The sequence below is a fragment of the Roseobacter sp. genome, from assembly GCF_039970775.1.
GTDB lineage: Bacteria > Pseudomonadota > Alphaproteobacteria > Rhodobacterales > Rhodobacteraceae > Roseobacter.
Window position 1 is genome coordinate 1 of sequence record NZ_JBDVLG010000054.1, and the last position, 44,460, is coordinate 44,460.

General features: G+C 56.6%; 48 protein-coding genes and 4 pseudogenes. 21 read left to right on the plus strand and 31 right to left on the minus strand.

Going from position 1 to position 44,460, the window contains the following annotated elements; all coding sequences use genetic code 11:
• Window positions 1-38 precede the first annotated feature (38 nt).
• Window positions 39-194: pseudogene (locus tag ABJH13_RS15120) on the plus strand (IS3 family transposase); the annotation flags it as partial.
• Between the two features lie 647 nt (window positions 195-841).
• Here the strand turns inward: ABJH13_RS15120 and rpsI are convergent.
• The 3 genes from rpsI to ABJH13_RS15135 all read right to left on the minus strand — a co-directional run bounded on the left by rpsI (window position 842) and on the right by ABJH13_RS15135 (window position 3,492).
• Window positions 842-1,330 (minus strand): 30S ribosomal protein S9, encoded by a 489-nt coding sequence (gene rpsI, locus ABJH13_RS15125; protein ID WP_348407056.1) that lies wholly within the window; start codon window positions 1,328-1,330, stop codon window positions 842-844.
• A gap of 2 nt (window positions 1,331-1,332) precedes the next feature.
• The gene (gene rplM / locus ABJH13_RS15130) at window positions 1,333-1,794 is read right to left on the minus strand and encodes a 50S ribosomal protein L13 (RefSeq protein ID WP_348407057.1); all 462 of its coding nucleotides are present in this window, start codon (window positions 1,792-1,794) and stop codon (window positions 1,333-1,335) included.
• 282 nt (window positions 1,795-2,076) lie between these two features.
• Window positions 2,077-3,492: a PLP-dependent aminotransferase family protein gene (locus ABJH13_RS15135; RefSeq protein WP_348407058.1), complete on the minus strand. Its 1,416-nt coding sequence runs from the start codon at window positions 3,490-3,492 to the stop codon at window positions 2,077-2,079.
• Window positions 3,493-3,688: 196 nt separating this feature from the next.
• Here ABJH13_RS15135 and ABJH13_RS15140 point away from each other — a divergent pair, with 196 nt between their 5' ends.
• Window positions 3,689-3,820, plus strand: coding sequence for a DUF1127 domain-containing protein (locus ABJH13_RS15140; protein WP_348407101.1), 132 nt, complete (start codon window positions 3,689-3,691; stop codon window positions 3,818-3,820).
• Window positions 3,821-3,937: 117 nt separating this feature from the next.
• Here ABJH13_RS15140 and ABJH13_RS15145 read toward each other — a convergent pair whose 3' ends face one another.
• Together ABJH13_RS15145 and ABJH13_RS15150 are read right to left on the minus strand one after the other, a co-directional pair.
• Window positions 3,938-4,933: a collagen-binding domain-containing protein gene (locus tag ABJH13_RS15145; RefSeq protein WP_348407059.1), complete on the minus strand. Its 996-nt coding sequence runs from the start codon at window positions 4,931-4,933 to the stop codon at window positions 3,938-3,940.
• A gap of 103 nt (window positions 4,934-5,036) precedes the next feature.
• A complete protein-coding gene (locus ABJH13_RS15150; RefSeq protein WP_348407060.1) occupies window positions 5,037-5,459 on the minus strand; it encodes a PaaI family thioesterase in 423 nt (140 codons plus the stop codon).
• Window positions 5,460-5,579: 120 nt separating this feature from the next.
• Here ABJH13_RS15150 and trmFO point away from each other — a divergent pair, with 120 nt between their 5' ends.
• Genes trmFO through gluQRS form a run of 3 tightly spaced genes read left to right on the plus strand, consistent with a single transcriptional unit; the run spans window position 5,580 to window position 8,425 of the window.
• A complete protein-coding gene (gene trmFO / locus ABJH13_RS15155) occupies window positions 5,580-6,935 on the plus strand; it encodes a methylenetetrahydrofolate--tRNA-(uracil(54)-C(5))-methyltransferase (FADH(2)-oxidizing) TrmFO (protein WP_348407061.1) in 1,356 nt (451 codons plus the stop codon).
• 21 nt (window positions 6,936-6,956) lie between these two features.
• A complete protein-coding gene (locus ABJH13_RS15160; RefSeq protein ID WP_348407062.1) occupies window positions 6,957-7,571 on the plus strand; it encodes a methyltransferase domain-containing protein in 615 nt (204 codons plus the stop codon).
• Entirely contained in the window at window positions 7,568-8,425 is an 858-nt protein-coding gene (gluQRS, locus tag ABJH13_RS15165; RefSeq protein ID WP_348407063.1) for a tRNA glutamyl-Q(34) synthetase GluQRS, read from the plus strand. The genes ABJH13_RS15160 and gluQRS overlap by 4 nt, the downstream gene beginning before the upstream one ends.
• Before the next feature lie 3 nt (window positions 8,426-8,428).
• Here gluQRS and hisI read toward each other — a convergent pair whose 3' ends face one another.
• On the minus strand, window positions 8,429-8,800 hold the full coding sequence (gene hisI, locus ABJH13_RS15170; protein WP_348407064.1) for a phosphoribosyl-AMP cyclohydrolase: 372 nt from the start codon (window positions 8,798-8,800) through the stop codon (window positions 8,429-8,431).
• Between the two features lie 77 nt (window positions 8,801-8,877).
• On the opposite strand from hisI, the gene ABJH13_RS15175 reads away from it, so the two are divergent.
• Window positions 8,878-9,330 (plus strand): iron-sulfur cluster assembly scaffold protein, encoded by a 453-nt coding sequence (locus ABJH13_RS15175; protein ID WP_348407065.1) that lies wholly within the window; start codon window positions 8,878-8,880, stop codon window positions 9,328-9,330.
• Window positions 9,331-9,572: 242 nt separating this feature from the next.
• Here the strand turns inward: ABJH13_RS15175 and ABJH13_RS15180 are convergent, their stop codons facing one another.
• From ABJH13_RS15180 to ABJH13_RS15200, 5 genes are all read right to left on the minus strand, one after another.
• A complete protein-coding gene (locus ABJH13_RS15180) occupies window positions 9,573-9,701 on the minus strand; it encodes a hypothetical protein (RefSeq protein ID WP_348407066.1) in 129 nt (42 codons plus the stop codon).
• Between the two features lie 97 nt (window positions 9,702-9,798).
• Window positions 9,799-11,889 carry an ATP-dependent DNA helicase RecG gene (gene recG / locus ABJH13_RS15185; RefSeq protein ID WP_348407067.1) on the minus strand — a complete coding sequence of 697 codons (2,091 nt, stop codon included), beginning with the start codon at window positions 11,887-11,889 and terminating at the stop codon, window positions 9,799-9,801.
• A complete protein-coding gene (gene ligA, locus ABJH13_RS15190) occupies window positions 11,886-13,997 on the minus strand; it encodes an NAD-dependent DNA ligase LigA (protein WP_348407068.1) in 2,112 nt (703 codons plus the stop codon). The genes recG and ligA overlap by 4 nt, the downstream gene beginning before the upstream one ends.
• 123 nt (window positions 13,998-14,120) lie before the next feature.
• The gene (locus ABJH13_RS15195) at window positions 14,121-14,840 is read right to left on the minus strand and encodes a response regulator transcription factor (RefSeq protein WP_348407069.1); all 720 of its coding nucleotides are present in this window, start codon (window positions 14,838-14,840) and stop codon (window positions 14,121-14,123) included.
• A 97-nt stretch (window positions 14,841-14,937) separates the two neighbouring features.
• Window positions 14,938-15,216: a DUF1153 domain-containing protein gene (locus tag ABJH13_RS15200; RefSeq protein ID WP_348407070.1), complete on the minus strand. Its 279-nt coding sequence runs from the start codon at window positions 15,214-15,216 to the stop codon at window positions 14,938-14,940.
• 124 nt (window positions 15,217-15,340) lie between these two features.
• Here ABJH13_RS15200 and mnmA point away from each other — a divergent pair, with 124 nt between their 5' ends.
• Complete coding sequence (gene mnmA, locus ABJH13_RS15205) at window positions 15,341-16,483, plus strand: tRNA 2-thiouridine(34) synthase MnmA (RefSeq protein ID WP_348407071.1); 1,143 nt, start codon at window positions 15,341-15,343, stop codon at window positions 16,481-16,483.
• Window positions 16,484-16,545: 62 nt separating this feature from the next.
• On the opposite strand, the gene lpxB is transcribed toward mnmA, so the two are convergent.
• From lpxB to pyrH, 13 genes are all read right to left on the minus strand, one after another.
• Window positions 16,546-17,721 carry a lipid-A-disaccharide synthase gene (lpxB, locus tag ABJH13_RS15210; RefSeq protein WP_348407072.1) on the minus strand — a complete coding sequence of 392 codons (1,176 nt, stop codon included), beginning with the start codon at window positions 17,719-17,721 and terminating at the stop codon, window positions 16,546-16,548.
• Entirely contained in the window at window positions 17,721-18,512 is a 792-nt protein-coding gene (gene lpxI, locus ABJH13_RS15215; protein WP_348407073.1) for a UDP-2,3-diacylglucosamine diphosphatase LpxI, read from the minus strand. Before lpxI ends, lpxB begins: the two co-directional genes overlap by 1 nt.
• Complete coding sequence (gene lpxA / locus ABJH13_RS15220) at window positions 18,512-19,294, minus strand: acyl-ACP--UDP-N-acetylglucosamine O-acyltransferase (protein WP_348407074.1); 783 nt, start codon at window positions 19,292-19,294, stop codon at window positions 18,512-18,514. The genes lpxI and lpxA overlap by 1 nt, the downstream gene beginning before the upstream one ends.
• A gap of 6 nt (window positions 19,295-19,300) precedes the next feature.
• Window positions 19,301-19,759 (minus strand): 3-hydroxyacyl-ACP dehydratase FabZ, encoded by a 459-nt coding sequence (gene fabZ, locus ABJH13_RS15225; RefSeq protein ID WP_348407102.1) that lies wholly within the window; start codon window positions 19,757-19,759, stop codon window positions 19,301-19,303.
• Between the two features lie 96 nt (window positions 19,760-19,855).
• Window positions 19,856-20,380 carry an OmpH family outer membrane protein gene (locus ABJH13_RS15230; RefSeq protein WP_348407075.1) on the minus strand — a complete coding sequence of 175 codons (525 nt, stop codon included), beginning with the start codon at window positions 20,378-20,380 and terminating at the stop codon, window positions 19,856-19,858.
• A gap of 27 nt (window positions 20,381-20,407) precedes the next feature.
• Window positions 20,408-22,765 carry an outer membrane protein assembly factor BamA gene (gene bamA, locus ABJH13_RS15235; protein WP_348407076.1) on the minus strand — a complete coding sequence of 786 codons (2,358 nt, stop codon included), beginning with the start codon at window positions 22,763-22,765 and terminating at the stop codon, window positions 20,408-20,410.
• A gap of 164 nt (window positions 22,766-22,929) precedes the next feature.
• Window positions 22,930-23,061 carry a hypothetical protein gene (locus ABJH13_RS15240; protein WP_348407077.1) on the minus strand — a complete coding sequence of 44 codons (132 nt, stop codon included), beginning with the start codon at window positions 23,059-23,061 and terminating at the stop codon, window positions 22,930-22,932.
• 85 nt (window positions 23,062-23,146) lie between these two features.
• Complete coding sequence (gene rseP, locus ABJH13_RS15245) at window positions 23,147-24,496, minus strand: RIP metalloprotease RseP (protein ID WP_348407078.1); 1,350 nt, start codon at window positions 24,494-24,496, stop codon at window positions 23,147-23,149.
• Window positions 24,497-24,499: 3 nt separating this feature from the next.
• The gene (gene dxr, locus ABJH13_RS15250) at window positions 24,500-25,678 is read right to left on the minus strand and encodes a 1-deoxy-D-xylulose-5-phosphate reductoisomerase (protein ID WP_348407079.1); all 1,179 of its coding nucleotides are present in this window, start codon (window positions 25,676-25,678) and stop codon (window positions 24,500-24,502) included.
• Window positions 25,675-26,469, minus strand: a complete 795-nt coding sequence (locus tag ABJH13_RS15255) for a phosphatidate cytidylyltransferase (protein ID WP_348407080.1) — start codon at window positions 26,467-26,469, stop codon at window positions 25,675-25,677. Before ABJH13_RS15255 ends, dxr begins: the two co-directional genes overlap by 4 nt.
• A 7-nt stretch (window positions 26,470-26,476) precedes the next feature.
• The gene (locus ABJH13_RS15260) at window positions 26,477-27,217 is read right to left on the minus strand and encodes an isoprenyl transferase (RefSeq protein WP_348407081.1); all 741 of its coding nucleotides are present in this window, start codon (window positions 27,215-27,217) and stop codon (window positions 26,477-26,479) included.
• 113 nt (window positions 27,218-27,330) lie between these two features.
• Window positions 27,331-27,894 (minus strand): ribosome recycling factor, encoded by a 564-nt coding sequence (frr, locus tag ABJH13_RS15265; RefSeq protein WP_348407082.1) that lies wholly within the window; start codon window positions 27,892-27,894, stop codon window positions 27,331-27,333.
• Between the two features lie 129 nt (window positions 27,895-28,023).
• Window positions 28,024-28,755 carry a UMP kinase gene (gene pyrH / locus ABJH13_RS15270; protein ID WP_348407083.1) on the minus strand — a complete coding sequence of 244 codons (732 nt, stop codon included), beginning with the start codon at window positions 28,753-28,755 and terminating at the stop codon, window positions 28,024-28,026.
• A 93-nt stretch (window positions 28,756-28,848) separates the two neighbouring features.
• Between pyrH and miaA the strand changes: the two genes are divergently transcribed.
• Both miaA and ABJH13_RS15280 read left to right on the plus strand, forming a co-directional pair.
• Window positions 28,849-29,739, plus strand: a complete 891-nt coding sequence (gene miaA / locus ABJH13_RS15275; RefSeq protein ID WP_348407084.1) for a tRNA (adenosine(37)-N6)-dimethylallyltransferase MiaA — start codon at window positions 28,849-28,851, stop codon at window positions 29,737-29,739.
• A gap of 125 nt (window positions 29,740-29,864) precedes the next feature.
• Window positions 29,865-30,647 carry an AraC family transcriptional regulator gene (locus ABJH13_RS15280; RefSeq protein ID WP_348407085.1) on the plus strand — a complete coding sequence of 261 codons (783 nt, stop codon included), beginning with the start codon at window positions 29,865-29,867 and terminating at the stop codon, window positions 30,645-30,647.
• Between the two features lie 277 nt (window positions 30,648-30,924).
• Here the strand turns inward: ABJH13_RS15280 and ABJH13_RS15285 are convergent, their stop codons facing one another.
• Window positions 30,925-31,470 carry a lytic transglycosylase domain-containing protein gene (locus ABJH13_RS15285; protein WP_348407086.1) on the minus strand — a complete coding sequence of 182 codons (546 nt, stop codon included), beginning with the start codon at window positions 31,468-31,470 and terminating at the stop codon, window positions 30,925-30,927.
• Window positions 31,471-31,722: 252 nt separating this feature from the next.
• On the opposite strand from ABJH13_RS15285, the gene ssb reads away from it, so the two are divergent.
• Complete coding sequence (gene ssb, locus ABJH13_RS15290; RefSeq protein ID WP_348407087.1) at window positions 31,723-32,235, plus strand: single-stranded DNA-binding protein; 513 nt, start codon at window positions 31,723-31,725, stop codon at window positions 32,233-32,235.
• Window positions 32,236-32,818: 583 nt separating this feature from the next.
• Window positions 32,819-33,025 (plus strand): annotated as a pseudogene (locus tag ABJH13_RS15295) (IS21 family transposase); the annotation flags it as partial.
• Window positions 33,026-33,413: 388 nt separating this feature from the next.
• Here the strand turns inward: ABJH13_RS15295 and ABJH13_RS15300 are convergent.
• From ABJH13_RS15300 to ABJH13_RS15310, 3 genes are all read right to left on the minus strand, one after another.
• Window positions 33,414-33,986, minus strand: a complete 573-nt coding sequence (locus ABJH13_RS15300) for a hypothetical protein (protein ID WP_348407088.1) — start codon at window positions 33,984-33,986, stop codon at window positions 33,414-33,416.
• 90 nt (window positions 33,987-34,076) lie between these two features.
• Window positions 34,077-34,799 (minus strand): RlmE family RNA methyltransferase, encoded by a 723-nt coding sequence (locus ABJH13_RS15305; RefSeq protein WP_348407089.1) that lies wholly within the window; start codon window positions 34,797-34,799, stop codon window positions 34,077-34,079.
• Window positions 34,799-35,914, minus strand: a complete 1,116-nt coding sequence (locus ABJH13_RS15310) for a Ppx/GppA phosphatase family protein (RefSeq protein WP_348407090.1) — start codon at window positions 35,912-35,914, stop codon at window positions 34,799-34,801. Before ABJH13_RS15310 ends, ABJH13_RS15305 begins: the two co-directional genes overlap by 1 nt.
• A 275-nt stretch (window positions 35,915-36,189) precedes the next feature.
• Here ABJH13_RS15310 and ABJH13_RS15315 point away from each other — a divergent pair, with 275 nt between their 5' ends.
• The 10 genes from ABJH13_RS15315 to ABJH13_RS15360 all read left to right on the plus strand — a co-directional run bounded on the left by ABJH13_RS15315 (window position 36,190) and on the right by ABJH13_RS15360 (window position 43,773).
• The gene (locus tag ABJH13_RS15315; protein ID WP_348407091.1) at window positions 36,190-36,486 is read left to right on the plus strand and encodes a virulence factor; all 297 of its coding nucleotides are present in this window, start codon (window positions 36,190-36,192) and stop codon (window positions 36,484-36,486) included.
• 48 nt (window positions 36,487-36,534) lie between these two features.
• The gene (locus ABJH13_RS15320) at window positions 36,535-37,461 is read left to right on the plus strand and encodes a methylenetetrahydrofolate reductase (protein WP_348407092.1); all 927 of its coding nucleotides are present in this window, start codon (window positions 36,535-36,537) and stop codon (window positions 37,459-37,461) included.
• 15 nt (window positions 37,462-37,476) lie between these two features.
• Complete coding sequence (locus ABJH13_RS15325; RefSeq protein ID WP_348407093.1) at window positions 37,477-38,559, plus strand: dihydropteroate synthase; 1,083 nt, start codon at window positions 37,477-37,479, stop codon at window positions 38,557-38,559.
• Between the two features lie 229 nt (window positions 38,560-38,788).
• Window positions 38,789-39,064: an STAS domain-containing protein gene (locus ABJH13_RS15330; RefSeq protein WP_348407094.1), complete on the plus strand. Its 276-nt coding sequence runs from the start codon at window positions 38,789-38,791 to the stop codon at window positions 39,062-39,064.
• Complete coding sequence (locus ABJH13_RS15335; RefSeq protein WP_348407095.1) at window positions 39,061-39,426, plus strand: response regulator; 366 nt, start codon at window positions 39,061-39,063, stop codon at window positions 39,424-39,426. Before ABJH13_RS15330 ends, ABJH13_RS15335 begins: the two co-directional genes overlap by 4 nt.
• 9 nt (window positions 39,427-39,435) lie before the next feature.
• Window positions 39,436-41,679: a chemotaxis protein CheA gene (locus tag ABJH13_RS15340; protein ID WP_348407096.1), complete on the plus strand. Its 2,244-nt coding sequence runs from the start codon at window positions 39,436-39,438 to the stop codon at window positions 41,677-41,679.
• Window positions 41,676-42,134 (plus strand): chemotaxis protein CheW, encoded by a 459-nt coding sequence (locus tag ABJH13_RS15345; protein WP_348407097.1) that lies wholly within the window; start codon window positions 41,676-41,678, stop codon window positions 42,132-42,134. Before ABJH13_RS15340 ends, ABJH13_RS15345 begins: the two co-directional genes overlap by 4 nt.
• Window positions 42,134-43,009 (plus strand): protein-glutamate O-methyltransferase CheR, encoded by an 876-nt coding sequence (locus ABJH13_RS15350; RefSeq protein ID WP_348407098.1) that lies wholly within the window; start codon window positions 42,134-42,136, stop codon window positions 43,007-43,009. Before ABJH13_RS15345 ends, ABJH13_RS15350 begins: the two co-directional genes overlap by 1 nt.
• Window positions 43,010-43,011: 2 nt before the next feature.
• Complete coding sequence (locus tag ABJH13_RS15355; protein ID WP_348407099.1) at window positions 43,012-43,398, plus strand: response regulator; 387 nt, start codon at window positions 43,012-43,014, stop codon at window positions 43,396-43,398.
• Window positions 43,399-43,773: a hypothetical protein gene (locus ABJH13_RS15360; protein WP_348407100.1), complete on the plus strand. Its 375-nt coding sequence runs from the start codon at window positions 43,399-43,401 to the stop codon at window positions 43,771-43,773. It abuts the gene before it with no gap.
• A 166-nt stretch (window positions 43,774-43,939) separates the two neighbouring features.
• On the opposite strand, the pseudogene ABJH13_RS15365 reads toward ABJH13_RS15360, so the two are convergent.
• From ABJH13_RS15365 to ABJH13_RS15375, 3 genes and pseudogenes are all read right to left on the minus strand, one after another.
• Window positions 43,940-44,068 (minus strand): annotated as a pseudogene (locus ABJH13_RS15365) (IS3 family transposase); the annotation flags it as partial.
• Window positions 44,069-44,099: 31 nt separating this feature from the next.
• A pseudogene (locus tag ABJH13_RS15370) lies at window positions 44,100-44,321 on the minus strand (transposase); the annotation flags it as partial.
• Window positions 44,282-44,460: IS3 family transposase (locus tag ABJH13_RS15375; RefSeq protein ID WP_348407103.1), on the minus strand; the 179-nt coding region annotated here is incomplete at its 5' end. The pseudogene ABJH13_RS15370 and the gene ABJH13_RS15375, both read right to left, overlap by 40 nt.

The following is a 44,460-nucleotide window of genomic DNA, read 5'->3' on the forward strand; positions in this document are numbered from 1 at the left end:
GCAAACCACTGCCCGGCAGTGGATGAGCGATAACGGCAATTAAAGCAGGACTTATCTGGTGGGAGGCCTGAAACACACGCAGATAAGTCGAGATGGCTATCCTCGAATATATGAATGGCTTCTACAACCCACACCGTCGACACTCAACATTGGGTTGGAGAAGCCCTGTCGCTTTTAAACAAAAGGTAGCCTAAACGAGCAATTGGCGCAGCAAGAAGGAACGACAGGTCAACGGGTCAACGGCCAGCGCTGTGCTGCAACACTGGGTGCTTTTTCGCGAGGCGGTGTATTGCCCTAATCCGTTGTTTCAGGTTCTGGTGCAGGAGCGCTGTCATGGTATTTTTGACCGTCTGCGCCCAGTGTGAAACGTTCAACTTTGGTGTTTCGTCATTCAGCAACATCGACGCGCTATCCGTTGCCTAGCTCTCGTTGCGCAGGCTACGCTCATATCTATCGTTCAAATATAACACAAAAGTAAATTCGTCCAAGCAGTGATGCTTGCTGCAAATGCAGATATTCAGACCGCGCCAGCTCTACGTCGCGTGCGATGTGACCTTTAATTCTGCTATCTTCAACCCCAGCTGGCCGTTTCGCGCACGGTGCGTTTAGGCGTTTGGCACCGCAACCGCCAGGTTAGCGTACCGTCTTAGTGTTCCTGCCTATCCTCGTAAAACGCCACACGCGCACCGCTCAAACGATGCTGCAACCGGTATCGTTACGCTAAATTCGCGACCCATAAACGCCAGCATATTCAGCATCCTGCTCAAAAAGTGCCGCCACAAAAAAACGCCCGCTCCGAAAAGCAGGCGTCTGAAATTGTTTTGATTTTTGCCGTTCGGCGTTAGCGTTTGGAGAACTGGAAGCTCTTACGCGCTTTGGCCTTACCGTATTTCTTACGCTCAACCACACGGCTGTCACGTGTCAGGAAGCCAGCGGCTTTCAAGGCACCACGCAGCGCGGGATCATAAAGTTGCAGCGCTTTGGACACGCCGTGCTTGACCGCACCAGCCTGACCAGACAGACCGCCACCCTTAACCGTGGCAATCACGTCAAACTGACCTTCGGTGCCAGAAATGGTGAAAGGTTGCGCCAGGATCATTTGCAGCACCGGGCGTGCAAAATATTCGTTCTGGGGCTTGCCGTTCACGGTGACCTTGCCCGAACCGGGTTTGATCCAGACACGTGCGATCGCATCTTTCCGTTTGCCTGTCGCATAAGACCGGCCCAAGGAATCGCGCACGGGCTCACGTGTGATTTCGATCACTTCGGGCGCAGCCTCGATGCCTGCAGCTTGGCCAAGCTCTTCGAGTGTGTTGATTTCATCAGCCATGCTTATGCGCTCCGGGTGTTTTTGCTGTTCATGGATTTCACATCCAGAACGTCAGGGCTTTGCGCCTCGTGGGGGTGATCACCACCTGCATAAACGCGCAGGTTGGTCATTTGCTGACGGCTCAGACGGTTACCGGGCAGCATGCGCTTGACCGCCATGGTCACGACGCGCTCGGGGTGTGCACCCTCAAGGATCTGCGCCTTGGTGCGCGATTTGATCCCACCTGGGTGGCCTGTGTGCCAATAATGGTGCTCTTCGCGCTTCTTGCCGGTCAACTGGATTTTGTCGGCATTGATGATGATGACATTGTCACCCATATCCATATGCGGCGTGAAGGACGCTTTGTGCTTGCCACGCAAACGCATGGCGACGATCGACGCAAGACGACCCAAAACAACGCCTTCAGCGTCGATTAGGATCCATTTCTTGTCGATATCTGCAGGTGTAGCAGAAAAGGTTTTCATGGACGGTTCCCCGTTTGGTGTGAAGACGCGGCACCCACGGGCACCGGTCCGAATTCGATTGGGCGGTTATAGAGGACTGCGCGCACGCGTCAAGCTATGCAATATTGAAATTCCATATGCAAAACAATGGTTTATAAAATAGGTATTACTATACCCCAAAAATACCCAGCCCCAACTGGACTTGACCATAGCAATAAAACGACCTGCAACACTTACGTTTGACGCAAAGCGTTCATTTTGAACCGTACGCCTACCTATTTCGTGGAAGCCCGCCACACCTGTCTAAACGTTGATCTCGTCCGGCGGATTGTCGAGCAAGTTGCGCAGACACATCATCGCGCCCTCAAACCGGCTCAGCGACACCCCGGCATTGATGGCAAGACGCACCGCATGCGGCGCACGCGCATCCCGGCAAACGAACCCGTCGGACGACCGGATCTGGATACCCTGCGCCTCTGCCGCCTGACAAAACGCGCCCGCGCGCCACCCCAATGGCAACCGCAGCCACAAAAACGGGACGTCCTCGCGCCAGCTCAGATCATGCCCGCCCAAAATATTCACCGCGCTTTGGACATATGTATTGAACGCCTTGCGGGTTTGATGGGACAGCGCGTCAGTCTGCGGGTGCGACAACAACGCCGCCGTCAAGTCGGTCACCGGCGTGGCCAACCCAAAGAAGCTATGTTCGGCCGTGCGGCGCAGCTCGGACCACCTGCCTTCAGGGGCAATGGCAAATCCCACCCGCAGCGCCGGTGTCAGTGTCTTGGCGATAGACGACACATACCACCCCCGTTCCGGCGCAAGCATCCGGTAGGCGGGCGCGCGGTTCACCCCCATCCGGTAGCAATCATCCTCGACGATCTGAACATCGTAACGACGCGCGATTTTGGCGATCTCTTCGCGCCGCGCCACTGGGGTAAAGCCGCCGGTTGGGTTGTGCACTTCGGGCGACGTACACAGCACCTGCGCATCGTGGGCCTTGACCGCGGCCTCGAATGCATCGGGCAGAATTCCGTCTGCATCCATCGCAATCGGCACAACATCTGCCCGCAACATTTCAGCCGCGCGGCGAAACCCCGGATAGGCGATCTCTTCTATCAATACGGCCGGTTTGCGCCCGGTCAGGATGGTTTGCAGACACAATAAGATGCCGTTTTGCCCCCCATGGCACAGGGTCACGTCCTTTTCCCCCAACGGGCCTAACGGCGTCCCCTCAAGCCACCGCACCACCGCAGATCTGGCCGGTCGTGCGTTATCGCGGTTGGGATAATGCATCATACCGGACGGCGGGTCTTGTGCCACGCGTTCCATCAATTTGCGGATCAGCGCGGCCTGCCCGACATTGGGCAAATGCGGTGAAAACAGATTGAGCGTTACTGAAAGGTTGTCTTGCTCTTGGTTGTGCGCGATGACATCGATCTCGATGGGATCGTCTGTGACCCGCGCGGGTTGCGGGGGCGCTACAAATGTACCGCGCCCAACCTCGGCCTTTAACGTGCCATCGTCGGTCAAGATGGTATAGGCCCGCGCCACCGTTCCGGGTGTAATGCTCAACGTCCAGGCCAAATCGCGCACCGGTGGCAACTTGTCACCAACCTTTAGCGCGCCGCTGTCGATACCCTGCCGGATGGTACGCACAACCGCTTTGTATTTGGGGCCCTGCCCTTGTACCAGCTGTGGTTGCCAAATTGTACCCATTACAATGTTTTCCTAGCATATATGCGCGCCATATCGTATCGGTACACTATAGCGATGACGCTATATTGTGTCAATACAATTATAGGAGATCCCCATGACACACGCACACCCCCTCTCGCTTCGCACCTTGGCTTATTTGAACACAGCCAACGACATGCCCGCAGTGGCAATTCTAGCGGTAGAGATTGGTGTTTGTATGTCAAAATGGGCCACACGCCGACAAACCCGACGCGACCTAAAGCAGTTGACAGATTGGGAGTTGCGCGATGTGGGACTGACACCGGATCAGGCTCGACTTGAGGCTGCAAAGGTGTTCTGGCGCGCGTAGCATCCCCGATACGCCCCAGACCTCTTCCTAAGGCCGGGATTCGTCCCGGCCCTTTTTTGTATCAGGGATACAAATAGTTAGACCGCCATCCACAAGGAACGGCGGCCAAAATTTCGTTTATGCAGGTGCGGTGCCACGGCGACGCAGGCCAAAGAAACCCGCGATTGCCGTCAGCAGCAAAAGCCCGCCCGCAGGCAGTGGAACAGGCGTCAGATCATCGCCGCCCGCGGGTGGGATTGTGCCGTCAAAGGCCAGCGGGTGCAGTTCGCCATTGTTGGAAAAAAGCGTGCTCGCGATGACGCTGCCTTCGTTGCTGCTGTTGACATTAACAGTCGCAGACGGGGCCAGAACGTGGCCAAAAAGCGCCGTGTTCAGGTTGATTGTACCGGTTGCTTCAAAGAAGTTCCAAACAACGCTTTGTGCCGCATCGAGCACGCCCGCGCCCAAATAATCCACGAAATTCAGCCCGATGTTACCGCCATTGCCAGCGACATTGATGATCAATGTATCAATACCACTCAGGTCGAACACGCCGGTGCCCGAACCCAGAACCGAAAAGTCGAGATCAAGCACCGAGGCACCACCAAACACCAACTGCCCGCTGGCATTCGTATCGACGGAAAACAAGCCGCCCAGCCCGCCTAGGCGCGCGGCTTCGCTTTGCAGGAAGCTGAAATCGACCTCTGGGATGTTTGTGTTGGTCGCGTTTTGGATCAGGATGTCTTCGTTCTGGTTGAAGTTCCCGCCTGACCGCGTCCCGCCCAAAGTCACGGTTTGCACGCCGCCGTTCAGCTGCAGGTTCGTGTTGCTAAGGTCGCCACCGATGGTGACATTGCCGCTTTGACCCACGGTGATGTTCGCGTTCGTCGCGTCGCCTGTGATGATCAGGTCGTCAAAACCGTCAGCGTTGGCCCCGATTTCGCGGTCGTTGACCGAGATGTTGCCCGTTGCGTCACCCGCAATGATCACGCGACCTTCGGATTCGCTGTTGCCGGAATAGCTCTGGGCGACTGCGCCGAACGATCCGAAAATATCGTTTAATTCAAGAGATGCGGCCGACAGTGGCCCCGCACACAGCACCGCCAAGGATGCGCTTACAATTGTCTTTGTCAAAGTTCTTCTCCGAGTCGCGCTTAAAAGGTTTCAAAACGCGTTACGCGACCAGCGTGGCCGAATCAAGGCGTAACGCCTCAATTCAGGTCAAAGTGATGTAGCGTCACCCAGCCTGTGGGATCGCGTAGGTCAGACTGGCGCGCGCCACCGGGTCAGGCACGCCGTCCGAATAAACCAGCACATCACAGACCGACAGACGTTTGCCCAGTTTCAGCAACCGCACGTGCCCGATCAAATCAACCCCAGCGGCAGGTTTACGCATAAAATCGATGGAACAGTTTGTTGTCACGGCCAACGCCTGCGGCCCGATCTGCGCCAAGGTGGCCAAATAGGCGCCCACATCCGCCAACGCAAACATCGTAGGGCCCGACACCGTGCCCCCCGGACGCAGATGTTTGCCCTGCACGGCCAACCGCACGGTCAGGGTGTCGCGGGTCACCTCTTGGACGGTGAAATCATCTGCGACCTGTTCAAACGCATGATGTAGGAAGGTATTTAACGCGGCGGCATCCATTTTAATATCCATACGGTCCTCGCCCCTTTTGCGGGTTTTACAGGGATGCAACACTGGGCGATTTTTCCCACCAACGCAATGCGCGCACCATCGGTGTTGCGCAGGCAGAACCGCTGGCATACACGACGCCCCATGACAGATGAATTGCATATTATTGGCGGCGGCATGGCCGGATCCGAAGCCGCCTGGCAGGCCGCCCAAATGGGCGTGCAGGTCGTCCTTCACGAAATGCGCCCGCAGGTGGCTACATTTGCGCATCAGACTGGCCTATTGGGGGAAATGGTGTGTTCCAATTCCTTCCGGTCCGATGACGATGAACAAAACGCCGTGGGCCTGTTGCATTGGGAAATGCGCGCAGCTGATGGGGTGATCATGCGCACAGCAGACGCCCACCGCCTGCCGGCCGGGGGCGCGTTGGCCGTGGACCGTGATTTGTTTGCGCAATCCGTCACCGACACCTTGATGGCACATCCGAACGTGCGCGTGGAATACGGCGAAATCACCGCGTTGCCCACCGAAGGGCATTGGATCATCGCGACCGGGCCGTTGACCTCGGGCGCTCTGGGTCAGGCGATTGCCGCCGAAACGGGCGCCGAGGCGTTGGCGTTTTTCGATGCCATCGCGCCGATCGTCTATTTTGACAGCATCGACATGTCCAAGGCGTGGATGCAATCGCGCTATGACAAGGGCGAAACCGAAGAAGAACGCACCGCCTATCTGAACTGCCCGATGGACCGCGACCAATACGAAGGGTTCATCGACGCGCTGATGGCTGCGGATAAAACCGAATTTCACGAAGGCGAAACCGCGGGCTATTTCGACGGGTGCCTACCGCTTGAAGTCATGGCTGAACGCGGCCGCGAGACGCCACGGTTTGGCCCCATGAAGCCCGTCGGGCTGACCAACCCCCATGCCCCCGACGTCAAACCCTATGCGGTGGTGCAGCTGCGGCGCGACAACAAGCTGGGCACGTTGTACAATATCGTGGGCTTCCAGACCAAGATGAAATACGGCGCGCAAGCCGATGTTTTTAAATCCATTCCCGGCCTAGAGAACGCACGGTTTGCACGGTTGGGGGGCATCCACCGCAACACGTTCCTGAATTCTCCGACGGTTCTGGATGGGCAAATGCGCTTGCGCTCGCGCCCCAACATCCGCTTTGCGGGACAGATCACCGGGGTTGAGGGATACGTCGAATCAGCCGCGATGGGCCTGTTGGCTGGGCGTTTGGCGGCGGCTGAAATTTTGGGCACCGCGGCGGATTTGCCGCCAGAGTGCACCGCGACGGGCGCCTTGATCACCCACATCACCGGCGGCGCCGAGGCCAAGACGTTTCAGCCGATGAACGTCAATTTTGGGCTATTTCCGCCTGTTGAGGGCCTCAAAAGCGGGCGGCGTGGCCGCAAAGACCGCTACAAAGCCTACACGGATCGCGCGAAAGCGGCCTGGCAGGCGTGGCTAGAACCCGGCGCACTGGACGGCGCATAGGCAACCCGGTTATCCTTGGGCATGGAACAAGGATATCTGGGCACGGCCTGTGACACCTGCGACGCCGAGGGTACAGGCGCGCATGACGGCGATTGGTTGGCCGACTACGACGCACAAATGCACAAGCACGGCTATGCCACCCCAAGCCGTTGCGCGCAGGCGGCGTGTGAATTTATCACCGACCACACTCAATCTGTGTTGGATTTCGGATGCGGTACCGGCCTGTCGGGGATGGCGCTCAGAAGCGCCGGGTTCACTGCTATCGATGGTGTGGATCTGTCGCCTGACATGCTGGCGCGCGCCGAGACCAAACAGGTTTACCGCAACCTGTCTTCGGTTGGCCCAAAGGGGCCCTTGCCGCGCCAGCTTGCCGGTTATTCCCTGATCACCGCCATTGATGTCATCGGCACGGACACAGCCCCCATATCTGTGTTTGACGCGCTGATGCAGGGCATGACCAAAGGCACGGTTTTAGTGTTATCGCTGAATGATCATGCGCTGGCCGACCCCGCGAACGAGGCGCGCATCAATGAATGGCTCGACTGTGGTGCCGCGCGGCTGTTGTTTCGTGAAAGCGGCCCGCATATGCCCGGCATCGGGTTGAACTCCAACGTATATGTGTTTGAAAAAAATTGACATTTCGAACGCGGTTTGCCCCGTCACCCACCGGGCCGTTGCACCTTGGACATGCGTATTCCGCGCTGATCGCCTCTGATCAGGCGCGGGCTGCGAGGGGGACATTTCTGTTGCGCATGGATGATATAGATCAGGTGCGCTCCAAGTCCGAATTTGAAACCCAAGCCAAAGATGATCTGCGTTGGTTGGGCCTTGATTGGCCGGACCCCGTGATGCGGCAATCCCAATCCCACACCCGATTGCACGCCGCATTAGACCAACTGGCAGCCCAAGGGCTGATCTATCCTTGCGCCTGTAGCCGCCGCGATATCGAAACCGCCGCCGGTGCCCCCCAAGAAGGCGTGCCCACCCACGGGCCGGACGGGCGGATTTATCCGGGCACCTGTCGCGGGCGCCTTATGTCAGACCGCACCCCCGATGATGCGGTGCGGCTGGACCTGCGTAAAGCCTTGGCCGTCGCAGGCCCTCTGCCACAGTTTACCGAAACGGGGCCGCAATTTGCCGGAACGCACCGGCTTGATGCCGATGATCTGATCGCCACCATCGGCGACCTGGCTGTCGCGCGGCGGCATATGGCGGCGGCCTATCATCTGGGCGTGGTGGTGGACGATCACGCGCAAAACATCACCCACGTGATCCGAGGCCAAGACCTGTTTGACGCCACCCGTATTCATGTATTGTTGGCGCATCTGCTGGGCTTGCCGGTGCCCGTCTATCATCATCATGCGTTGATCCGCGACGACACCGGCAAACGGCTGGCCAAACGCGATGATGCACGCGCGTTGGCCAAATACCGTGCGGAGGGCGCGCGCGCCGCCGACATTCGCGCCCTGCTGGGCCTGCCGGCGGTTTAAAGGTTACAGGGGTTTCATCAATTCCACTTCGCCGTCCGTCGACACGCCCGTATAAAAACAACTGCGCCGCCCCGTGTGGCAGGCCGCGCCCACTTGTTGCACCTGCAACAACAGGCAATCGCGGTCGCAATCCACCCGCATATCCACCAACGTCTGGTGGTGGCCACTGGTCGCGCCTTTGATCCAAAACGCCTGCCGCGAGCGGCTCCAATAGGTGACCTTGCCGGTTTCCAGAGTCCGCATCACCGCGTCGCGGTTCATCCATGCCATCATCAACACATCGCCGGTGTCTGCGTCTTGTGCGATCGCCGGGACAAGCCCCGCATCGGTGTATTTTAACGTATCAGGGTCAAAAGACCGAATATCATCTGCCATATCGAAAAACCTTTTTGCATCCGCCGCGCGAAGACTTATGTAAGAATTCTACAACGAACGGAAGGCCGTGGCGCGTCATGTCTGGTGAAAATGATCTGATAAAACTCTACTCGGGCCGCATCTTGGCATTGGCGGCGGATATCCCCCATCTGGGGCGGTTGGAAACGCCTATGGCGTCGGTCAAAAAACGCTCGCCGCTGTGCGGATCTGCGGTGACGATAGATTTAACCGCGCGCGACGGTGTGGTCAGCGCGTTTGCGCAAGACGTCAAGGCCTGCGCGCTTGGCCAAGCGGCGGCGGCGGTCACCGGGGGAGCGGCGATTGGCCGAAGCCTGGATGAGCTCGAAGCCGCCCGCGATGCGCTGCGCGCGATGCTTAAAGACGGCGGCCCGGTGCCGTCTGCGCCTTTCGACGGCTTCGATGTTCTGGAACCCGCGCGGGACTATAAAAACCGGCATGCGTCAATTTTGCTCAGCATAGAGGCCACCTGCGAAGCCATGAGCGCGGCACTGCAATCGGATTGCGCCTAATCTTCGGGCGCGCCGTGGCCGTATAAACCGCCCCTGTCGGCACTGCTTGCTATACCCACAAAAAAAGACGCCGCACGTCCGGGACAGGACGGCGGCGTCAGGTCATGCGTTTCTCGCGGGGGATCAGCGACATGTTGATCAGGGGGGCAGCCCTGACAAGACTAAGAACAGGCAGTGTTCGTCTTTAGAACCAGATCGGGGACGTTACTGGCACATGTGCAACGCGAGAGCGCAGGCAGAAATCAGATAAAAGACGGTAGGTGCAACCCCACCACCAACATAACAACAAGCGCCATCGCCCCAGCCGTATCCTGCAACAATGTCCGTTGGGACCGTGACGCGATAGATTTGAGTTTAATGAGCGTGGTCATAGCAGTCTCCGTTTTGTTGCTGCTTTGTTCTCATTATTTTAAGCCCCTGTAAAGAACTTTTTAGGAACATTTTAACGATCGCACTGTCAAAATATGGCTAACCGACTGAAATCAAACGAATAGCTTCGTCCTGTCGCATCAGCCATAATAACAGGCGCGCGGCCTCCCCCTGTGGGCTGCGCAGCTGTGGATCACCGGCCAGCAACCGCCGCGCATCACTTTGCGCAATGGCCATCAAGTCCGATTGGCGTTCCAAATCCGCGACCTGAAACCGTGGCATCCCTGACTGCGCGGTCCCTATCAGATCGCCCGCACCGCGCATGCGCAGATCGGTTTCGGCGATGGCAAACCCGTCTTCGGTTTCGCGCAAAACCTCCAAACGTTTGCGCCCGTTTTCGGACAATGGCGCCTGATACATCAACAAACACGTCGACGCATGTGTACCCCGGCCGACGCGCCCGCGCATCTGGTGAAGCTGCGCCAAACCAAAGCTCTCGGCGCGTTCGATCACCATAATCGTCGCGTTGGGCACGTTCACGCCCACCTCGATCACCGTGGTGGCTACCAACACCTTGGTCTGCCCGTCCACAAACCGTGCCATCGCGGCGTCTTTGTCGGCGGCGGGCATCTGGCCGTGCACCAACCCCACCACGTCTTCGCCCAACGCCGCCCGCAGGTATTTAAACCGTTCTTCTGCGGCGATCAGATCCGAGACCTCGCTTTCGTCCACCAACGGGCATACCCAGTAGCATTGCCGCCCACTGTCGATGACCGCGCGCAGACGTTGCACCACCTCTTCCATCCGGCCCGTGCTGATCAACGCGGTTTTAATCGGCAACCGTCCGGGCGGTTTTTCGTCCAGAATCGACACATCCATATCGCCGTATTGCGCCAGCGAAAGCGACCGTGGGATCGGCGTGGCCGTCATGACCAAAACATCCGCGTTGTCGCCCTTTTCGCCAAGCGCGAGCCGTTGGCGCACGCCAAACCGGTGCTGTTCATCCACCACCGCCAACCTGAGATCGCTAAACGTGACATCGGGCTGAAACACCGCATGGGTGCCGACCAACACCTGTATGTCACCACGCGCCAGCGCCTCGAGTTTCGCACGCCGTTCGGCGCCTTTGTCGCGCCCCGTGAGGACCTCCAGCACAACGCCTGCGTCTTCGGCCAGCGGCAGCAGCGATTCCATATGTTGTCGGGCCAAAATTTCGGTGGGCGCCATCAAAACGCCCTGCCCACCAGCCTCGACCGCACGCAACAACGCCATGAACGCCACCAACGTTTTGCCCGCGCCCACGTCCCCCTGCAGCAGGCGGTTCATACGCGTTGGGGTCGCCATGTCGCCGTTGATCTCGTCAATCGCGCGGGCCTGCGCGCCCGTGGGTTTATACGGCAAGCCCGCCATCACCTGCGCCTGCAGCCGCCCCTCGCCGAGGCTTGCGCGGCCCACTTTGCGCCGTTCGGTGGCGCGCGCCAACGCCAACGTCAATTGATGGGCCAAGAGCTCATCATAGGCCAGACGTTCACGGGCGGGGGCCGTCGCCATCAAATCTTCGAGGCAAGTCGGTTGATGTGCCACGCTCACCGCCTGTGCAAAATCAGGCCAGCCAGCGCGCGTTTTTTGTGGCCCATCAATCCATTCTGGCATGTCGTGCAGCAGTGCGACCGTCCCCCGCGTCGCCTTAAACATCAGTTTTTGCGTGATGCCCGCCGTCAGCGGATAGACCGGTTCAAAACTGGGGATATCATCGGCGTCATCCTCGTCGACGATGTGATCGGGGTGCACCATCTGCGCCATGGCATCAAAGTTTTCGACCTTGCCAGACACCACACGACGACTGCCTTCTGGCAGGGTTTTTTGCCAATAATCCCCACGTGCGTGAAAAAACACCAACTGAAACGACGTCTCGGCGTCTTCGACGTGAATGCGGTACGCCCCACCTTTGGTCCGCGCGGGCGCATGCAGCCCGATCTGCACCGCCACGGTCAGCGTGCAGGGCAAATCAGCGCCCTTGATCGTCGCGCGCCGGGCCCTGTCCACCCCCGACTGCGGCAACGTCAACAGCAGATCACGCGGGGCACGCACGCCCAACCCCTCAAACAGCACCGCGGTTTTTGGGCCCACCCCCGTCAAGGTTTGCAGTTCTGCGAACAATGGAAAAAGACGTTCCGGGCGGCCGCTCATGTGTCCGAAATCAACGCAAGCCAGCCATCTTCGTCAAGCACCTGAAGGCCCAATTCGGCGGCTTTTTTCGCTTTGGACCCCGCTCCGGGACCGGCCACAACAATGTCGGTTTTTGCCGAAACAGACCCCGACACCTTGGCGCCCAACCGTTCTGCGCGAGCTTTGGCCTCGGCGCGGGTCATCTTTTCCAGCGTGCCGGTGAAGACGACGGTTTTATCTGCAACAGGGCTGCCGGCCGTCTTTGGGCGCGCGACGGGCTGAACGTCGAGCTGCTGCACCAAACGTTCAATAGACGCTTCCTCGGCAGGTTGCGCCAAGGTCTGCACCAACGATCCCGCCATAACCGCGCCCACACCATCGATATCGTTCAGATCACGCCACGCATCACCCTCAGGATCGCGCGCGTTTTGCATCGCTGTTTCAAAGGCTTGCCAGTTTCCGTAGTGCAATCCGATCATATTCGACGCGGCTTCCCCCACGTGGCGAATGCCCAAAGAAAAGAGCAGACGGGACAGCGGTATTTTACGTTTTAAATCAATCGCATCAAACAAGTTTTGCGCTGACTTAGGCCCCCACCCTTCGCGGTTTTTCAATTGCTGCACGCCCGACCCAAACCGTGCCCGTAAGGTGAAGATGTCGGCAGGTTCTTTGATCCAACCGTCTGTGTAGAATTGTTCGACCTGCTTGGCCCCCAAACCTTCGATGTCAAAGGCACCCCGAGACACAAAATGCTTTATTTTTTCAACAGCTTGCGCAGGGCAAATCAGGCCACCGCTGCACCGCCTCACCGCATCACCGGGGTCGCGTTGCGCCGCGCTGCCGCATTCGGGGCAAGTGTCGGGAAATGCAAAGGGTGTCGCGCCGTCAGGGCGTTTCGACAAATCGACATCTGCAATTTTTGGGATCACGTCACCTGCCCGGTAAACCTGCACCCAATCGCCGAGCCGAATGTCTTTGCCGTCCCGGATGGTCGCGCCTTTGTTGTCTGTTCCCGCGATATAGTCTTCGTTGTGCAAGGTCGCATTGGACACCACAACGCCGCCGACCGTCACCGGATGCAACCGCGCCACAGGCGACAACGCACCCGTGCGCCCCACCTGAATGTCTATCGATTCGAGCCGGGTCCACGCCAATTCAGCGGCAAATTTATGCGCGATGGCCCACCGCGGGGTCGTTGACCGAAACCCGAGCCGGTCTTGCAAATCCATCTGATTGACTTTGTAAACGACCCCATCGATGTCATAGCCCAACGTCGCGCGCTGCGCTTCGATCAGGTCATACTGCGCAATCAGGCCGCGCGGGTTCTCGCACACACGGGTCAGCGGATTAGTGTTAAATCCCATGGACTGCAACCGATCGATGGCCTGCATTTGCGTCGGCGCAAGAGGTTCCGACACAGCCCCCCACGCATAGGCAAAGAAGCGCAATGGCCGTTCCCGCGTGATCTGTGGATCCAACTGGCGCAAAGATCCGGCGGCGGCATTGCGTGGGTTGGCGAACGGTTTTGCACCACGCGTCGCTTGCCGCGCGTTCAAGGCTGCGAAATCTTGATGCGACATGTAGACCTCACCGCGCACCTCTAATAGATCGGGTGCGCCGCTGATCCTTTCAGGAATATCCTCAATAGTACGTGCGTTTGCCGTGACATTTTCACCCACCGCACCGTCACCGCGTGTCGCACCGCGGACCAATTTGCCTGCTTCATAGCGCAGTGACAAAGACAGGCCGTCAATCTTTGGCTCTGCCGTGTAGTGCAGCGGCGTGGGGTCTGTGAGGCCGAGATATCGGCGAATGCTGGTATCGAAATCTTCGATGTCTTCGGAGTTAAATCCATTCGATAACGACAGCATCGCAACATCATGGGTCACTTTTGCAAACCCATCCGCAGGCGCCGCTCCGACCTGATCTGACGGGCTATCGGTGCGTTTTAACGCAGGGAAGCGTGCCTCAATGGATGCATTGCGCCGCTTTAATACATCATATTCGGCGTCCGTCAGCGTCGGATCATCCGCCCCGTGATAGGCCGTATTCGCGGCAGCGAGCCTGCGAGCCAGCTGTTCAAGTTCCGCCTTTGCGGCCGTTTCATCCAAATCAATGATATCCGTCATAAACGAAAAACCCGCCTGGTTACCACGCATTCCGCCGATGGATATGCGCAGCTTCCAGCCAGGTCCAGTTGAAATAGAGATCATCCCGAAGATCAGGGCGTGTACCCTGATCTGTGTTCGCCGTTAGGCCCCGATGGCAAGTCGCTGGGGGTCATCAACCTGGTTCGGCTCTGGGTCGCGCAGCACGTACCCACGGCCCCATACCGTCTCGATATAGTTCTCACCGCCAGTCGCCGTGCTTAGTTTTTTGCGCAGTTTGCAAATAAACACGTCGATGATTTTGAGTTCTGGCTCGTCCATCCCACCATATAGGTGATTAAGGAACATCTCTTTGGTCAGCGTTGTCCCCTTGCGCAGCGACAACAGTTCCAACATCTGATATTCTTTGCCGGTCAAATGTACTGGTTTATTGTCAGCGCTAACCGTTTTCGCATCCAAGTTGACCGAAATCAGCCCTGTGTCGATAACAGACTGCGAGTGCCCTTTGGACCGCCGGATGATCGCATGGATCCGTGCCACCAGTTCTTCGCGGTGAAACGGCTTGGTCAAGTAATCATCAGCGCCAAACCCGAACCCTTTGATCTTGTTCTCGGTGTCATCAGCGCCGGACAAAATCAAAATAGGCGTTTCAATACGCGACAATCGCAACTGTCGCAGCACCTCGTGGCCATTCATGTCGGGCAAATCCAGATCGAGAAGGATCAAATCGTAATCATAAAGCTTAGCCAGATCGATCCCTTCCTCCCCCAGATCTGTCGCATAGACATTCAGGTTGGCATGAGTCAGCATCAATTCGATGCTTTTCGAGGTGGTGGGATCATCTTCCACTAGCAGTACGCGCATGATTTTCTCCGCATCGGATGAACGTTTTCTTCGCATTAACCCTGAACAAAAAAGGTTAATCACACGTTACCGTTTGGAATATTATTACCTTATCAACTTAAGGTTGTCTATATCTTTGTAGCGCTGTGGCTTTCAGGGCATCCTCACCGTGTTCAGAAACCGCTTTTACCCACTCATGAAACTCATCTTCGCTGATCATGTACCGCTTGAGCGCATCACTTTGGGTGATGAGACCATAGGCCACACCACGTACCACCGCCGCCTTGCGCGAGGCCACCCACCGCCGCGTGTTGCCCGGCGGCAGATCGGCATGCGTCATGACACTGCCATCTGCCAGCGTCACTGATCGCGGCCCATCCACTTTCTTCAGATACATTACTCAGACCCATTACTACTCATTTGTAGCCATCTTGACCCGAGGGCCTTAAAGACCCATGAAGCGCCCTCTTGAGAGTAATTAGGATTTTCCTATATTTTCGTGAAAGCTACGGAGATTTTTGATGCCGCTTGATGACAGTGCCCCTCTGAATTCGCTTGGAATCGCCAAAGCGCCCGCTGATACGCGTGTCGTTGTGGCGATGTCGGGTGGCGTTGACAGCTCTGTGGTGGCTGCGATGTTGGCTGAAGAAGGGTACGATGTCATAGGCGTCACGCTGCAACTTTACGATCACGGCGCCGCACTCGAGAAAAAAGGCGCGTGTTGCGCAGGGATCGACATCCATGACGCACGGCGTGTGGCCGAAAAAATGGGCTTCCCCCATTACGTCCTAGACTACGAAAATATCTTCAAGGATGCGGTCATCGACGAATTCGCCGATAGCTACCTTGGGGGGGCCACGCCGGTCCCCTGCATCCGGTGCAACGAACGGGTCAAATTCAAGGACCTGCTGGAAACGGCCAAAGACCTTGACGCCGACTGCATGGCAACAGGCCACTACATCCAACGCAAGGTGGGTCCCACCGGTGCCGAACTCCACTCCGCCGCAGATGCGGCGCGTGACCAAAGCTATTTCTTGTTCTCGACCACACCGCAACAACTTGATTTTCTTAGGTTTCCATTGGGTCACCTGACCTCCAAGGCCGAAACCCGCGCGCTGGCTGCACAATACGATCTTAGCGTGGCAGACAAACCCGACAGCCAAGATATTTGCTTTGTCCCCAACGGCGACTATGCCTCAGTCATCCGCAAACTGCGCCCCGAAGCCGCGGATCCGGGGCAAATCGTGCACGCAGACGGGCACGTTTTAGGGCAACACAATGGCGTCATAAACTATACTATCGGACAGCGCCGGGGCTTGGGCATCGGCGGGCTTGCCGACCCGCTTTACGTGATCAAACTCGACCCCGACGCCAAACACGTCGTCGTCGGCCCCAAAGACCTGCTCGCAACCCGAACAGTGCCTGTGCGCGAAATCAACTGGTTGGGCGATACCCCCTTTGCATCACGCGATGCGTGGCACGTGGCCGTCAAAGTACGCTCGAGCCGGCCGCCGACTGACGCCATCATCCGCCCCATCAACGCCACCGAAGCCACGGTGGAATTGGTCACCCCAGAGGAAGGCGTTTCGCCCGGTCAAGCCTGCGTGTTCTACGACCCCGACAGCAGCCGAATTTTCGGCGGTGGCTGGATCCACAAAGGCTAGCATCATGCGCCACTCCGCGTGCGGAGTGCAGGGTTTGGCCCGCCGAGGCCAAACGAATCACGTCAGGCGTCAGCCTGTCCTTTTGGAGGAAGGCGCGCCAGAACGGCCAGCGCGGCGCGCAATCCGGGGGCGTCATCGCCTGCGCCCAGCCGCTCCATCGTGACGTCCATCGCCGCGCGTTGCGCACCTGGGTCCGCCATCACCCGCAACAAACCCGCGCCAATATCATCCGGCAAACACTCCGGCCCCAGATAATCGGGAACCACCCGCGTGTCAGACACCAGATTGACCAACGTCACCGTATCCACCAGCGCCATCGCCTTGATCAGATGAAACGACATCCAGTTCATCTTATAGGCGATCACCATCGGGGTCTGCGCAGCAGCCAGCTCTAACGACACCGTCCCAGATGCTGCCAGCGCCACATCCGCCGCCCGAAACGCCGCACGCTTGATCTGCCCCGCATCCTCAAGCGTCGTTGTTCTCGGGTCCAACACCACCGGTGCCACCGGCCAACTGGCAACCGCCTCGATCACCAGATCCGCCACAGGACCCGCCGCAGGCACAACCACCCGCAAATCCGGGTGCTGCGCCAACACAGGGGCAATCGCCTGACCAAAGATCTCTCCGAGCCGCGCAACCTCACCCCGCCGCGACCCCGGCAGCACCAATAGCACAGGTGCATCGCCTATCTCGTGTTGCGCCCGAAATGCGGCGGCCTGTGCATCCGTGGCTTGCTGTTCTGCAACCACAGGGTGCCCCACAAAATCACACACCATTCCGTCAACGGTCATCAATGGCGGCTCAAACGGGAACAACGCCAGCACATGATCAATGACCTTGGCCATCTTGCGCGCGCGTCCGGGCCGCCAGACCCAAACCGTTGGGGCCACATAATGCACCGTACGAATGCGACTGGCGGCCTTGACCAGTTTGGCCACACGCAACGAAAAATCCGGGCTATCGATGGTGATCATAACATCCGGTGCCGTATTGATCACGGTTTGCGCCGTTTGACGGATACGCGCCTTTAAGGCGCGGTACTTGGGTAAAATCTCAGCAATGCCCATAACGCTTAGCTCATCCATGGGGAACAGGCTGGTCAGACCTTGCGCCTGCATTTCGGTGCCGCCGATCCCTTCAAAGGTGATATCGGGGTGCAACGCCTTTAGCCCCGCCATCAGCGCGCCGCCCAAGCGATCTCCGGATGGTTCGCCCGCGATGATGAAAACCCGCATCACCCGGGCGCATGCGCCCAAAGCACCAAACCCGCCGCATCTGCGGCTGGTATGGTTGCCTCTGGCTCTAACATTATGACGCCACCCGCCTCGATCACAAGACCCGCCAGCCCGGCAGACTGCACGGCGGCAATGGTATCGGGCCCAATGGTCGGCATATCAACCCGCATATCCTGACTGCGTTTGGGTCCCTTCACGAGCAGCGCCCGCGCACCAGCGGCACCCGCCGGCAGGGTGCGCAGCATGTGGTCGGTCCCGCCCAGGGTTTCGATCCCCCAGATCTGCCCCGCACCTACAACACACCCCTGCCCCACATCCAACGGCGCCAATGCGTCTAACACCTCGCTGCCGCGGGCCATATCGGATGTCATTTGATCGTCTGGCTGGGCGACACTCAGCACCCCCGCTGCCACCACCAGATCTGGCGCCAAATCATGCGCGCCCCGCACGACAAAGCCTTTGTCCTCAAATACCTCGACCACAGCCCGCAATGCTGCATCATCGCCCGACGTCATCGCCCCCATCAACATAGGGACAATCGGCAAGGTCGCTGCATCAATCGCCTTTGGATCAAAGGGCGGGCGTTCAATCGCGCCACAAAAGCACACCTCGGTCACGCCGCGCGCGGTCAGATCGGTCAGCACCGTGCCCAGATGTTCCAGACGAAACGTGAGGTCTGCGGCAAGATCATCCGGCGCGAACCCGTCCAAGACGCACACCAACGGGCGCACAGGCAGGCTTTGTGCAATGCGGGCGGGCAAGCCGCCGCGTCCTGCGATCAGCGCCAGCATCAACCCGGCGTCAGGAAATGGCGGTCGCTGTCGGCCAGAATAAACGTCACGATCTCGCGCACATAGTCGCTGGTCGTTTCATCTGCCAAACGGCGCGCCCGGTCATGAAAGGTGCCCTCGCCTTGGGCCAACATCTGGAACGCCGCACGCAGCGCTGTGATATCAGACCGCGCCACACCGCGCCGTTTCAACCCAACAAGGTTAAGCCCGTCTAATTCGCCACGCGGGGCCTGTACCAACCCGTATGGAATAACGTCATTCGTCACCATCGTGACGGCGCCAATAATCGCCCCGCGCCCGATGCGCACAAACTGGTGCACGCCCGACAGACCACCCACAATCACGTCATCTTCGATGATGCAATGGCCCGCGATCGCGACCGAATTCACGATAACGCAGTTGTTCCCGACGATCGCGTCATGCGCAATATGGCAACCCGCCATCAGCAGGTTGTCATCGCCAATCCGGGTGACGCCACCGCCGCCTTCGGTGCCGCAATTCATCGTGACATGTTCGCGGATCCGATTTCGCACGCCGATCACCAGACGCGTTGCTTCGCCCTTGAATTTCAGATCCTGCGGGATCTCCCCGATCACCGAAAACGAGAAAATCACCGTGTCTTCGCCGATCTCGGTCTGCCCCGTGACAACAACATGGCTCTTGAGCTCGACCCCGGCGGCCAATGTCACCTGCGGACCCACACAACAAAACGGCCCCACCGTCGCGGATGGATCGATCTGCGCGCCCGGTTCGATCACCGCGCTGGGATGAATATTGCTCATCGGCGGTTATCCCACATCCATCATCGCGGTGAATTCGCATTCAGCGGCCATGTCACCTTCGACCGAAGCGACACCACCAAACCGCCAGACTTTGGCACCCGGCTTGCCGCGCAAGGTCCGCACCTGCATTTCCAACACATCACCGGGCCCGACCTTGCGCCGGAACTTGGCGCGGTCAATCGCCATGAAATACACCTTCATATTTTTGTCGGCCATATCCATCGACACACCCACCATCACGGCCGCTGTCTGCGCCATGGCCTCGATGATCGTCACGCCAGGCATGATCGGCAGACCCGGAAAATGCCCCTGAAAATGAGGTTCGTTCATGGTGACGTTTTTGATCCCCGTCGCCGAAGACGTGCCATCAATATCGCGCACCTTATCCACCAACAAAAACGGATAGCGATGCGGTATGATGCGTTGGATCAGCTGAATATCGGCCTGCGTTTCGGTGCCGGTCACTGGAGATGTCATATTCGGTGTCCTTTTGTCCTCAAGGGCTTGGCCTCCTGCCTACCAACTCAGCCCACGCGGGGCAAGCACACAGGCACGCACCGGTCACTCCGCTGATGCGGTACCATCGCCCAAAACGTCGTTCAGGCGGTCGATCGCCGCAACGGTAATATCAATCGCATTCGAACTCAGTAGAACGGATTGTTTGTCCATAATCACAACGGCGCCCGCCTCGCGCATCAAGGTCTCGAGCACAGGGGCTGCGGCGTTCAAAAACACATTGCGGCGCTGTTCAAAATCAAGATTGAGATCGCGGGTTTTTGCATCTTGTGTGCGCCGCGTGGTCTGCACCTTTTCGTCAAACGCATCGGCCAACAGGCGGAATTCGGTGGGGTCCATGTCGGCGCGTTGCTCGGTCAGCGCTTTTTCTTCTTGTTCCAGCGTCTCTTCGATGGTGCGGTTTTCGGTGGCCAACTGCGCGCCACGGGCCTCAAATTCTGCGACCGTCTGCTGACCAAAATGGCTGTCGGCGAATAGCTTGTCCGCGTCGATGGTCAAGATCGGGCTTTGCACCGGCCCCACCACCGTGTCTTGCGCCGCTACGGGCGCCGCAAGACACCAGACCGTCAAAAGGAGGGTCGCCAGCCGCCTCACAAATCAAAAAGACGTGCTAAGCGTCAGCTCGAAGGTTTGATCGCGGTCGAATTCTTCTTTGCGGATCGCGTCCGTAAAGTTAAACCGCAACGGACCAACCGGCGTGTCCCACAGGATCGCAAACCCAATCACGTGGCGGAACGACCCGCCCTCGCCCACGATTGTACCACCCGTGGTGTCGACGTTGCTCAGATCCCAGACGTTGCCGACATCGTAAAACAGCCCCCCCGTGATCCCGAACTCTTCGGGCAATCCCACTGGGAATTCCGCCTCAAAGCGCGCTGCCACGTATAAGTTGCCGCCCAGCGGGTCTTCTTCGCTGACAGACAAATCGCGCGGACCGATACCGCCGGGCTCAAACCCGCGAATGATGTTGGTGTTGTTCATAAAGCGGTCAACGGCCCGGTTCGTGCCACTGCCCCACGACAAAGCACCGCCTTCAATTGACGCCCGCAAGGTGATTTCTTCGTTCCAGACCTTGGTCTCGCCGATGGCGCTTGCGACCGTTCTGACATACTGCGAATCGCCACCCAAGCCTGCGAAATCCTGCGCGAACCGCAACACATACCCCGAATTCGGATCAAGCCCGGTCAAACGGGTGTCGTAGGTAAATTCATAGCCCACCGAACTGCTGACCTGATCACCGGCGGCAATTTCATTGCCGATAACGGCGCCGTGTTCTGGGGTATCACGCGCGAACATCTCGGATTGCTCGATGGTATAGCGCAATTCCAGCCGCGAGCTTTCACCAACGGGAAAGGACAACGAAGGCTGGAACCGCACACGGCGTGTATCAAACGTGGTGAAAGAGCTGTCTGTTTCCGCAAAATCGGCCTCGAACCCAAAGGTCAGATTGCGGCCCAAAAAGGCAGGCTCCTGAAACACCAAACCATAGCGTTCTGAATCTGAGGCGGTGGACACGGTCAACGACAAACGTTGCCCACGTCCCAAAAAGTTCTGTTCGGCAAATCGGATCGCGAACCCGATGCCATCGTTGTTTGAGAACGACGCGCCAAAACTGAACGATCCGGTGGGCGCCTCTTCGACGTCCACATCAACAACAACCTGTTCGGGTGTGGACCCTTCGCGCGCGTTGACCTCGGCGGTTTCAAAATACCCAAGCGCGCGGATCCGTTCGGCCGCCTCGCGGATTTCGCGTGGGTTGAACGGGTCACCTTCGACGCTGCGGAATTGACGGCGGATCACCTGATCCAAGGTGGTGGTGTTACCTTCGATATCGATGCGTTCCACAAACACGCGTGGCCCGCGCGTCAGCACATATTCGACGTTCAACGTCAGGGTGCGATCATCGCGGGTAACGCGCGGTTCGACCCGCAGAAAATCAACCCCATCGCGCAGCGCTTGCCGTTCCATGCGCGCAATGTCGGTTTCCAGCAACGTAGGCGAATAAACCGCCCCCGTTTTGATCTTGGCTGCGTCCAGATACCGGTCGGCATCTGCGTCCGGCACATTGCTGCTGACGGTGATTTCGCCAAACCGGAAACGTTGGCCTTCTTGGATATTGAACACAAGGAAATACGCATCGCGCTCTTCTGTGAGCTGCGCGTTTACCGAATTGACGCGAAAATCAACGTATCCCCGCGACAGGTAGAAATCGCGCAGCAACTGTTGGTCAAACTCAATCCGGTCTTCCACCAGATTATCGGCGCGGATGAACGCACGCAAAAATCCGGCCTGTTTGGTTTCAAGCACGCGGCGCAGACGCCGGTCTGAGTACGCGCGATTGCCCACAAAGCTCAGGCGTTCGATTTCGATATTATCGCCCTCGAATACCTCAAACACGAGATCCACGCGGTTGTCGGAGCGGCGGATAATTGTGGGCGTCACCTTGGCAGACAGTCGCCCCTGCGAGGCGTATACCTCTGCGATCAAATCAGCGTCGCGTTCGGCTTGCGAGGGATTAAACACACGCCGTTCGTTGGAATTGATCGCGGCTGACAGCACCTCGTCGCCGAGGCGGTTGTTGCCTTCAAAGCTGATCCGGTTCACCGTCGGATATTCGACAACAGTGATCCGCAGCGAACTGCCGCTTGGGTCAAAATCGACACTTTCGAACAATCCGGAATCGACAAGCCGTTGCAACGCGGCATTCAACTGGCCCGCGCTGATGCTTTGACCCGGCGCCAGTTCGGCACGCGACAAAATTGCGGCGTCTCCAACACGCAGGTTGCCGTCAATTGCGATGGAATTAAGCGGAAACTGCTGCGCCAGTACCGGGGTCGGTGCGGCGACCCACGCCGTCGACAAAAGCAAACACACGCTTGCCGCGCTTAGCGTTGATTTCACCGGTTTAAAACAGCCCAGCCCAAGTGTGCCTGCGCCTGGTTTGCCCTGATTCATGATCTGCCCCGATCTTCAGATTATTATTAACCATCTGAGTACCGATTATATGGGCTCTTGTCAAAACCATGTGGGTTATTTTCTTGGCGCAACAACATGCGCCGTCGGGCGCCATTGGCACGCGCGTCTTTTTACAAAGAACCAACAGGCCTAGGTCGCCAATTTCACCCGAGGGTTGTGGCGACCCCACTTGCAGCAACCAAAGCCAGAAAAATGGCGGCTGCGTACAGCATCCGGTCGGTGTTCAGATCAACCAACAGGCCCAATCCGCGGTAGGTGTTGTGTGGTGCGTGCATCTTTTCTCTCCGAGGTGACTGCCCCAGATTTACTCAGACATTGCGGCACAACTACGACCGTTCTGCGGAAATTCCGCAACCTTTGTCACGGGCAAAACAGGTCATTGGACAGCGCAAACACCATGAGGCTCGCGATCAACACCAACCCAATTGTCATCAAAACACGCAACGCGCGGTCGTTGGGCGGTTTGCCGGTCACGGCCTCATAGGCGTAAAACACCAAATGCCCCCCATCCAGCGCCGGGATAGGGAAGAGGTTCATCAACCCGACGGCCGTGCTGAGCACCGCAATAAACCAGATAAACGACTGCGCGCCTTGGCTGGCCATTGCCCCAGACACCTGCGCAATGCCAATGGGGCCGCTGATGTTGCAGGTGCTGATCGCGCCCGTGATCATATGCAACATACCGCTTAGCGACCCTTCGATGATGCGCCCGGTTTGCGCCACACCACTGGCCAACGCCGCCCCAACACCCGGCGTTTCGGTTGCGGGCTCAAACGCCAGACCTCCCGCGATACCGATACGCCATTGCGTGGCAAAACCGCCGTCTGGTTGTGGTTCGTCCACACGCCGGGGCGTCAGCGTGACGTCAATTTCGTCGCCCGCGCGCCAAACACGCAACGCAAGCGCCGCACCATTGCCCCCCTCGACCCGGTCTTTGAGCTGATCAAAGGCAAAGATCGGCGCATCGTCCACCGCGACAATCACATCGCCCGGCTCTAGCCCCGCGTTGATCGCAGCGCTTTGCGGGCTGACCGCCGACACCAGCGGCGGCAACATGTAAGCATCAGGCACGGTGGTTTCTGCGCCATCACGCCGCACAGTATAATCCAGCAGCGGGTCTTGTGGCAGCGCCGCGATGAACCCCGCGTAGGACGGTTCGTCTATGCCCGGCATGGCCACACCGTTGATCGCGATCACCTCATCACCCGGCTGCAACCCCCGTTCAGCCGTTGGAAGCGCGCGCAAACCGCCCACGGTCAGTGGATCGCGCGACACGCCACTGCTGAGCACAACGGATGCAAAAACCGCGATGGACAGCGCAAAGTTAAAGATCGGGCCCGCGGCAACGGTGGCCACCCGTGCCCAAAGTGGCGCACCATGCATGGTCGCGCGCAGCCGAACCGGGTCTGCTTCGGTTTGGGCCATCGCGTCTTCGTCTTTGCCCGAGGCCGCATTGGCGTCACCTGCGAATTTCACATAACCACCAAACGGCAATGCGGCGACCTGCCAACGTGTGCCCCGCCGATCCACCCGCGACCACAGCACCGGCCCAAACCCCAGTGAAAAGACATCGGCGTGGATCCCCGACCACCGGCCAACGATATAATGCCCGTATTCGTGAATCGCGACGATCACCGACAACGCCAGCACAAAAGCCGCAATGGTCCAGATCAACCCGCCGAACTGCGGGATCAACGCAAAAATATCCAAAATCTAACCTGCTCTTTTGAGAATGACCTGTTGGGCCGTTTGCCGAGTCAGATGGTCTACATGGGCCACATTATCAAGGGTCATGGGCGCATCAATCTGGCCGGAGGGCGCTGATATCTGTGTCAGCACGTCTTCAACGACGGCGGCCATGTCGGGGAACGTGATGCGGCCCGCGATAAACCCGTCCAGCGCGGTTTCCTTGGCAGCGTTGAACACCGCGCCCGCCAACCCACCGGCTTGCATGACCTCGCGGGCCAACCGCAGCGCAGGCCAGCGCGTCTCGCAGGGCGCGCGAAAGGTCAGTTGCCCGATCTGCGCCAGATCCAACCGATCAACCGGCAAATCGCGCCGGTGCGGCCAGTGCAGCGCATAGCCGATGGCATGGCGCATATCCGGCGGCCCCACATGTGCCATCAACGCGCCATCGCGAAACCCGACAAGGGCATGGACCATCGATTCTGGGTGTACCAAGACCTCGATCTGGTCCGGGGTCACGCCAAAATATTCACGGGTTTCAATAAGTTCCATCGCCTTGTTGAACATAGACGCCGAATCGATGGTAATGCGCTGGCCCATGTCCCAATTGGGGTGGCTAGAGGCCTCGTCCAAGGTCGCACGGGCTAGGTCTTCGATGGGCCAATCGCGAAACGCGCCGCCGCTTGCGGTGATAATCACCCGCTCAACAGATGCGATATCTTCACCCACAAGCGCCTGAAACACCGCCGAATGTTCGCTATCAACCGGCAAGATCCGCGCCCCGTGGGTCTGCGCCGTGGACAACATGAGCGCCCCCGCACACACCAGTGATTCCTTATTGGCCAGCGCCAAAGTGCCGCCGTGGCTTAGGGCTGCCAGCCCCGGCGCCAACCCTGCAGCGCCCACAATCGCCGACATCACCCAATCGGCCGGGCGATGCGCGGCCTCGGTTATTGCGGCGGTCCCGGCGGCGGCGTGCACATCGCTGCCCGCAAGGGCCGTGCGCAAATCTTCGAGCAGATGATCGTGGGCCGTCACCGCCACCTGCGCATTTAAACGGCGCGCGTCCGCCGCCAATTGCGCCACATTCCCCGCACCGGTCAGCGCCACAACGTCATAGTCATCGGGGGCCCGCGCGATCAGGTCTATTGTGTTTTGCCCAATGGACCCAGTAGCGCCCAAAATGCTGATAGTGCGCGCCGTCATCGCAACATCACGGTAGACCCGATCAACGGCCCCCCGATGATCAACAAAAAGATCGCCGCCCCCAGCATGCCATCGAACCTATCCAACAATCCGCCATGACCGGGAATAAGGTGAGAGCTGTCCTTGACGCCCATCCGCCGTTTTATTGCGCTTTCGGCGATATCGCCCATTTGGCTGGCCATAGACACGGCAATTGATATGCCGATCAATTGCGGGCCCGCACCTGTGTTGGCCATGAACAAAGCACCCACAATCGCCGCGCCAATCCAACCAAACCCCGTGCCGGACCATGTTTTCTTGGGGCTTACGGCGGGCCAAAACTTGGGGCCGCCGATCAGACGGCCTGCAAAATACCCCACCACATCGGTCGCTACGACCACCAGCACCATCCACAGCATCCAGTTAAACCCAAGGGTGTCGCGCACGGCCAGCATGCCAAACCCGGCCAACAACACCATCACCGTAAAGACCATATAGATCGTGCGGAACCGTGCGAGCTGCCCAAACCCCACCAGCGCCGAGGCCAGCAGGATCGGCAACGCAAAGCCCGCAGGCAGGTAACTGGCGACTAAAAGCGCCGCACCAGCCAGCCCGCCCAATTGCAACGCAGACCCGCGGCCTGCGCCGATCATCACCGCAAGTTCCCACACCATAATGCCGCAGATCACCGCGACCATGCCGTGAAACACATGCCCCCCGACCCAAACGCCCGCAAGCCCCAGCACCACCATCGCAGCACCCGACCCCATGCGCACCGCCAGATCAGACCATTTTTCAGCCATCTGCCCCATTCGCTCCTTACGTTTTCACGCCACCATAGCGACGGTCCCTGCCCCCAAAGGCGGTGCAGAGGTTTTGAAACTCATCGCGGGTGAAATCTGGCCACAGTGTATCGATAAATTCATACTCAGAATAGGCCGACTGCCAGAGCAAAAAGTTCGAAATGCGCGCCTCGCCACTGGTGCGGATCACCAGATCGGGGTCGGGCAACACGTGGGTATCCAGATAGCGTGGCAAGGTTTCTTCGTCCACGTCATCAGGGCTGACCGTACCGGCCGCCACATCCTGCGCCAACCGTTTAGTCGCGCGGGCGACCTCGTCGCGGCCACCGTAGTTGATCGCGATGGTCAGGTTCACGCGGGTGTTTTGTTCTGTCGCCTGTTCCAGATCCGCCATCATCTGGATCAGTTTTTTGTCCAGCCGGACGCGGTCTCCGATGAACCGCACCCGCACGCCTGAATGCACCAGCGCCTTGGTTTCTTTCATGATATAACGGCGAAACAGGCTCATCAAACCGGCAACTTCGACCTGCGTCCGTTTCCAGTTTTCCGTCGAAAACGCAAAGATCGTCAGGTATTGCACCCCGATTTGCGGACAGCATTCCACGATTTCGCGCACCCGTCGCGCGCCCGCATGGTGGCCATAAAGCCGTGGCCGCCCGCGTTGCGTCGCCCAACGACCGTTGCCATCCATGATAATCGCCACATGCCGGGGGCATCCGGGTACCAGATTTTCCTCAAGGTGCGGCACACCGGCCATGTCTGTCTCCTACCAGGATCGCGCGTCACATCAACTTTAACGTCACTCCGCACGCCAGCAGGGTGCATATCAACGAGGCGTTACCAAACCGCAACCGGCGTCTTAAAAGGTCGTTAGACCTGCATGATCTCGCCTTGCTTCGTTTCCAGCTGGTCATCAACGGCCTTGATAAACCGGTCGGTCATCTCTTGGACTTCGCCTTCCCACAGCTTTTGGTCGTCTTCCGACATCCCATCTGCCTTGGCTTTCTTGATCTGATCCATCCCGTCGCGCCGCACGTTGCGCACCGACACTCGCGCGTTTTCCGCGTAACTACCGGCCACTTTGGTCAATTCACGGCGGCGCTCTTCGTTGAGCTCGGGGATCGGCAACATGATAATCGTGCCGTTCATCTGTGGATTGATCCCCAACCCGCTTTCACGGATCGCCTTATCAACCTTGTTGACCAACCCTTTGTCCCACACGTTGATCGTAACCATCCGTGGTTCGGGCACGTTGACGGTCCCCACCTGATTGACTGGCGTCATAGACCCGTAGGCGTCTACCATCACCGGCTCCAACATCGAGGCCGACGCCCGGCCCGTGCGCAAAGACGCAAATTCGGTGCGCAGATTGGCCATCGCCCCATCCATGCGCCGTTCCAGATCGTCGGTATCCAGCATAAAATCGTCTGACATAAATTCTTCCTGCCACAAGGGTATTTCACAGCCCGCAAGCCATCGTTGGACCTGTGTATAGATCAGGATGAGATCGAAAGGCCAGCAGGAGTTGCACTTGCCCCGATCGACCCACTCAGTGGTGCGGCCTTAACCCTGCACCCGCGTATAGGTGCCTTCGCCCGCGAGAATGCCGCGGAACCCGCCCGGTTCATCAAGAGAAAACACGATGATCGGCAGATTGTTGTCACGCGCCAGCGCAATCGCCGAGGCATCCATGACCCCCAACCGTTTTTGCAACACATCGTCGTAGGTCACGGTGTCATACCGCTTGGCGTCGTCATGTTTTGCGGGGTCTTTATCATAGACACCATCGACGCCGTTTTTACCCATAAAGATCGCATCACAGGTCATCTCGTTGGCGCGCAGAGCCGCCGCCGTGTCGGTGGTGAAATAGGGGTTGCCGGTCCCGGCCGCAAAAATACACACGCGTTTCTTTTCCAAGTGACGCACCGCACGGCGGCGGATGTAGGGTTCGGCGACCTCGTTCATGGTGATGGCCGAAATCACCCGCGTGTGAATGCCCAGACCTTCCAGCGCCGATTGCATCGCCAGCGCGTTCATCACCGTGGCCAACATGCCCATGTAATCTGCCGTCGTGCGTTCCATGCCCTGCGCAGACCCTTGCAGCCCGCGAAACACGTTGCCGCCGCCGATAACCATGCAAATCTCGACGCCCAAGTCATGCACCGATTGCACCTCGCGGGCGATGCGTTCGACGGTGGGCGGATGCAGGCCAAAGCCCTGATCCCCCATCAAGGCCTCGCCCGAGATTTTCAACATCACACGTTTAAAGGCGGCCTGCGGCTCGGCGTTGGACATATTGGGCTCCTGAGGCATGGGGTTTTGTTTGCGCGCAAAATGTCGGAAAAGCAGCCGGACTTCAATGCACACCGGCGCAGGATGGCAGAATAAATGACCGGCGACCTTTTCACCGACCCGGACGCGCTGATCGCGAGGCTTTGTCCGCTGGCGCCAGTGCTGATCGCGGGGCCGACGGCGTCGGGCAAATCAGCGTTGGCGCTGGCTATCGCGCAACGTCAGGGCGGCGTGATCGTGAACGCCGACGCCAGTCAGGTCTATGATTGCTGGCAGACGCTGACCGCCCGGCCCACGCAGGATGAAATGGAGGGTGTGCCGCATCATTTATACGGTCACCTGCCCGCAGATGCGCCCTATTCCGTAGGGCATTGGCTGCGCGAGCTGCGCCCCCTGCTAGAAGCCGGGCCGCGCCCGATTATTGTGGGCGGGACAGGGCTGTATTTTATGGCGCTGACGCAGGGACTTGCTGATATTCCTGCCACGCCGCCTGCGGTTCGTGCACGCGGCGACGCGTTGTCGCTGGGCGATATGTTGGCGCAACTGGACCCCGAAACCATCGATCGAATCGACACAGCCAACCGCGCGCGGGTTCAGCGTGCATGGGAGGTCCAGCACGCCACCGGTCGCAACCTGACGGATTGGCAAGCTGACACGGGCACGCCGATGTTAGCCACAAATCACGCGCAACCGATTGTCTTTGACACCCCGCGGGATTGGTTGAACGACCGCATCGAACGCCGGTTTGACCTGATGTTGGCGGCAGGCGCACTGGACGAGGCGCGCACTGTGCTGCCCACCTACGACCCTTCCCTGCCCGCCCACCGCGCCATCGGCGCGCCCGAGCTGATCGCGCATCTGCGCGGTGATATGACCCTGCCCGAGGCCCGCGAACGGGCGATCATTGCGACCCGTCAATTTGCCAAACGTCAGCGCACGTGGTTCCGCTCAAAGATGTCGCAATGGCGTAAATTTTCACCCCAGTAAGCCGATGGGCGCCACGAATACCTGACCGGGCTGACCTGCTTTCGCGTTAAGACTACGGTAATTTAAATAAAATACCGTCGATCGAAACAAGTGGGGGCCTCATGTCACTGAATCGACCAACAATTATGACTTTGCCACAACTCAGCCAGGGACAAGACTGGCGGTTGGCATTGCCCCATGACCACTCTGACCACCTGCTTATTTGGGTGACGCGCGGTCAGGGGCGGATTTTGATGGATGGTCAACGGCGCGGTGTGGGCACCCATAATGCGTTGATCATCCCCGCCTGCAATCTTTTTGCGCTGGATCTGGGGCGGCAGGCGATCGGGCAAGTTGTTGCGATCCCGCAAGACACCCAACTGTTGATGCCACAGATCCCACGGCTGCTGCGCATTCGCGATTCTGTCGCGATGAAAGAACTGGCGACGTTGATCGAAGCCGCCGGGCGCGAACAGGAAAGTGGCCGCACCCTGTGCGAACAATCCATGGACGCCTTTGGCGCGCTGATTTCGGTTTGGATGCAACGACAACTGGCGCTGGAAGAACACGCACCAACTCGGCGCAACGCCGCAGCCCGCCTGTGTGGCGCCTATTGCGCGCATATCAACGCAAATTACGCCACCCCCATGACAATGTCTGACCACGCGCAAAGCCTAGGGGTAACGCCCACGCATCTGACACGGGCCTGCAAGGCCGCGACCGGCAAAACCGCGGCAGAATTATTGACGGAACGTGTGTTGTTTGAAGCGCGCTGTTTGCTGACAGGCACCGACGTGCCCGCCCAAGATATCGCACGCCACCTTGGGTTTGGCAGCGCGGCCTATTTCACCCGGTTTATGCAGCATCACACCCGCGCAACACCAACGGCCCTGCGTCGCGCCTCTGCGATGGCGTTGCAGGCGGCTTAACCCGCCTGCCCGTCAGGTATGGGGGGCTATGTGCGGGCGCGCCTCTAGGCCTGCGCCGCACCCGTCATATTCAAGTATTTGGTAAGCCGTCGGGATGCGGCGCTATGATATGGCCAGAACAGCGGCGATGCCGATTTGGTTCTCAAAGGATCACGGAAAAACGGGATTTATCGGGCCGGGACGCAATAGGCTCCTGGGTTATCACACCGAAAAATCAGGGCCTTACCCAACAAACACAAGATTTCGCTTGGATCGGTCATACAACACAGGGCGCCGTCTACCGCCCGCTGATGACTTTCACGTAATTTCGGGTCTCGCGGAAGGGCGGCACATCGCCATATTTTTTCACCGCACCCGGGCCCGCATTATAAGCCGCCAGCGCCAGCCGCCATGTGCCAAACGTCTGATATTGTTGCTTGAGGTAGCGCGCGCCGCCTTCAAGGTTTTCGCGCGGATCCAGCGGATCCACCCGCAAACTGCGCGCGGTGGCAGGCATCAGCTGCGCCAAACCCAGCGCCCCTTTGTGCGATTTCGCAGCCGGGTTCCAGTTTGATTCCTGCTGAATCAAACGCAAAAACAGGTCTTCGGGCACATCGTGTTTTTGAGCCGCCTCGCGGGCCATCTGCAAAAACGCACCCTGATATTTACCGTCGTATTGCGGCGTGTTCCATTTGCTGGGCGTAAACACGGTGGGCGGCTGCAGCCGGACCGAGTTGTTATATTGGCGGGCCGCGCGCGTATCGAGGATCTTTGTTTGCGAGTTAAAAAGCGACGTGCGGCTTTTGGTCGACACGGTCTGCGCATCGACAGGCACGGCCGTCATCGCCAAAACCGACACCGCCGCTGCGCTGCCCCAAACCCTAAACCACGATGTGACACAGTATACCATACGCAGCGAGATATACTGATTTCGCGGCTCGTTCCAGTCTTTTGCTGACCCGCGTCTGTTCGTTCAACCCAAGGTTTCAAATCCGTGGAAAGCATCTTGCCGTCAGTGTAGGTTTAGTCAAATTACGTGGGACAAGATTCGCACCCTGCGAATCCACACGACCAGAACACTTTTAAGGGGGACGCGATGGCCGGCTCAGTGAACAAGGTAATTCTCATCGGCAATCTCGGGCGCGACCCCGAAGTGCGCAGTTTTCAAAACGGCGGAAAGGTGTGCAACCTACGGATTGCGACATCAGAGAATTGGAAAGACCGCAACACCGGCGAGCGCCGCGAACGGACGGAATGGCATTCAGTTGCGATTTTCCAAGAAGGTCTGGTGCGGATCGCAGAACAATACCTGCGTAAAGGTTCCAAGGTTTACATCGAAGGCCAATTGCAAACGCGCAAGTGGCAAGATCAATCCGGTCAGGATCGGTATTCCACCGAAGTTGTTTTGCAAGGCTTTGGCGGCACGTTGACCATGCTCGATGGTCGCGATGGCGGCGGCAGCATGGGCGGCGGTGGAGGCGGTGGCGGATCCATGGGATACGATGATCGTGGTGGCGACAACTATGGCGGCGGCAGTGATAGCTACGGTGGCGGCGGATCCAACAGTCCCTCCCCATCACGAGACATCGACGACGAAATCCCGTTCTGAACGTAACAAACTCTGAAAATGTAGATTTGTATGAATAACGCTATGTGATTCGTACTTTTTTACATTTTCTGTCGATTCCCGAATCAATTTCCATCCGGAATTCAGAAACAATAAAAAGTATAGACTTTTGACTACTCAACCTCATACGGATATGTGTGTCAGTAGGTCGGTCACCGCCCAAGTTAAGCGCTCCGGGTAGCATTGCCCAGAAATGCAAAGACCACAAATATCGTAGCGTTTCTGGCTAATGCAGTTTTGATACACAATAGGTTCACCCCATCTCTTCAGACGCTATGCCCTTCTGGTACCGAAGTGATTGCAATACTGCTTGCTACTTCGCCATCCAGTCCCACCAAATCGACCGCCTCGCTATCAAGCAAGCACAAAGAGACCACGGCACTTGTTGTCCCTCTTAATGTAGTGGAACGCTTCTTCGGCGCTCATGGCAATCAGCCCATAGATGTATAGCGGTTTCATCAATTTGGTTTAATTACTGTCGGCCCAACGCCGTTACATACTCATTCTTAAGCTTAATGTTCGTCTGAATTCACATCAATATATCATCGGCGGAGCAAGACGCGCCTATGTTGGTGGCTACATGATTGTCAAAGACTATGTTCGTGCACAAAAACGCGGCTCACGGGAGATATTTGTTCCATTGAGCCATCTCCCAGGGCATGGGCAGACGGACTTTGGCGAAGCGTTGGTTATTATCGGCAGGGTCACACAAAAGGCATGCTTCTTTGCGTTTGATCTGCCGCGCAGCGATACACGTTACATCCGGGCCTATCGGCGAGGCAGGCAAAAGCGCCACCATCGCAGCCAATGAGTGAAAGATCGGAACGCTGGAACGTGAGCGGATGAATATTGCGGGAAACTGACCGGAACCTGCATTCAGTCAGACTGGCCTTTACAGAGCGTCTCGGCTATTGACACATAACAGGACCTATAACTCCGCAAGCATCTGTTCTATATATATTTTTTGTAAATTTTGTCAATAAATGCAAAATGATGCATTTGAGATCAATCGAACCTACACCGTACAGTTGGATGGTGCCGCTTCACAAAACGGGTTTGCAAGCTTCGTGCCCACATCTAAAAGGATCACCCTGACTATGCTGGATGATCCTTTTTTCGGAACTTTTGGCCGGTCCACTGTTGGTGGACAGAACGCTCTCTTAAAAGAACGCTTCTGCATTTAGGCCAATTGTCATCGCGCCGACCACAGCCCCGGTATCGGGATCAGTCAATGACACTGACACTTGGCCTTGGTAGGTTTGCGAGCTTTCGTCAAATTCGATGGCATCGACAAAAATTTCGCCCGGCCCAACACCGTAGGTCTTGGCGTGTTTGTCTTCGTCGCCCTGCCAATAGTCAGACGTCACATCGCTGGCGCCTACGTTCAGACCCTGAGCGTTCATAACAAACAGTTCCGTGATTTGCCCACCAGAGGCCGCGACATGTTCCGACAGGAATGTGGACAGGTCGTTGTTCATCACCTCGCCAATCAAGGGCTGATCCGCTTGACCAACCTCGCCGCGCCACTGTGTATCAAGCTTTAGGATGTCATCTTCTGTGAAGCCGGCGGTCTTTTCGTTCTTCGCCTTTACCGCTTCAATCACCTCTGGGCTCGCAGCCCAGCTCATAATTTCAGTTTCCACAAAGGCCTTCATCGAAGGGGGCGCGTCAACGGCGCTCGCAATAGTCGCCAAAATCAAAAGTGGGATTGCCAAAACAAAGCTACGGATCATTTAGAGTGTCCTTTTATTACACAAAAAGCACTAAGCCGAAGCTCAGGTCTTTAATGGTATCCCGCAACTCCTTTAACGATTGGTAAAATTCTACTCCGCGCCCAGAAACCCTGTTGCCACAACAAATTTTTCGGAACTATCTGACCGCGATGCAGGCGGTTTTATATTCGCAACCTTGGCGAATCGTTGCTTTAGCAGCTTTTGCAATTCACCTTCGGCCCCCCCCGCCAGCACTTTGGCAATGAACGTGCCGCCATCATCCAAAACGTCAAAGGCGAAATATGCAGCCGCCTCACAGAGCGCAATGATGCGCAAATGGTCGGTCTGTTTGTGGCCCGAGCTACTGGCCGCCATGTCAGACATCACAACGTCTGCCTTACCACCAAGCCAGTCCTTCACTTGCAGATCTGCGTCATCTTGCATGAAATCCAACTGATGTAGGTCGCACCCTGCGATGGGTTCCATGTCTTGCAAGTCGACACCCAGAATTGTCCCGACCGCCTTGCCTGATTTTTCGCCAAGCGCGTTCACCCGTTTGACGGCGATCTGGCACCAGCCACCGGGTGCGGCCCCCAGATCCACGACCCGCGCGCCCGGAACCAAGAACCGGTATTTGTCGTCTAACTCCATGATCTTAAACGCCGCCCTGCCCCGGTACCCTTCGGCTTTGGCGCGCTTCACATACGGGTCGTTCAGCTGGCGTTGCAACCATCTGGTCGAGCTCAGCTTGCGCCCGCGCGCGGACTTTACCTTGACCTTCAACTCACGCTGGCCACGCCCGGACGTGTTCGTACCACGGGGGGTCTTGCCCATCAGATCGCTTCCTCTTCTAATACGCCGTCTGCGCTCATCTGCGCATAGAGCAGTCCTTCGCGAAGGCCCCGGTCGGCGACCGACAACCTATCTGTTGGCCAGCACCGCATCAACGCCTGCAAAATGGCCGACCCCGACATAATCAAGGCCTGCCGGTCTTGGCCAATCCGCGGATCCGCCCGCCGCCCCGCAGGGCCCAACGCCAAATACGACCGGATCACCCTGTCGATTTCGTCGGACGTCATATGCAGCCCGTCAACCTTGGTCCGGTCGTAGCGCTTTAGCCCGAGATGGCTGGCAGCGACAGTCGTAACTGTGCCGGATGTTCCAACGATCTGGAATTTTGCATGGGGTTGCGTATCGTGGTAGGGCGCGAAGTCTGCGAGGTTTTCCTCGAAAAACCAGCTCATCAAGGCAAAACGCGCCGCATCATCTTCGACGTCGCTAAACTGGTCCCGCAGGGTCGCAACCCCCAAAGGCACCGAAATCCAGTCGACGACCCGTGCGGCCGGCAAATCCGACACCGCCTGTTGAAACCCGCTGTGCAATCGCATGATGGCATGGGGCCGGTCGTGCGACGGTACATCTTTGAGATCGATCCACACCAATTCGGTGGAACCACCGCCAATATCCACGACCAGCAGGTTTTCGGTGGTGCGACTGACCAGAGGACCGCAGGAAATCACCGCAAGCTGCGCTTCTTCTTGCGGTTTGATAATGTCCAACCGCAGCCCCGTCTCGCGGTGCACACGCCGCAGGAAATCGTCGGAATTCAACGCGCGACGGCAGGCTTCGGTTGCCACCAGCCGCATACGGCGCACTTTGTTGCGGCGCAGTTTTTGCTGGCAAATTCGAAGCGCCTGAATGGTGCGCGCCATTGATCCGCGCGACAATCGCCCGGTTTTCTCGAGCCCTGCGCCCAATTGCACAGACTTCGAGAAACTATCCACCACATGAAAACCGGCCCCTTTGGGTTGGGCGATCAACATACGGCAGCTATTGGTTCCCAAATCCAACGCGGCATAAAGCTCGTTGGATCGGGGCCGAACTGGCGCGGGGCTCAGAGCCGACGTTTTTTCGAGCGCGCCCGCACCTTTGGGACGCTGTGGCGCCATCTTATGCGCCTTTCATTTCGAGTTGCTATAAGAGTAGTCTGACATGCGCGCTGGCGCAAGCGCTGGTCGTGCGTTGTTATAATGTCGTTGCGGCGGCGATATCAGTGCGGCTCACGGTCATCATGAGGATTATGGCGACCCCTGCCCCTCGTGGACCATGTCGGTTTGCGATATATTACAGAGGTCGCGGACGGTGGGTGTTTCGTCGAAAAACGGCCTTGGGAACGGGCTATGACCCGTTAGACAGGCAACAACAGATCAAGGGGACTCAGCCGATGCCTGATGTTACGATAGTATATTGGCGCGATATTCCGGCCCAGGTGATTGTGGGCAAAGGGCGCCGGGGGTCTAAACGACCACTGCCCGAGCGGTTTGAGCAAGCCATTGACCGGGTTGCCATGAAGGTCGGTGCAGGTGACAGCGACGCCTATTTGGCCGAATGGCGCAAAGCGGCCCCTTTTGCCGTCGAGGGCGACCCAGAAGAGATTGCCGACACGCAGGCCGCCCGTTTGGATGCGGAATACGACCGCGACCGGATCAAGGCCTTGATCAGCACAGATGGCTGGGCCTAACCCCTGCCCCGTTTTTTCGACCCATTTCTTATCCGAAAGGACCGCCTGATGGCTTTGCTGAACTTCAAAAAGAAGGGCACCAGCCCACGCCCCCCCGGCACGCCCCAGGTCCAGGCGCTGTTGCAAGACTATTCTATAGAAGTCATGCCGCGCACCGCCGAAAAAGTCGAGAATTTCCGCGATCTGTTGCCCGCTGGCACGCGCGTTTACATCGCCCACATCGAAGGCACTCCAATAGACGACATGGTGGCCACCGCCAAACGGCTGCACGCGGATGGGTTCCCCGTTATGCCGCATTTCCCCGCGCGCATCATCAAAGACAAAACCACGCTGGCCGATTGGATCGCGCGGTATCAAGGTGAGGCCGACGTCAAGCAGGCGCTTTTGTTGGCAGGCGGCGTGTCTGCCCCGCACGGTGATTTCGACAGCTCGATGCAATTGATGGAAACCGGATTGTTTGATCACGCCGGGTTCGAGCGGTTGCATGTGGCCGGTCACCCCGAAGGCAACCGCGACATTGACACAGACGGGTCCATGACCAACGTGACCGCCGCGTTGCACTGGAAAAACGAGTTCCAAACCCGCACCGATGCGCAAATGGCGATTGCCACGCAATTTGCGTTTGATGCCGATCCTATTATTGAATGGGCCGATGATCTGGCCGCGCAAGGCATCACCCTGCCCGTGCATATTGGTGTTGCCGGTCCGGCCAAATTACAGACGTTGATTAAATTCGCCATTGCGTGCGGGGTTGGCCCATCGTTGAAAGTGTTGCAAAAACGCGCCATGGATGTGACAAAATTGCTGCTACCCTACGAGCCCACGCAGGTTGTCAGCGCATTGGCCGCACATAAGGCCGCACATACAGAGTTTAACGTCACCAACGTGCATTTCTTCCCGCTGGGCGGTATCAAGACCAACGCCACATGGGCGACCCAGAACAGTGGGGCCGCGATGGCCTCTGCCAACACCTGACCCAAGGATATTTGAATGACCCGCACCATTGTCGAATCCAAAACCAAAACAGCGATCATCGGCTTTGATCAGCCCTTTTGCGTGATCGGCGAGCGGATCAACCCGACGGGCCGCAAAAAGCTGGCACTAGAACTGGAAGCGGGTGATTTTTCGACCGTAGAGGCCGACGCTTTGGCGCAAGCGGCAGCAGGTGCCACGATACTGGATGTGAATTCGGGTGCGGTGTTCACCAATAAAATGGCCGAAGATACGCGCTATGCCGACAATAATTTTGTTGAACCGCCGTTGATGAAGGAATTGATCGAGCGGGTGCAGGCGGTTGTTGATGTGCCGTTGTGCATCGATAGTTCGGTGCCGGGGGCGTTGGAATCGGGGCTCGCCGCCTGTGAGGGGCGCCCACTGCTGAATTCGGTGACCGGTGAAGAAGAGCGCCTTGATCTGGTTTTGCCTTTGGTCAAGAAATATAATGTGCCCGTCGTTGCTATTTCGAACGACGACACCGGTATTTCCGAAGACCCCGATGTGCGTTTTGCTGTTGCGAAAAAGATCGTCGAGCGTGCCGCCGATTTTGGCATCCCTGCACATGATATAGTCGTTGATCCGCTGGTAATGCCGATTGGGGCCATGGCAACAGCAGGGAACCAGGTGTTTACGTTGGTCCGGCGTCTTCGGGAAGAACTGGGTGTGAATACCACCTGTGGCGCATCCAATATCTCTTTTGGCCTGCCCAACCGTCACGGTGTTAACAACGCCTTCCTGCCTATGGCGATGGAAGCCGGGATGACGTCGGCGATTATGAACCCGATCACGCTGCCAGTGTCTGCGGCCAAGATCGAGGCCAAAAAACTTGAGCTGGCCGCGGCCGGTATTGTGGTGCCGGACGGGATCGATCCTGAACTGTTTTGCCAACTGACGGGTCTTGGATCGACCAAACCGCGCCCGGGCACAGAAATGGAAGCGATTCGTGCAGCCAACTTCCTGACAGACAATGATCCACACGGCAGCGCATGGATCGAATTTAATAAAACTGCGCCCAAACCGGGGCAAGAAGGTCGGGGCCGCGCAGGGCGTACCGGCGGGCGTCGCCGTCGCGCCTGACACAGTGTAACGTGTCTGAATATTAGAAAAACCGGTCATAATTGGCCGGTTTTTTTGTTTTTTGAGGTCTTTTGTGGGGATGGAGATCAGCCGGGCACAAACAATTGCAAAATTTTTCGGCAGGTAACCCCGTCTTAACGGACTGCCCCCTACAACCAGTTCATCCGACCAACACATGGCGTGGAGAGAACGATGCACCGGCAACGATTTGTAACCCTGGGAGAGCCTTATGAGTGAACCGATTCTACTTGCGGCTCGCCTTGACCTACCAGCTGCTTCACAATTGAAAACGACGCTTAAAGACCATGTCGACAGCGATCTCGTATTGGATCTGTCTGAAGTCAAACATTTTGGGTCATTGTGTCTTCAAGTTATTCTTGCTGCAGCGACCAGCGCGGTGGCTGCCGGTAAATCAGTTTCCTTAATTAATGCCTCTGATCGTGTCATTGATCAGCTGCGCGTCATGGGCATGACCCCTGAAACCATTGCACGGGGGCGTACATGAGCCTTGAAATCCTCGCAGTAGACGACAGCCGCACAATGCGTGACATGATCCGTCTCGCATTGCTGCCCGCAGGTTTTACCGTACATACCGCCGACGATGGTGTGCACGGGATCGAGGTGCTTGATGGCATCGCCCCAGATGCGATCATTACTGATATTAATATGCCCAGAATGGACGGTTTTGGGTTCATTGACGCGGTACGAGGACAGGACCAGCACCGCGCAACGCCAATTTTAGTCCTAACAACAGAAGCAGCCCCCGAACTCAAAGCCCGCGCCCGCGAAGCAGGTGCGACCGGGTGGATTGTTAAACCTTTTGATCCTGCAAAGCTCATTAAAGCTCTGCAGATGGTTGCAGGGTAAGGAGCGAACATGTCCGAGTCCAACGACCCAATGGCAGAAATCCGCGCGTCATTCTTTATTGAATGCGAGGAACTGTTAGAAGCCCTTCAAGATGGCCTACAGGCTCTCGACGATGGCGATGATGATCCGGAAACAATCAACGTCGTATTTCGCGCAGTTCACTCTATAAAGGGTGGGGCAGGTGCGTTTGGTCTCGAGGCGCTTGTAAGGTTTGCGCATCGGTTCGAAACCGTGCTCGATGAGGTGCGTTCTGGCCGCATGTCGCCAGACACCGAAGCACGCAAAGTGTATTTCCAGTGTGCGGATCACTTGTCCGACCTTGTCCGTGTCAGCCGCGATGATGGTCCACTTCCCGAAGCCGAAACGGCAAACCTTCTGACATCTCTGAACGGCATCTTGGGTGCCGCTGGTATCGAGGAAGAAGATGAACCGGAAGAGGAAGACATCAACTTCCAACCCGCCGTCCTATCATTTGATCTTGATCTAGGCGGAGATGATAGTGACGAAAGCGGAACTGGGCTCCCACCTCTTGACAGCATTGCTGTAGATAACAGCTCAACCTTTGTCGTTGAATTCAAGCCCGATAATGACCTGTTCGAAACTGGAAACGAACCGTTTCATATGTTGCGCGCCCTAGATGAGCTGGGTGAATGCAGTGTGGTTTGCAACCTAGATGAGTTGCCGGACTTAAAAGATTTAGCGCCTGAAAACTCATACCTTGCTTGGACTGTTGAGTTAGTTACCACCGCAGAAGAAGCAGAAATTTCTGCAGCGTTTGAATTTGTCGAAGGACTTTGCCGTCTGGACATTAAAAAAAAGTCGGCTGAAGGCTTAGCTCCGCCAGCCGGGGCCGAAGCTGGACCGGAAACTATACCTGCACCTGAAAAAGGCAACGATATCGCCGACACCAAAGTCGAACCCCCGTCGAATGAGGCAAAACCTATGAACAATGCCCCACCTCCACCTTCGGCGACACAACAAGCACCTGAAGCAAAACCCAAATCTGCACCGGCTAAGTCTAGCCAACCCCCATCAGCTCCAAAATCGGTTGTTCGTGTTGACTTAGATCGCATTGAACGCCTCGTTAATCTCGTGGGTGAGTTGGTAATCAACCAAGCGATGCTTTCGCAAAGTCTCGAGAGTTCCGGTTTGTCACCCCATTCAGATGCAATGAATGGTTTGGAAGAGTTCCAACGACTAACTCGCGATATTCAAGATAGCGTCATGATGATCCGAGCCCAACCCGTGAAATCGCTCTTCCAGCGTATGTCGAGAATCGTGCGAGAAGCATCCGCTGCGGTAGGCAAAGATGTGCGGCTCCATACCGAAGGCGAAGGCACAGAGGTCGACAAAACAGTTATTGAACGACTTGCAGATCCTCTTACGCACATGATCCGAAATGCAGTCGATCATGGATTAGAAAACTCCGAAGATAGAGTCGCGGCTGGCAAACCAGAACAAGGTCGGGTCAATTTAAGTGCCGCACATAGATCCGGACGGGTTGTGATCGAAGTGTCAGACGACGGTGGCGGCATCAACCGCCCCAAAGTTCTGCAGATCGCGACAGAAAAGGGACTGGTATCTCCAGAGGCGACTCTTTCCGATACTGAAATCGATAACCTCTTGTTCCTTCCTGGTTTCTCTACAGCGACCGTTGTTTCGGACCTTTCAGGACGAGGGGTTGGAATGGACGTTGTACGCACCTCAATCCAAGCATTGGGGGGGAGAATATCAATCTCATCAACTCCCGGTGAAGGTACGACGTTTTCGATTTCATTGCCGTTAACACTTGCTGTCCTTGACGGGATGGTAGTCCAAGTTGCGGACGAGACTCTCGTTCTGCCATTAAACGTAGTCATTGAGACACTCACGTTGACAAATCAAGATGTGGAAATGGTGAAGCCCGGCGCACACGTCGTACGAGTTAGAAGTGGGTTTGTCCCCTTGTTCGATTTAGCTAAAGAACTCGGATACCGAGCGCCTGTAGAAGACTATGAAGGCTCCGTTGTACTTCTGATTGCGCATGAGGACGGCAGTCGCGCTGCATTGATCATCGATAGCATACAAGATCAGCGCCAAGTTGTGATCAAAGGCCTAGACGATAGTTTTTATCGAGCGCCAGGGATCGCTGCTGCAACTATACTGGGCGATGGTCAAATCGCCTTAATTCTAGATACATCGGACATAATCACGAATGCGATTGGTGCAACCGGTGTTTCTAGTTCTCAAACCAACTTAGGAGTGACGGCATGAGTGAAAAAGAAACATCAACCTCAATCGAGCTGCTAACTTTCCAACTTGCAGATCAAGAGTATTCCCTTGACATAATGTCGGTCAGAGAAATACGAGGTTGGACTAGAACCACGCCACTACCTCATGCACCGAGCTACATGAAGGGAGTGATTAACCTACGTGGAACTGTTTTGCCCGTTATGGATCTATCTGAGCGCTTAGGTTTGAAGCCACAAAAACAAACTGAGCGAAATGTTATCATCGTCGTTAACCATGACGACATCATGACTGGTCTACTCGTCGATGCAGTTTCGGATATCATAGCACTGACCGACGACGATCTGCAACCACCGCCAGAAATGCAATCTAGCTCTGCACCGAACGTGGTCAGCTCTCTAACACTTATTGATGAGCGGATGATTCGTGTCCTAGATCTAAGCTCCATTGTAGTTTCTGTTCAGAGCAATGCAGCGTAATGACCTCCAACATCAAAGATAAACACATTGATCCGGCGAGTTTCAAAGCTATAGCGCAACTAGCTTATCGAGAGTGCGGTTTGCAACTTGCAGCGGAGAAAATGTCTATGATTCAATCCCGCCTGCGGCATCGTCTTAGGGCTTTGGACATTGCAGACTTTGAAAAGTACAGTTCATTTGTTTGCTCAGAACAAGGGCGCGATGAGCGTCGGCATATGATATCTGCATTGACTACCAATGTGTCGCACTTTTTCCGTGAAAACCATCACTTTGAAGTGCTGCGTTCGACACTCACCAATGATCTGATCCCCAAACTAAAACTTGGACAATCAGTTAGGATTTGGTCGGCGGGCTGCTCGAATGGACAGGAGGCGCTCTCCATCGCTATGACAGCCTTAGATTGCAATCCAGAAATACTCGACCTAGATTTCCGGATACTAGCGACTGATATTGATCCTAAAGTTATTGAGTTTGCGCAGAACTCTACTTACCCCGAGAGGTTGACTACAGGAATTCCAGAAAGTTTTCTAAAACGTTTCTTTAGTAGCCAGGAAAAAGGTGGAGAAATTCACTTTCAAGCAATTGAAAAAGTTCGAAAACTAGTATCATTTAGAGAGTTGAACTTGATTTCAAGCTGGCCCATGAAGCAAAAAATGGATGTAATATTTTGTCGTAATGTTGTTATTTATTTTGATTCAGAAACTCAAAGTCACCTTTGGCCTCGTTTTCATCAAGCGTTAAAACCTAAGGGTTATCTTTTTCTTGGCCACTCGGAGCGAATAGTAGAGCCTCAAAATGTTGGCTTTAGCACTGAAGGACCAACTGCATACATGCGAACTGATGCAACTACATCAGCAATGTCAAAGGAACACTAAATATGTCACTGCGAGATCAAATTAGAATCATGGTTGTCGATGACATGTCTACCAGCCGAGGTTTGATCACTCAGGCGTTGGATGCATTTGGAATTCGAAATGTATCAACTGCGGAAAATGGAGTAGATGCCTTGCAAACCCTTGCGAGCCATCCCGCACATCTGGTGATTTCCGACTATAATATGCCTCAAATGGATGGCCTTCAATTACTACATCAACTTCGTAGTGGCGCAAAAACAAAAGGCGTTGGCTTCATTCTTATCACAGGGCGTGCAGAACAACAAATCATTGACCACGGGAAAAAGCTAGGCATGAACAATTATCTAAAAAAACCATTTGAGCATGCTGACTTGCGAAACTGCATCGAAGCTGTAGTTGGTAGACTATAGATGCCTGAATCTGATCCGGTTGATGAACCGAGCTCTAAATTACAGTTTCGAATTTCATCGCATTTAGATAGTCTTGCCGAGCAAGTGTTCTTGTTAGAGGAGACGATTGGAAAGACACTTGGAAGCAGAGAAACATTAGATCAAGAAACGATATCAAATCTCCAGAATTTGGATTTCCTTCGGCAATCCTTAGAAGATTTGGCTTTACTCACATTAGCAATGAGTGAAATAGACACTGTTTCGCTCGAAGAAAGCACTCTGAATTATTTTTGTGGCAAGGTAAAACTAAAGGTGACGAAAGCGCTCATTGGTGATAAACCCTTTCATTCATTTGGCTCAGAAATCGATGGAGAACAAGATTTTGATCTATTTTAGATCATCGTCTGTTGCGTATAGCTTACAGGAAACAACTTCCCCCTCGTAGAATTCGTTTATTTGGGTTTTCTCTACTTGGACTTTAGTCTCCCATTTTTGAGGTACTACCCAAACGTTCTTCCCCCTGGGTAATCCCCCCATTTTTAATGAGGTACAGCGGTAGAATTCACGCGGCTGTTTTCAGTTTCATGGCGGTTGTCAGCCCGCCGATGCCCATGTTGGGTCGCTCGTTGTTGTAAGTCCAGAGCCATTCAATCGCCTGATCCTGTGCCTCCTCAATCGTTTCGAAGATATATGAGGCATTGCCCTGCTCCCGATTGGGTCCGCTAATTTAGGTTAGTTCTGTTCAGGTTTTGGTCTTCTATTGACCGGTTAGCATATTCCGCTGGTGTCAGACCAGCGAGGCTTGTGTGTGGCCGGTGGTGGTTAAAATCGATGTGCCATGCAGTGATCAGTTTATGGGCATGTCGCAGGCTGCCGAACAGGTGCTCATTGAGGCATTCATCTCTCATACGGCCATTGAAGCTTTCCACGAACCCATTCTGCATTTTGGACCTGTCGCGCTTTTGTGCCGCCGTCTGGGATTGTAGAAGCCGTTGATGTATTCGAAGATGGCCATCTCAGCTTGCCGGCGTGTTTCCCATGACCGTCGCCAGATCAGTTCGGCCTTGATCGTTTTGAAGAACG

What these genes read in the sequence shown, in the direction of transcription:
- ABJH13_RS15280 (WP_348407085.1), top strand. Translation starts at nt 29,865, where the DNA reads ATGACTTTGCCACAACTCAGCCAGGGACAAGACTGGCGGTTGGCATTG.
- ligA (WP_348407068.1), bottom strand. Translation starts at nt 13,997, where the DNA reads ATGACGGATATCATTGATTTGGATGAAACGGCCGCAAAGGCGGAACTT.
- ssb (WP_348407087.1), top strand. Translation starts at nt 31,723, where the DNA reads ATGGCCGGCTCAGTGAACAAGGTAATTCTCATCGGCAATCTCGGGCGC.
- ABJH13_RS15195 (WP_348407069.1), bottom strand. Translation starts at nt 14,840, where the DNA reads ATGCGCGTACTGCTAGTGGAAGATGATCCCACCACCTCGAAAAGCATC.
- ABJH13_RS15200 (WP_348407070.1), bottom strand. Translation starts at nt 15,216, where the DNA reads ATGTATCTGAAGAAAGTGGATGGGCCGCGATCAGTGACGCTGGCAGAT.
- ABJH13_RS15320 (WP_348407092.1), top strand. Translation starts at nt 36,535, where the DNA reads ATGGCTTTGCTGAACTTCAAAAAGAAGGGCACCAGCCCACGCCCCCCC.
- ABJH13_RS15310 (WP_348407090.1), bottom strand. Translation starts at nt 35,914, where the DNA reads ATGGCGCCACAGCGTCCCAAAGGTGCGGGCGCGCTCGAAAAAACGTCG.
- trmFO (WP_348407061.1), top strand. Translation starts at nt 5,580, where the DNA reads ATGACAGATGAATTGCATATTATTGGCGGCGGCATGGCCGGATCCGAA.
- ABJH13_RS15340 (WP_348407096.1), top strand. Translation starts at nt 39,436, where the DNA reads ATGTCCGAGTCCAACGACCCAATGGCAGAAATCCGCGCGTCATTCTTT.
- rpsI (WP_348407056.1), bottom strand. Translation starts at nt 1,330, where the DNA reads ATGGCTGATGAAATCAACACACTCGAAGAGCTTGGCCAAGCTGCAGGC.
- ABJH13_RS15260 (WP_348407081.1), bottom strand. Translation starts at nt 27,217, where the DNA reads ATGGCCGGTGTGCCGCACCTTGAGGAAAATCTGGTACCCGGATGCCCC.
- ABJH13_RS15140 (WP_348407101.1), top strand. Translation starts at nt 3,689, where the DNA reads ATGTCAAAATGGGCCACACGCCGACAAACCCGACGCGACCTAAAGCAG.
- lpxI (WP_348407073.1), bottom strand. Translation starts at nt 18,512, where the DNA reads ATGCTGGCGCTGATCGCAGGACGCGGCGGCTTGCCCGCCCGCATTGCA.
- bamA (WP_348407076.1), bottom strand. Translation starts at nt 22,765, where the DNA reads ATGAATCAGGGCAAACCAGGCGCAGGCACACTTGGGCTGGGCTGTTTT.
- ABJH13_RS15255 (WP_348407080.1), bottom strand. Translation starts at nt 26,469, where the DNA reads ATGGGGCAGATGGCTGAAAAATGGTCTGATCTGGCGGTGCGCATGGGG.
- hisI (WP_348407064.1), bottom strand. Translation starts at nt 8,800, where the DNA reads ATGGCAGATGATATTCGGTCTTTTGACCCTGATACGTTAAAATACACC.
- ABJH13_RS15325 (WP_348407093.1), top strand. Translation starts at nt 37,477, where the DNA reads ATGACCCGCACCATTGTCGAATCCAAAACCAAAACAGCGATCATCGGC.
- ABJH13_RS15160 (WP_348407062.1), top strand. Translation starts at nt 6,957, where the DNA reads ATGGAACAAGGATATCTGGGCACGGCCTGTGACACCTGCGACGCCGAG.
- lpxB (WP_348407072.1), bottom strand. Translation starts at nt 17,721, where the DNA reads ATGCGGGTTTTCATCATCGCGGGCGAACCATCCGGAGATCGCTTGGGC.
- ABJH13_RS15330 (WP_348407094.1), top strand. Translation starts at nt 38,789, where the DNA reads ATGAGTGAACCGATTCTACTTGCGGCTCGCCTTGACCTACCAGCTGCT.
- ABJH13_RS15305 (WP_348407089.1), bottom strand. Translation starts at nt 34,799, where the DNA reads ATGGGCAAGACCCCCCGTGGTACGAACACGTCCGGGCGTGGCCAGCGT.
- miaA (WP_348407084.1), top strand. Translation starts at nt 28,849, where the DNA reads ATGACCGGCGACCTTTTCACCGACCCGGACGCGCTGATCGCGAGGCTT.
- ABJH13_RS15175 (WP_348407065.1), top strand. Translation starts at nt 8,878, where the DNA reads ATGTCTGGTGAAAATGATCTGATAAAACTCTACTCGGGCCGCATCTTG.
- pyrH (WP_348407083.1), bottom strand. Translation starts at nt 28,755, where the DNA reads ATGTCCAACGCCGAGCCGCAGGCCGCCTTTAAACGTGTGATGTTGAAA.
- ABJH13_RS15150 (WP_348407060.1), bottom strand. Translation starts at nt 5,459, where the DNA reads ATGGATATTAAAATGGATGCCGCCGCGTTAAATACCTTCCTACATCAT.
- rplM (WP_348407057.1), bottom strand. Translation starts at nt 1,794, where the DNA reads ATGAAAACCTTTTCTGCTACACCTGCAGATATCGACAAGAAATGGATC.
- ABJH13_RS15360 (WP_348407100.1), top strand. Translation starts at nt 43,399, where the DNA reads ATGCCTGAATCTGATCCGGTTGATGAACCGAGCTCTAAATTACAGTTT.
- ABJH13_RS15135 (WP_348407058.1), bottom strand. Translation starts at nt 3,492, where the DNA reads ATGGGTACAATTTGGCAACCACAGCTGGTACAAGGGCAGGGCCCCAAA.
- ABJH13_RS15180 (WP_348407066.1), bottom strand. Translation starts at nt 9,701, where the DNA reads ATGACCACGCTCATTAAACTCAAATCTATCGCGTCACGGTCCCAACGG.
- ABJH13_RS15350 (WP_348407098.1), top strand. Translation starts at nt 42,134, where the DNA reads ATGACCTCCAACATCAAAGATAAACACATTGATCCGGCGAGTTTCAAA.
- recG (WP_348407067.1), bottom strand. Translation starts at nt 11,889, where the DNA reads ATGAGCGGCCGCCCGGAACGTCTTTTTCCATTGTTCGCAGAACTGCAA.
- ABJH13_RS15285 (WP_348407086.1), bottom strand. Translation starts at nt 31,470, where the DNA reads ATGACGGCCGTGCCTGTCGATGCGCAGACCGTGTCGACCAAAAGCCGC.
- ABJH13_RS15355 (WP_348407099.1), top strand. Translation starts at nt 43,012, where the DNA reads ATGTCACTGCGAGATCAAATTAGAATCATGGTTGTCGATGACATGTCT.
- ABJH13_RS15240 (WP_348407077.1), bottom strand. Translation starts at nt 23,061, where the DNA reads ATGCACGCACCACACAACACCTACCGCGGATTGGGCCTGTTGGTTGAT.
- mnmA (WP_348407071.1), top strand. Translation starts at nt 15,341, where the DNA reads ATGCCGCTTGATGACAGTGCCCCTCTGAATTCGCTTGGAATCGCCAAA.
- ABJH13_RS15345 (WP_348407097.1), top strand. Translation starts at nt 41,676, where the DNA reads ATGAGTGAAAAAGAAACATCAACCTCAATCGAGCTGCTAACTTTCCAA.
- dxr (WP_348407079.1), bottom strand. Translation starts at nt 25,678, where the DNA reads ATGACGGCGCGCACTATCAGCATTTTGGGCGCTACTGGGTCCATTGGG.
- ABJH13_RS15315 (WP_348407091.1), top strand. Translation starts at nt 36,190, where the DNA reads ATGCCTGATGTTACGATAGTATATTGGCGCGATATTCCGGCCCAGGTG.
- lpxA (WP_348407074.1), bottom strand. Translation starts at nt 19,294, where the DNA reads ATGAGCAATATTCATCCCAGCGCGGTGATCGAACCGGGCGCGCAGATC.
- ABJH13_RS15335 (WP_348407095.1), top strand. Translation starts at nt 39,061, where the DNA reads ATGAGCCTTGAAATCCTCGCAGTAGACGACAGCCGCACAATGCGTGAC.
- ABJH13_RS15300 (WP_348407088.1), bottom strand. Translation starts at nt 33,986, where the DNA reads ATGATCCGTAGCTTTGTTTTGGCAATCCCACTTTTGATTTTGGCGACT.
- frr (WP_348407082.1), bottom strand. Translation starts at nt 27,894, where the DNA reads ATGTCAGACGATTTTATGCTGGATACCGACGATCTGGAACGGCGCATG.